This is a genomic window from Streptomyces sp. NBC_00670 (genome assembly GCF_036226765.1).
Lineage (GTDB): Bacteria > Actinomycetota > Actinomycetes > Streptomycetales > Streptomycetaceae > Streptomyces.
In genome coordinates this window covers 3942365-3999784 of record NZ_CP109017.1, presented here as the reverse complement: position 1 = coordinate 3999784, position 57420 = coordinate 3942365, and the positions used below count along the sequence as shown (strand labels likewise).

The 57420-nt window shown below is 73.6% G+C and carries 50 protein-coding genes (1 of these 50 running past the window's edge); 16 read left to right on the top strand and 34 right to left on the bottom strand.

Translation table 11 applies throughout. The features are described from left to right. The first annotated feature begins 17 nt into the window (after nt 1-17). Genes OIE12_RS17765 through narI form a run of 4 tightly spaced genes read left to right on the top strand, consistent with a single transcriptional unit; the run spans nt 18 to nt 6684 of the window. Complete coding sequence (locus tag OIE12_RS17765; RefSeq protein ID WP_329136493.1) at nt 18-3680, top strand: nitrate reductase subunit alpha; 3663 nt, start codon at nt 18-20, stop codon at nt 3678-3680. Between the two features lies 1 nt (nt 3681). Next, a complete protein-coding gene (gene narH / locus OIE12_RS17760; RefSeq protein ID WP_329136491.1) occupies nt 3682-5310 on the top strand; it encodes a nitrate reductase subunit beta in 1629 nt (542 codons plus the stop codon). Further along, nucleotides 5307-5921, top strand: a complete 615-nt coding sequence (gene narJ, locus OIE12_RS17755; protein ID WP_329136489.1) for a nitrate reductase molybdenum cofactor assembly chaperone — start codon at nt 5307-5309, stop codon at nt 5919-5921. The genes narH and narJ overlap by 4 nt, the downstream gene beginning before the upstream one ends. A gap of 28 nt (nt 5922-5949) precedes the next feature. After that, nucleotides 5950-6684 (top strand): respiratory nitrate reductase subunit gamma, encoded by a 735-nt coding sequence (gene narI, locus OIE12_RS17750; protein ID WP_329136487.1) that lies wholly within the window; start codon nt 5950-5952, stop codon nt 6682-6684. On the opposite strand, the gene OIE12_RS17745 is transcribed toward narI, so the two are convergent. Continuing rightward, nucleotides 6653-6865: a twin-arginine translocase TatA/TatE family subunit gene (locus tag OIE12_RS17745; protein ID WP_329136485.1), complete on the bottom strand. Its 213-nt coding sequence runs from the start codon at nt 6863-6865 to the stop codon at nt 6653-6655. The genes narI and OIE12_RS17745 overlap by 32 nt on opposite strands. 197 nt (nt 6866-7062) lie before the next feature. Between OIE12_RS17745 and OIE12_RS17740 the strand changes: the two genes are divergently transcribed. The 3 genes from OIE12_RS17740 (at nt 7063) to OIE12_RS17730 (ending at nt 12033) form a co-directional block, all read left to right on the top strand. After that, nucleotides 7063-9015, top strand: a complete 1953-nt coding sequence (locus tag OIE12_RS17740; RefSeq protein WP_329142022.1) for an NAD-binding protein — start codon at nt 7063-7065, stop codon at nt 9013-9015. Nucleotides 9016-9329: 314 nt separating this feature from the next. After that, the gene (locus tag OIE12_RS17735; RefSeq protein ID WP_329136483.1) at nt 9330-11138 is read left to right on the top strand and encodes a S9 family peptidase; all 1809 of its coding nucleotides are present in this window, start codon (nt 9330-9332) and stop codon (nt 11136-11138) included. A gap of 58 nt (nt 11139-11196) precedes the next feature. Further along, nucleotides 11197-12033, top strand: coding sequence for an SURF1 family protein (locus tag OIE12_RS17730; protein ID WP_329136481.1), 837 nt, complete (start codon nt 11197-11199; stop codon nt 12031-12033). Here the strand turns inward: OIE12_RS17730 and OIE12_RS17725 are convergent. The 6 genes from OIE12_RS17725 to OIE12_RS17700 form a co-directional block, all read right to left on the bottom strand. Continuing rightward, nucleotides 12003-13226, bottom strand: a complete 1224-nt coding sequence (locus OIE12_RS17725) for a hypothetical protein (protein WP_329136479.1) — start codon at nt 13224-13226, stop codon at nt 12003-12005. The genes OIE12_RS17730 and OIE12_RS17725 overlap by 31 nt on opposite strands. Continuing rightward, nucleotides 13223-13819, bottom strand: a complete 597-nt coding sequence (locus tag OIE12_RS17720) for a SigE family RNA polymerase sigma factor (RefSeq protein ID WP_329142020.1) — start codon at nt 13817-13819, stop codon at nt 13223-13225. Before OIE12_RS17720 ends, OIE12_RS17725 begins: the two co-directional genes overlap by 4 nt. A gap of 553 nt (nt 13820-14372) precedes the next feature. Continuing rightward, nucleotides 14373-15680, bottom strand: a complete 1308-nt coding sequence (locus tag OIE12_RS17715) for an aspartate-semialdehyde dehydrogenase (protein WP_443053845.1) — start codon at nt 15678-15680, stop codon at nt 14373-14375. Then, nucleotides 15677-16981, bottom strand: a complete 1305-nt coding sequence (locus OIE12_RS17710) for an aspartate kinase (protein ID WP_329136475.1) — start codon at nt 16979-16981, stop codon at nt 15677-15679. Before OIE12_RS17710 ends, OIE12_RS17715 begins: the two co-directional genes overlap by 4 nt. A gap of 253 nt (nt 16982-17234) precedes the next feature. Further along, nucleotides 17235-17483 (bottom strand): DUF397 domain-containing protein, encoded by a 249-nt coding sequence (locus OIE12_RS17705; protein ID WP_329136473.1) that lies wholly within the window; start codon nt 17481-17483, stop codon nt 17235-17237. Beyond that, a complete protein-coding gene (locus OIE12_RS17700; RefSeq protein WP_329136471.1) occupies nt 17476-18288 on the bottom strand; it encodes a helix-turn-helix domain-containing protein in 813 nt (270 codons plus the stop codon). The genes OIE12_RS17705 and OIE12_RS17700 overlap by 8 nt, the downstream gene beginning before the upstream one ends. Nucleotides 18289-18366: 78 nt before the next feature. Here OIE12_RS17700 and OIE12_RS17695 point away from each other — a divergent pair, with 78 nt between their 5' ends. Further along, the gene (locus OIE12_RS17695) at nt 18367-18777 is read left to right on the top strand and encodes a hypothetical protein (protein WP_443053844.1); all 411 of its coding nucleotides are present in this window, start codon (nt 18367-18369) and stop codon (nt 18775-18777) included. Between the two features lie 13 nt (nt 18778-18790). Here OIE12_RS17695 and OIE12_RS17690 read toward each other — a convergent pair whose 3' ends face one another. From OIE12_RS17690 to OIE12_RS17680, 3 genes are all read right to left on the bottom strand, one after another. Then, entirely contained in the window at nt 18791-19450 is a 660-nt protein-coding gene (locus OIE12_RS17690; RefSeq protein WP_329136467.1) for a DUF5063 domain-containing protein, read from the bottom strand. Then, nucleotides 19443-20042 (bottom strand): recombination mediator RecR, encoded by a 600-nt coding sequence (gene recR, locus OIE12_RS17685; protein ID WP_329136465.1) that lies wholly within the window; start codon nt 20040-20042, stop codon nt 19443-19445. The genes OIE12_RS17690 and recR overlap by 8 nt, the downstream gene beginning before the upstream one ends. A gap of 111 nt (nt 20043-20153) precedes the next feature. After that, a complete protein-coding gene (locus OIE12_RS17680; RefSeq protein ID WP_329136463.1) occupies nt 20154-20495 on the bottom strand; it encodes a YbaB/EbfC family nucleoid-associated protein in 342 nt (113 codons plus the stop codon). Between the two features lie 238 nt (nt 20496-20733). On the opposite strand from OIE12_RS17680, the gene OIE12_RS17675 reads away from it, so the two are divergent. Then, the gene (locus OIE12_RS17675) at nt 20734-21534 is read left to right on the top strand and encodes an SLATT domain-containing protein (protein ID WP_329136460.1); all 801 of its coding nucleotides are present in this window, start codon (nt 20734-20736) and stop codon (nt 21532-21534) included. Nucleotides 21535-21625: 91 nt separating this feature from the next. Here the strand turns inward: OIE12_RS17675 and OIE12_RS17670 are convergent, their stop codons facing one another. Beyond that, nucleotides 21626-23167, bottom strand: a complete 1542-nt coding sequence (locus tag OIE12_RS17670) for a serine/threonine-protein kinase (protein ID WP_329136458.1) — start codon at nt 23165-23167, stop codon at nt 21626-21628. Between the two features lie 355 nt (nt 23168-23522). On the opposite strand from OIE12_RS17670, the gene OIE12_RS17665 reads away from it, so the two are divergent. From OIE12_RS17665 to OIE12_RS17655, 3 genes are all read left to right on the top strand, one after another. Next, nucleotides 23523-24275, top strand: coding sequence for a GntR family transcriptional regulator (locus OIE12_RS17665; protein WP_329136457.1), 753 nt, complete (start codon nt 23523-23525; stop codon nt 24273-24275). Further along, entirely contained in the window at nt 24272-26824 is a 2553-nt protein-coding gene (locus tag OIE12_RS17660; protein WP_329136455.1) for a dolichyl-phosphate beta-glucosyltransferase, read from the top strand. The genes OIE12_RS17665 and OIE12_RS17660 overlap by 4 nt, the downstream gene beginning before the upstream one ends. A gap of 79 nt (nt 26825-26903) precedes the next feature. Next, a complete protein-coding gene (locus OIE12_RS17655) occupies nt 26904-27554 on the top strand; it encodes a hypothetical protein (protein ID WP_329136453.1) in 651 nt (216 codons plus the stop codon). A 50-nt stretch (nt 27555-27604) separates the two neighbouring features. Here the strand turns inward: OIE12_RS17655 and OIE12_RS17650 are convergent, their stop codons facing one another. Beyond that, nucleotides 27605-28348, bottom strand: coding sequence for an SDR family oxidoreductase (locus tag OIE12_RS17650; RefSeq protein WP_329136451.1), 744 nt, complete (start codon nt 28346-28348; stop codon nt 27605-27607). A 127-nt stretch (nt 28349-28475) separates the two neighbouring features. On the opposite strand from OIE12_RS17650, the gene OIE12_RS17645 reads away from it, so the two are divergent. Continuing rightward, on the top strand, nt 28476-29087 hold the full coding sequence (locus OIE12_RS17645) for a TetR/AcrR family transcriptional regulator (RefSeq protein WP_329136450.1): 612 nt from the start codon (nt 28476-28478) through the stop codon (nt 29085-29087). An 87-nt stretch (nt 29088-29174) separates the two neighbouring features. Here OIE12_RS17645 and OIE12_RS17640 read toward each other — a convergent pair whose 3' ends face one another. Next, entirely contained in the window at nt 29175-30458 is a 1284-nt protein-coding gene (locus tag OIE12_RS17640) for an adenylosuccinate synthase (RefSeq protein WP_329136448.1), read from the bottom strand. Nucleotides 30459-30646: 188 nt separating this feature from the next. Between OIE12_RS17640 and OIE12_RS17635 the strand changes: the two genes are divergently transcribed. Then, nucleotides 30647-31579 (top strand): diacylglycerol kinase, encoded by a 933-nt coding sequence (locus OIE12_RS17635; protein WP_329136446.1) that lies wholly within the window; start codon nt 30647-30649, stop codon nt 31577-31579. A gap of 76 nt (nt 31580-31655) precedes the next feature. On the opposite strand, the gene OIE12_RS17630 is transcribed toward OIE12_RS17635, so the two are convergent. The 19 genes from OIE12_RS17630 to OIE12_RS17540 form a co-directional block, all read right to left on the bottom strand. Next, nucleotides 31656-32879 (bottom strand): cytochrome P450, encoded by a 1224-nt coding sequence (locus OIE12_RS17630; protein WP_329136444.1) that lies wholly within the window; start codon nt 32877-32879, stop codon nt 31656-31658. 78 nt (nt 32880-32957) lie between these two features. Then, entirely contained in the window at nt 32958-33653 is a 696-nt protein-coding gene (locus OIE12_RS17625) for a response regulator transcription factor (protein ID WP_329136442.1), read from the bottom strand. Further along, a complete protein-coding gene (locus OIE12_RS17620; RefSeq protein WP_329136441.1) occupies nt 33650-35002 on the bottom strand; it encodes a sensor histidine kinase in 1353 nt (450 codons plus the stop codon). Before OIE12_RS17620 ends, OIE12_RS17625 begins: the two co-directional genes overlap by 4 nt. A gap of 114 nt (nt 35003-35116) precedes the next feature. Continuing rightward, nucleotides 35117-35791, bottom strand: a complete 675-nt coding sequence (locus OIE12_RS17615; protein WP_329136439.1) for a response regulator transcription factor — start codon at nt 35789-35791, stop codon at nt 35117-35119. Beyond that, complete coding sequence (locus OIE12_RS17610) at nt 35788-37311, bottom strand: sensor histidine kinase (RefSeq protein WP_329136437.1); 1524 nt, start codon at nt 37309-37311, stop codon at nt 35788-35790. Before OIE12_RS17610 ends, OIE12_RS17615 begins: the two co-directional genes overlap by 4 nt. Continuing rightward, nucleotides 37304-38527 (bottom strand): acyltransferase family protein, encoded by a 1224-nt coding sequence (locus OIE12_RS17605; protein WP_329136435.1) that lies wholly within the window; start codon nt 38525-38527, stop codon nt 37304-37306. The genes OIE12_RS17610 and OIE12_RS17605 overlap by 8 nt, the downstream gene beginning before the upstream one ends. Beyond that, nucleotides 38520-39515 carry an alpha/beta hydrolase gene (locus tag OIE12_RS17600; protein ID WP_329136433.1) on the bottom strand — a complete coding sequence of 332 codons (996 nt, stop codon included), beginning with the start codon at nt 39513-39515 and terminating at the stop codon, nt 38520-38522. The genes OIE12_RS17605 and OIE12_RS17600 overlap by 8 nt, the downstream gene beginning before the upstream one ends. 247 nt (nt 39516-39762) lie before the next feature. After that, a complete protein-coding gene (locus tag OIE12_RS17595; RefSeq protein WP_329136431.1) occupies nt 39763-40770 on the bottom strand; it encodes an alpha/beta hydrolase in 1008 nt (335 codons plus the stop codon). A gap of 108 nt (nt 40771-40878) precedes the next feature. Continuing rightward, a complete protein-coding gene (gene kynU / locus OIE12_RS17590) occupies nt 40879-42231 on the bottom strand; it encodes a kynureninase (protein WP_329136429.1) in 1353 nt (450 codons plus the stop codon). Next, the gene (locus tag OIE12_RS17585) at nt 42224-43066 is read right to left on the bottom strand and encodes a tryptophan 2,3-dioxygenase family protein (RefSeq protein ID WP_329136426.1); all 843 of its coding nucleotides are present in this window, start codon (nt 43064-43066) and stop codon (nt 42224-42226) included. The genes kynU and OIE12_RS17585 overlap by 8 nt, the downstream gene beginning before the upstream one ends. 163 nt (nt 43067-43229) lie before the next feature. Then, nucleotides 43230-43643 (bottom strand): DUF3151 domain-containing protein, encoded by a 414-nt coding sequence (locus OIE12_RS17580; RefSeq protein ID WP_030381970.1) that lies wholly within the window; start codon nt 43641-43643, stop codon nt 43230-43232. A 119-nt stretch (nt 43644-43762) separates the two neighbouring features. Then, nucleotides 43763-45298, bottom strand: a complete 1536-nt coding sequence (locus tag OIE12_RS17575; protein ID WP_329136424.1) for an MFS transporter — start codon at nt 45296-45298, stop codon at nt 43763-43765. Between the two features lie 217 nt (nt 45299-45515). Then, nucleotides 45516-46547, bottom strand: a complete 1032-nt coding sequence (gene fbaA / locus OIE12_RS17570) for a class II fructose-bisphosphate aldolase (protein ID WP_329136422.1) — start codon at nt 46545-46547, stop codon at nt 45516-45518. Between the two features lie 182 nt (nt 46548-46729). Continuing rightward, on the bottom strand, nt 46730-47281 hold the full coding sequence (pyrE, locus tag OIE12_RS17565) for an orotate phosphoribosyltransferase (RefSeq protein WP_030381973.1): 552 nt from the start codon (nt 47279-47281) through the stop codon (nt 46730-46732). Between the two features lie 13 nt (nt 47282-47294). Beyond that, nucleotides 47295-48083 carry an aldose epimerase family protein gene (locus OIE12_RS17560; protein ID WP_329136420.1) on the bottom strand — a complete coding sequence of 263 codons (789 nt, stop codon included), beginning with the start codon at nt 48081-48083 and terminating at the stop codon, nt 47295-47297. Nucleotides 48084-48646: 563 nt separating this feature from the next. After that, a complete protein-coding gene (locus OIE12_RS17555; protein WP_329136418.1) occupies nt 48647-49480 on the bottom strand; it encodes an SRPBCC family protein in 834 nt (277 codons plus the stop codon). Nucleotides 49481-49549: 69 nt separating this feature from the next. Continuing rightward, nucleotides 49550-51202, bottom strand: a complete 1653-nt coding sequence (locus OIE12_RS17550) for a polyamine aminopropyltransferase (RefSeq protein ID WP_329136416.1) — start codon at nt 51200-51202, stop codon at nt 49550-49552. Between the two features lie 790 nt (nt 51203-51992). Beyond that, nucleotides 51993-52592 carry a DUF2617 family protein gene (locus tag OIE12_RS17545; protein ID WP_329136413.1) on the bottom strand — a complete coding sequence of 200 codons (600 nt, stop codon included), beginning with the start codon at nt 52590-52592 and terminating at the stop codon, nt 51993-51995. 341 nt (nt 52593-52933) lie between these two features. Continuing rightward, the gene (locus OIE12_RS17540; RefSeq protein WP_329136411.1) at nt 52934-53254 is read right to left on the bottom strand and encodes a hypothetical protein; all 321 of its coding nucleotides are present in this window, start codon (nt 53252-53254) and stop codon (nt 52934-52936) included. Nucleotides 53255-53418: 164 nt separating this feature from the next. Between OIE12_RS17540 and OIE12_RS17535 the strand changes: the two genes are divergently transcribed. Together OIE12_RS17535 and OIE12_RS17530 are read left to right on the top strand one after the other, a co-directional pair. Next, complete coding sequence (locus OIE12_RS17535; RefSeq protein WP_329136409.1) at nt 53419-54627, top strand: pyridoxal phosphate-dependent aminotransferase; 1209 nt, start codon at nt 53419-53421, stop codon at nt 54625-54627. A gap of 100 nt (nt 54628-54727) precedes the next feature. Next, on the top strand, nt 54728-55966 hold the full coding sequence (locus tag OIE12_RS17530) for a hypothetical protein (protein ID WP_329136407.1): 1239 nt from the start codon (nt 54728-54730) through the stop codon (nt 55964-55966). A 57-nt stretch (nt 55967-56023) separates the two neighbouring features. On the opposite strand, the gene OIE12_RS17525 is transcribed toward OIE12_RS17530, so the two are convergent. Together OIE12_RS17525 and clpB are read right to left on the bottom strand one after the other, a co-directional pair. Further along, nucleotides 56024-56554: a YbjN domain-containing protein gene (locus tag OIE12_RS17525; protein WP_329136405.1), complete on the bottom strand. Its 531-nt coding sequence runs from the start codon at nt 56552-56554 to the stop codon at nt 56024-56026. Between the two features lie 131 nt (nt 56555-56685). Next, on the bottom strand, nt 56686-57420 hold the final stretch of the coding sequence (gene clpB, locus OIE12_RS17520) for an ATP-dependent chaperone ClpB (RefSeq protein ID WP_329136403.1). 1863 nt of this gene lie beyond the right edge of the window; the window shows 735 of its 2598 coding nt (coding positions 1864-2598); the start codon falls outside the window, past its right edge; it ends in the stop codon at nt 56686-56688.

Sequence of the window (57420 nt, the reverse complement as noted above, 5' to 3'; positions counted from 1 at the left end):
GTCGGGAAGCGGAACGCATGGCGGCGGTGGCCGCGGAGCGGTTGCTGCGGGGCGGCCGCATACTGCGCCGCACCGAGACCACCCCCGATCTGCGGGCGGTGCTGCGCACCGACCAGAGCGTCAACGACAGCCCGTACCGCGAGCGCTGGGCGCACGACAAGGTCGTACGGTCCACGCACGGCGTGAACTGCACCGGCTCGTGCTCCTGGAAGGTGTACGTCAAGGACGGGCTGATCACCTGGGAGACCCAGGAGACCGACTACCCCTCCACCGGCCCCGACCGGCCCGAGTACGAACCCCGCGGCTGCCCGCGCGGCGCCTCCTTCTCCTGGTACACGTACTCGCCCACCCGCGTCCGCCACCCGCACGTCCGCGGTGTCCTGCTGGAGCTCTACCGCGAGGCCCGCGCCCGCCTCGGCGACCCCGTCGCCGCCTGGGCCGAGATCACGTCCGACCCGGTCAAGCGGCGCCGCTACCAGTCGGCGCGCGGCAAGGGCGGACTGGTGCGGATCGGCTGGGAAGAGGCGCTGGAGATCGCGGCCGCCGCCCACGTCCACACCATCGGCGCCCACGGGCCGGACCGCGTCGCCGGGTTCTCGCCGATCCCCGCCATGTCCATGGCCTCGCACGCGGTCGGCGCCCGCTTCCACGCGCTGATCGGCGCGCCGATGCTCTCCTTCTACGACTGGTACGCCGACCTCCCCATCGCCTCCCCGCAGGTCTTCGGCGACCAGACGGACGTGCCCGAGTCCGGCGACTGGTGGGACGCGGCGTACCTGATGCTGTGGGGCTCCAACGTGCCGGTGACCCGGACGCCGGACGCCCACTGGATGACGGAGGCCCGCTACCGGGGCCAGAAGGTCGTGGTCGTCTCCCCCGACTACGCCGACGCCACCAAGTTCGCCGACCAGTGGCTGCACCCCCACCCCGGCACCGACGGGGCGCTCGCCATGGCGATGGGGCATGTGCTGCTCACCGAGTGCTTCGTGCGCCGCACGGTGCCGTACTTCGCCGACTACGTGCGGCGCTTCACCGACCTGCCGTTCCTGGTGGAGATCGAGGAACGCCCCGACGGCACCCTCGTCCCGGGCAAGTTCGTCACCGCCGCCACGCTCGGGCTGTTCGAGGAGGGCGAGGAGGAGGCCGCCTGGAAGCCCGTGCTGCTGGATACCGCCTCGGGCCGCCCCGTCGTGCCCAACGGCACCCTCGGCGACCGCTGGTCCAAGCGCGGCGAGGGCCGCTGGAACCTGGACCTCGGGGACGTCGAACCGCTGCTCAGCCTGTACCAGGGCCGGGACACGGCCACCGCCACGCTCCGGCTGCCCCGCTTCGACGACGCCGAGGGCACCGGACTCTCCCGCGGCGTCCCCGTCCGCGAGGTCGGCGGGCGCCGGGTGACCACCGTGTTCGACCTGCTGCTCGCCCAGTACGGCGTCGGGCGCGACGGCCTCCCCGGCGACTGGCCGCAGGGCTACGACGACGCCGCGCTGCCCTGCACCCCCGCCTGGCAGGAGGCGATCACCTCCGTCCCGGCGGCGGCCGTGGTGCGCATCGCGCGGGAGTTCGCGGAGACCGCCGAGAAGACGCGCGGCCGCTGCATGATCGTCATGGGCGCCGGCACCAACCACTGGTTCCACTCCGACACCATCTACCGCTCCTTCCTCACCCTCCTGCTGCTCACCGGCTGCCAGGGCGTCAACGGCGGCGGCTGGGCGCACTACGTCGGCCAGGAGAAGGTCCGCCCGTACGCCGGCTGGCAGCAGGTGCAGTCGGCGGCCGACTGGGTGCGGCCCTCCCGGCAGACGGCCGGGACGCCGTACTGGTACCTGCACACCGACCAGTGGCGCTACGACGCCCAGCGCGCCGACGCGCTCGCCTCACCGGCGGCCGGGAAGGGCCTGTTCGCCGGGCGGCACACCGCCGACCTGGTCGCCCAGTCGGCCCGGCTCGGCTGGATGCCGTCGGCGCCGACGTTCTCCGCCAACCCGCTCGACCTGGGGCGTGCCGTGCGGGAGAGCGGGCGCGAGCCGGACGAGTGGGTGGCCTCCCAGCTCACCGGCGGCAGGCTCGGCTTCGCCTGCGAGGACCCCGACGACCCGGCCAACTGGCCGCGGGTGCTCACCGTGTGGCGGGCCAACCTCATCGGCTCCTCCGCCAAGGGCAACGAGTTCTTCCTGCGCCACCTGCTCGGCGCGAGCGACAACGCGTGCGCCGAGGAGGCACCGCCCGACGCCCGCCCCCGGGACGTGACATGGCACGAGGAGGCGCCCACCGGCAAGCTCGATCTGCTGCTCGCGCTGGACTTCCGGATGACCTCGACCACGCTGATGGCCGACCTCGTGCTGCCCGCCGCCACCTGGTACGAGAAGCACGACCTGTCCAGCACGGACATGCACCCCTTCGTGCACGCGTTCTCGCCCGCGATCAGCCCGCCCTGGCAGGCCCGCACCGACTTCGAGATCTTCCACGGGCTGGCCACGCGCTTCAGCGAGCTGGCCAAGGGCCGTCTGGACACCGCCTACGACCTGCTCGCCACGCCCCTCCAGCACGACACCCCCGGCGAGACCGCCCAGCCCGGCGGCACGGTGCCCGACTGGCGCGAGGGCACCGCCGCCCCCGTACCGGGACGGAACCTGCCGCACTTCACGGTGGTGCGGCGGGACTACACCGCCGTCGCCGAACAGCTCGCCGCGCTCGGTCCGCTGCCCGAGGAGCGGGGGATGACGGTGAAGGGGGTGACCGTGCGGCCGGGGCCCGAGGTGCGGTGGCTGGCCTCGCGATGCGGTACCGCGTCCGAGGGGGCGGCGCGCGGTCGGCCGCTGCTCGACACGGACGTCAAGCTGTGCGAGGCGATCCTCGCGCTGTCCGGCACCACCAACGGGCGGATCGCCGCCGAGGGCTTCCAGCGGCTGGCCGAACGGTGCGGTCCCGCCGCCGGGTTCGAGACGCTGGCGGAGGCGGTGCACGAGCGCCGGGTGGTGTTCTCCGACACCCAGGACCGGCCCGTCCAGGTCGGCACCAGCTACGAGTGGTCCGGCAAGGAGGCGCCCGACCGGCGCTACTCGCCCTTCACCGTCAACACCGAGCACAGGAAGCCCTGGCACACCCTCACCGGGCGGCAGCACTTCTACCTCGACCACGACTGGATGGCCGAGCTGGGCGAGCAACTGCCCGTCTACCGGCCCCCGTTGGACCTGAGAGCGGACGCGGTGGTGGGCGAGCGGGAGGTGAGCGTGCGCTACCTCACCCCGCACTCGAAGTGGTCCATCCACTCCGAGTACCAGGAGAACCTGCTGATGCAGACCCTGGCGCGCGGCGGCCCCGTCATCTGGATGAGCGTCGCCGACGCCGAGGCGATCGGCGCCGCCGACAACGACTGGGTGGAGGCGGTCAACCCCAACGGGGTCGTCGTCGCCCGCGCGATCGTCTCGCACCGCATGCCGACCGGCACCGTGTTCATGTACCACGTGCAGGAACGCCTGGTGAACGTCCCCCGCAGCGAGACCACCGGCAGGCGCGGCGGCGTCCACAACGCGCTCACCCGCATCCTCCTCAAGCCCACCCATCTCATCGGCGGCTACGGCCAGTTGTCGTTCGCCCCCAACTACTACGGCCCCACCGGCAACCAGCGCGACGCGCGCACGGTCGTCCGCCGGCGCGCCCAGGAGGTGCGGTACTGACGTGCGCGTCATGACACAGATCGCCATGGTCATGAACCTCGACAAGTGCATCGGCTGCCACACCTGTTCGGTCACCTGCAAGCAGACGTGGACCAACCGCACCGGCACCGAGTACGCCTGGTTCAACAACGTCGAGACCCGCCCGGGGCTCGGCTATCCGCGCGGCCACGAGGACCAGGAGAAGTGGAAGGGCGGCTGGCGCCTCGACGCCCGGGGCCGCCTGGTCCCCCGCTCCGGGGGCCGCGCCCGCCGCCTCGCCCGCCTCTTCGCCAACCCCGAACTCCCTTCCCTGAAGGACTACTACGAGCCCTGGACCTACGACTACGAGACCCTGATCGCCGCCCCGCTCGGCGACGACCTGCCCACCGCCCGTCCCCGCTCCCTCGTCGACGGCCGCCCCACCGACCTCACCTACGGCCCCAACTGGGACGACGACCTGGGCGGCGGCCCGGAGCACCTCGCCGGCGATCCGGTGCTGAAGAAGATGAACGAGCAGGTGCGGCTGGAGTACGAGCAGGCGTTCATGTTCCATCTGCCGCGCATCTGCGAGCACTGCCTCAACCCGTCGTGCGTGGCGGTGTGCCCGTCCGGGGCGCTGTACAAGCGGATCGAGGACGGCATCGTCCTCGTCGACCAGGACCGCTGCCGGGGCTGGCGGATGTGCGTCAGCGGCTGCCCGTACAAGAAGGTGTACTTCAACCACTCCACCGGCAAGGCCGAGAAGTGCACCTTCTGCTACCCGCGCATCGAGGCCGGTGAGCCCACCGTCTGCTCCGAGACCTGCGTGGGCCGGCTGCGCTACCTCGGCGTCATGCTCTACGACGCCGACAAGGTGGGCGAGGCCGCCTCGGTGACCGACGAGAAGGACCTGTACGAGGCCCAGCTCGGCTGCTTCCTGGACCCGCACGACCCCGAGGTGGTACGCGCCGCCGAGGAGTCGGGCATCCCGCACGACTGGATCACCGCCGCCCGCCGCTCCCCCGTACGCGAGCTGATCAGCACCTACCGGGTCGCGCTGCCGCTGCACCCGGAGTACCGCACGATGCCGATGGTCTGGTACGTGCCCCCGCTCTCCCCCGTCGTCGAGGCGCTGACCGGCAGCGGGCACGACGGGGAGGACCCGGCCGCGCTGTTCGGCGCGATCGACTCGCTGCGCATCCCGCTGGAGTACCTCGCCGGACTGTTCACCGCCGGGGACACCGGCCCCGTGGAGGCGGCGCTGTGCCGGCTGGCCGCGATGCGCTCGCACATGCGCCGGATCAACCTCGGCGAGGAACGCGACCCGGCGCTCGCGCGCGGCGTCGGCATGGACGAGCGGGGCCTGGAGGCGCTGTACCGGCTTCTCGCGCTGGCCAAGTACGAGGAGCGGTACGTGGTGCCGACGACGTACGTGGCCGGGGGCGGGAGCGGGAGCGGGGTGGACGGTGCCGGGTGCAGCCTGGAGGGGGACGGCGGGCCCGGGATGTACGGAGACGCCGCGGATCCGGCGGAGGCGTTCCATGCGCCGCCCGTGCCGGCCGGGACGGCTCCCCGCACGGGGAGCGAGCTGCGCGGCCGGGTCAACCTGTTCAACTGGGACGGGCGCGGGCGGCCCCGGGGGCTCTTCCCGGAGCGGAAGGGCGCGCGGTGACGCATCTGCACCGGGCGGTGCACCAGGCCGCCTCCCTGCTGCTGTCCTACCCCGAGGCCGACTGGCCGGTGCGGCGCGACGAAGTGGCCGCCGAGCTGGGGCGGCTGCCCGGCCCGGCGCCCATGTCGCTGCTGCGGTTCTGCCGGTGGAGCGCCGATGTCCCCGTGCTCGACCTGGCGAAGCGGTACGTCGTCACGTTCGACCGCACCCGCCGCCGCACCCTGCACCTCACCCACTACACCGACGGCGACACCCGGCGCCGGGGCGCGAGCCTCGCCGCACTCAAGGCCCGCTACCGGGCGGCGGGCTGGGAACCGGACGGCGGGGAACTCCCCGACCACCTGCCCGCCCTGCTGGAACTCGCCGCCCGCTGCCCGGAGGAGGGGCGCGCGCTGCTCGCCGAGCACCGGGGCGCGCTCGACCTGCTGGCGCAGGGGCTGGCGGCGTACGACAGCCCGTACCTGGACGTCGTACGGGCGGTCCGGGACACCCTGCCGGACGGCCCCGCGCCCGCCCAGGCACCGCCCCCGGTCCCGCTGCCGTTCCCCGCGCTCCCCCTCCCCGTCCCGTACGCCCCGGGCCACGAAAGCGCCGAAGGAATCCGCCGCTGATGGAACACGTCGAAGGAGTCCGCCGCTGATGGAGCATCTGCACATCGCCCTGTGGGGCGTCCTGCCCTATCTCTCGCTCGTGGTGCTGGTCGCCGGGACCCTGTGGCGCTACCGCTACGACCGGTTCGGCTTCACCACGCGCTCCAGCCAGCTGCACGAGGCACGGCTGCTGCGCATCGGTGGTCCCCTCTTCCACTACGCGCTGCTGTTCGTCGTCGGCGGGCATGTCATGGGGCTGCTGGTGCCGGAGTGGGTGACCGAGCGGCTGCGGGTCAGCGAGGCGCAGTACCACGGGGTGGCGCTGACCATGGGCGGCGTGGCGGGTGTCGCCGCCGTCTGCGGGCTCGGCATCCTGCTGTACCGGCGGCTGCGGGTGCCCGCCGTGCGCCGGGCGACCAGCCGCGGCGACCGGCTGATGTACCCGCTGCTGGTCCTGGTGCTGCTGGCCGGGCTCACCGCCACGGCGTCCTCGGTGGCCAACCCGTACGACTACCGCCTGGGCGTCGCGGTCTGGTTCCGCAGCCTGTTCACGCTCGACCCGGACGTCTCGGCGATGGCCCACGCCCCGCTCGTCTACCGGTGCCACGCGCTGCTGGCGCTGGCGCTGTTCGCGCTGTGGCCGTTCGGCCGGCTCGTGCACGCGTTCGCGGCGCCGCTCGGGTACGCGGCGCGGCCGTACGTGGTCTACCGCTCGCGCGGGCGGGCGGCGGGCGTCAGGAACAGCGGCGGTCTCAGGGGCGGGGCTGCCGCTCGTCGCGGCTGACGACCGTGCCGGGCACGACCCGGGGGGCGCCCTCCGGGTCCTCGTCGCGCAGGGCCTTCGACTCGCTCCTGAAGATCCGGCTCGCCTGCCCGGCCGAGCGCGTCAGCCCCGGGAGCTTCTTGAAGGCGAGGACGGCGATCACCACGAGGAGGATCACGACCAGCTCGCTCAGGCCGAACATCGCGGCTCCCGTTCCGTTGTGCCGTCGACCGGCCGCCTCCGGCCGGTTCCGTCGAAGTCTCGCCGACGCACGCGCCGACGGCAAGGGCGGACCGGCGGGCCCCCGCCCCTGGAACCGGGTGCGCGGGTGCGGCAGTCTTCTCCCTCGTGGCGAGCGGCGGGGCGTACCGGACGGGATCGATCGACGGCGGCGCACACATGGTGGTGTGCGGGGACGACGGGCTGGCGCACCGGCTCGCGGCCGAACTCCGTGACGTGTACGGGGAGCGGGTCACCCTCGTCGTCCCGCCCGCCCGGCGGCTGGCCCGCCAGCCGGTGGTGGGACGGCCGCGCGGGGCGGCCCTGCTCGACCGGGTGTCGGCGGCGGTGACGCGGGCGGCGGGGAACGGGGCCGGGGGCTCTCCGGCCGGCGGCAGTGGCGGGGGCGGTGGCCGGGGTGCGCCCGGGGGCCAGGGTGCGCCCGGGGGCCAGGGTGCGCCCGGGGGCCGTCCGCCCCTCGAACCGGGCGGGTCCGTACGGGTGCTGGAGGCGTCCGAGGCCGCCGAGGCCGTGCTCGCCGACGCGGGCGTGGAGCGGGCCACCGCGCTCGCCCTCGTCTACGACGACGACGAGACCAACATCCGCGCCGCGCTCACCGCCCGCCGGCTCAACCCCCGGCTGCGGCTCGTGCTCCGCCTCTACAACCGCCGCCTCGGACAGCACATCGAGGCGCTGCTCGACCAGGCGGCGGCGCTCGCGCTCATCGGCCCGGACGGGGCCGTCGACGAGGACGACAACCTCGACGCCTCCACCACCGTCCTGTCCGACGCCGACACCGCCGCGCCCGCCCTCGCCGCGACCGCCGTCACCGGCACCACCAAGGTCGTCCAGACGGACGGACTGATGCTGCGCGCGGTGGAGCGGCAGCCGCCCGCGCCCGGGGAGATCGCCGACCCCGGGCTGTGCACCCTGGCGCTGCTCTCCGCCACCAGCAGCGACCCGGCGGGCGCCGACGGCGCCGAGGAGAGCGGGGAGCAGGGGCCCCGGCTGCTGCCCGACGAGGCGGCGGTCGCGGCGGCCACCGGGCGGGGAACCGTCGTCCTGGAGACCGTCTCCTACACCGGGCCCCGGCAGCCGGCCGGGCGCAGCATGGTGCCGTTCGCGCTGCTGCTGTCGCGGCGGCTGCGGTGGTCGTTCGCCGGTCTGGTGGCCTGTGTCGTCGCGCTGGCGGTGGCGCAGCTCGCCGTGACCGACACCAATCCGCTGCGGGCCACGTATCTCACGCTGCTCGACCTGTTCGCGATCAACGATCCGGCGGTGGGTGAGCCCGCCGGGCGGCAGATCCTGCAATTGCTGTCGGGTCTTGTGGGGCTGCTGCTCCTGCCGGTGCTGCTGGCCGCCGTGCTCGAAGCGCTCGGTACGTTCCGCAGCAACTCCGCGCTGCGCCGGCCGCCGCGCGGGCTGTCCGGGCACGTGGTGCTGCTGGGCGTGGGCAAGATCGGCACGCGGGTGCTGGTGCGGCTGCGGGAGCTGCGGATTCCGGTGGTGTGCGTCGAGGGCGATCCGGAGGCGCGGGGGCTCGCGGTGGCGCGGCGGTTGCGGGTGCCGGTGGTGCTCGGGGACGTCACGCACGAGGGGGTGCTCGAGGCGGCGAAGATCCACCGGGCGCGGACGTTGCTCGCGCTGACCAGTGCGGACACGACGAATCTGGAGGCGGCGCTGTACGCGCGGTCCGTGCGGCCGGATCTGCGGGTGGTGCTGCGGCTGTACGACGACGACTTCGCGACGGCGGTGTTCCGGACGTTGCGGGCGGCGTATCCGCAGGCGCTCACGCGGAGCCGGAGTGTGTCGCATCTGGCGGCGCCGGCGTTCGCGGCGGCGATGCTGGGGCGGCAGATCCTGGGGGCGATTCCGGTGGAGCGGCGGGTGTTGCTGTTCGCGGCGGTGGAGGTGGCGGGGCATCCGCAGTTGGAGGGGCGGACGGTGGGGGAGGCGTTCGTGGCGGGGAAGTGGCGGGTGCTGGGGCGGGACGTGGCCTCCGGCGGTTCGCGGGGGTGGGGGTTGCCGTCTTCCTACGTGCTGGGGGTGGGGGATCGGGTGGTGTTGGCGGCGACGCGGAGGGGATTGGCGGAGCTGTTGGGGCGGGGGCCTGCGGGGACTTCGTCCCCTTGACCCCGGGGTGGGGTGCCTTGGGGTGGGGGGTGCGTGAGGTTCGGTGGCAGGTGCGGGTGGGGATTTTTTTCGCCCCCGCCGCCCCTACCCTCCCCCAAGCTCTCAACTTCGTTCGAGCAGGGGGGACCCCCATCGTCCCTTCAGGGGGCTCTGCCCCTTGGACCCCGTTGGGTGCGTTGTCGGCTGACCGCCGGTGGGGGTGCGCCGCGCAGTTCCCCGCGCCCCTAGGGGCGCGCGGCTGCTCGCGCCCCCGCGGCGGAGCCGCGGGATGGACACAGCCCCGCGCCCCCTGCCGGGCGCGGCAAGATGTACCCATGAGTGAGAGTGGTGGCATGGTGGCGTGGGAGATGCGGTTTCGGGCGGCGCGGGTCTCGTTGCCGGACTGGGCGGAGGACGCGCCGGATCGCGCGCTGTTCGTGTCGAACGCGACCGGGACGTACGAGCTGTACGCGTGGGACCGGGCCACCGGGGAGCAGCGGCAGGTGACCGATCGGCCGAACGGCACCACGGACGGGGTGTTGTCGCCCGACGGTGAGTGGATCTGGTGGTTCGACGACACGGATGGGGATGAGTTCGGGGTCTGGAGGCGACAGGCGTTCGCCGGCGGCACTTCCGGTGCGCGTGACGAAGCCGCCGCTCCCGGGCTCGCGCCCTCCTATCCCGCCGGGCTCGCGCTCGGGCGGGACGGGCGGACCGCCGTCGTCGGGCGGTCGACCGACGAGGACGGGACCACGCTGCACCTCGTCCGCACCGGCGAGGACCCCGTCGAGATCTACCGGCACCGCGAGTCCGCCGGCGTCGGCGACCTCTCGCACGACGGGTCACTGCTCGCCATCGAGCACACCGAGCACGGCGACGCCATGCACTCCGCGCTGCGCGTGCTGCGCCCCGACGGCACCGCCGTCGCCGAGCTGGACGACACCAAGGGCGGCACCGTCGAGCTGGGCCTGGAGGTGCTCGGCTTCGCGCCCGTCGACGGCGACACCCGGCTGCTCATCGGCCACCAGCGCCGCGGCCGCTGGGAGCCGCTGGTCTGGGACGTCGCCACCGGCGAGGAGACCGACCTCGCGCTGGAGCTGCCCGGCGACGTCGCCGCCGAGTGGTACCCGGACGGCTCCGCCCTCCTCGTCTCGCACAGCTTCGAGGCCCGCAGCGAGCTGTTCCGCTACGACTTCGCCGAGCGCGCCCTGACCGAGCTGTCCACCCCGCCCGGCACCGTCTCCGGCGCCACCGCACGCCCCGACGGCAGCGTCGAGTACCTGTGGTCCTCGGCCGCCGAGCCGCCGGCCGTGCGGTCCACGACGGGGCGCGTCGTGCTCGACCCGCCCGGGATGAAGGCGCCGGCCTCCGTGCCCGTGGAGGACGTGTGGGTGGAGGGGCCCGGCGGCCGCGTCCACGCGCTCGTGCAGAGGCCGGCCGGGGCGAGCGGGCCGCTGCCCACCGTCTTCGACATCCACGGCGGCCCCACCTGGCACGACAGCGACGCCTTCGCCGCCGCGCCCGCCGCCTGGGTCGACCACGGGTACGCGGTCGTCCGCGTCAACTACCGCGGCTCCACCGGCTACGGCCGCGAGTGGACCGACGCGCTCAAGCACCGGGTCGGATTGATCGAGCTGGAGGACATCGCGGCGGTCCGCGAGTGGGCCGTCTCCTCCGGCCTCGCGGATCCCGGGCGGCTGGTGCTGACCGGCGGCTCCTGGGGCGGCTACCTCACCCTGCTCGGCCTCGGCGTCCAGCCGGAGCTGTGGACGGTGGGCATCGCGGCGGTGCCGGTCGCGGACTACGTCACGGCGTACCACGACGAGATGGAGGCGCTGAAGGCGATGGACCGCACGCTGCTCGGCGGCACGCCGGAGGAGGTGCCCGAGCGGTTCGAGGCGTCGTCGCCGCTGACGTACGTCGACGCGGTGAAGGCGCCGGTGTACATCTCGGCGGGCGTCAACGACCCGCGCTGCCCGATCCGCCAGATCGAGAACTACGTCGACCGGCTGGCCGCGCGGGGAGCGGTCCACGAGGTGTACCGGTACGACGCGGGACACGGGTCCCTCGTCGTCGATGAGCGGATCAAGCAGGTGCGGCTGGAGCTGGAGTTCGCGGCGCGGCATGTGGGGGGCGGGGCGTAGGCGATCCGGGGGCACCCCGCGTGCCCCCGGCCCCCGTCCCCGCCGTACCGTTGACGTTGTGTACCGGTTCCTCCTGACCCCCCGCTGGTGGGCGATCAACGTACTCGCCCTTCTCGCCATCCCCGTCTGCGTCTTCATGGGCACCTGGCAGCTCAGCCGCTTCGAGGACCGCGTACAGGACCACCGCTCCGCCACCGAGCAGGCCGCGGCCGACAAGAAGGAGGCCGCGCGCCCGCTCGCGTCGCTGCTGCCGGTGGACAAGTCCACCTCCGGCAAGCGCGCCACGGCGACCGGGCACTACGGCAAGCAGCTCCTGGTTCCCGGCCGTGAGCTGGACGACCGCAGCGGCTACTACGTGCTGACGATGCTCCGCACCGACGGCGGCAAGGCGCTGCCCGTCGTACGGGGCTGGCTGCCCGGCACCGCGTCCGCGGCGAAGGCACCGGCCGCGCCGTCCGGCGAGGTCACCGTCACCGGCGCGTTGCAGGCCTCCGAGACGCCCGGCGACAACGGGGCGAGCGCGGCGGGCGGACTGCCCGCCGGGCAGGTCGGCGCGATCAGCGCGGCGTCGCTGGTGAACCTGGTGCCGTACGACGTGTACGACGCCTGGGTCACGCTCGACAGGGCGGACAGCGGGATGACGGCGGTCCCGGCGAGCCGGCCCGACGACTCCGGGCTCGATCTGCGGGCCTTCCAGAACCTCGGCTACACCGGCGAGTGGTTCGTCTTCGCGGGCTTCGTCGTCTTCATGTGGTTCCGGCTGCTGCGCCGCGAGGTGGAGTTCCAGCGCGACGCGGAGCTGGGGATCCTTCCGGAGGACGGCGGTGACCCCGTGGCGGACACCGACGGGGCCGGGCCCCCGGCTCAGGACCCCGCCAGCACTCCCGTCCGGTAGACCGTTCCCGCGCACGCGTTCGGGACCGTCGCGGTCACCGTCGGCGAGCCCGTCGCGGCCGTGTGGGAGACGACCACGCTGCCGTCGGCGACGCCGTCCGCCCGCAAAAGCTGCGAGGAGGCCGTGTTGCCGTTCGTGGCCGAGGAGCCCTCGGAGGAGCCCGCAGGGCCGTCCGACGTGCTCGGGTCGGGCGAGGGGCCGCCGGAGCCGCCGCCGCTGGCGCCCTCGGTGGGACACGTCTCGGAGGGCACCCAGGCGAACTTCACCTGGTAGGCCATGCCGGGCTTGAGGATCAGCGAGGCCAGCTCCTGGGACGGGTCGGGCAGCCCGGTGGCGGCGTCGCCCGCGACATGGCTGACGACCGTGACGCGCGTCGGGTCCGCCGCGCCCTGGGCGGCCGTGCCGACCGTGCCCGGACCGGAGACCGTACAGGTCGTGCCGGAGATGTTGGCGACGCGGAAGGTGCCGTAGACCACTCCGGTGGAGTCGGCGGCGGCGATGCCGGCGGTGGCCCCGCCGAGCTGGGCCGCCGTGCAGTCGGTGATGCCCGAGCCGGGGGCGGAGGAGCCGCTGCCGGTGGCGCCGCGGCCCTTGCCGGTGCCCTTGTCCCGCTTGCCCTCGTGGCCGGACGTGCCCTTGTCCTTGACGGAGTCGGAGGCGCCGCTGTCGTCGCCCGAACCGCCGCTCTTGCCCTTGTCCTGGCCCGCGCCGCCGTGGGCCTGGGAGGCCTGGCCCGCGATGGAGGGGTCGGCGTTCGAACCGGTGGCGTGGGAGACGTGCAGCAGGGCGGGGACGGCGGTGCCGGCGAAGAGCGCGGCGGCCGCCATGCCGACGAGTGCCTGCCGCTTGCGCGCCCTACGCGCGGGCACCGCCCGGCGCAGGTGCTCCAGGGCGCCGTCGCGGGGCTCGATGTCCCCGACGGCGGAGTGCAGCACCCGCCGCAACGCCAGCTCGTCGGGAGCGAGCCCGAGCTCGTCGTCGTGTGTGTCGCCGCGGGCGTCGTCGTGTGTGTCGCCGCGGGCGTCGTCGTGCGCCTCGCCGGAGCCGGGTGTGGCGGGCCGGTCGGCCGGGTCGTCGCCGGGGGCGGCCGGGTGGCCGTGGTCCTCGGGGCGGTGGTTCACAGTTCCGTTCCCAGCCTGCTGTTCGTCGTCGTGCTTGCCGCCGTGCTCGGTGTTCCTGTCGTGCTCGGTCATGCCGGCGCCTCCATGGCGATGCGCAGCGCCGCGATGCCGCGGGAGCCGTACGCCTTGACCGACCCGAGGGAGAGGCCCAGCGTCGCCGCGACCTGCGCCTCCGTCATGTCCGCGAAGTAGCGCAGCACCAGCACCTCGCGCTGGCGGCGCTGCAACCCCTTCATCGCCTTGATCAGGGAGTCCCGCTCCAGCTGGTCGTAGGCGCCCTCCTCCGCGCTCGCCATGTCCGGCATCGGCTTCGACAGCAGCTTCAGGCCGAGGATGCGGCGGCGCAGGGCGGAGCGGGAGAGGTTCACCACCGTCTGGCGCAGATAGGCGAGCGTCTTCTCCGGGTCGCGGACGCGCTTGCGGGCCGAGTGGACGCGGATGAACGCCTCCTGGACGACGTCCTCGCAGGAGGCGGTGTCGTCGAGGAGGAGCGCCGCGAGGCCCAGCAGGGAGCGGTAGTGCGTCCGGTAGGTCTCCGTGAGGTGGTCGACCGTGGTACCGGTCGCCACGGCCTCCTCTGCTCCCTCACGCTGGTTCGGTATGCGGGTGGGCCGCGCTGCGGGCATGGGCGCGATCACCGGCATGCCGCCGGGCGCGCCGGGCATGCGGACCCGGCGGGACGGACGCAGGGCCGTGCCCCCCGTCTGTACCGCCGCGGTGAATTCGAGTACCTCTGCTGCCACGCCTGTTGGACACGCCTGGGGCCGTCAGGGTTGTACGCGGGTTCGGGTGCGCCCCGTCGCACGCGCTTCAGCGGTGTGCGCCCGGGCGCCCCGTGTGTCCGGCGTGCTTCCCCCGTGGCGGCGGACAGTACGTCCCGTGCCCTCATGCCTACCAGCTCTTCCCCTGTGCTGTGCCCTGCCTGCGCTGCCCGCCCCCCCCCCGAAGGGCGAACGCAATGACGCTCCCCGCCGTCCGTCCGGTTGCGTCCGGTGACGGAGGCGGGGAGGAAATCTTCGTTTCCCGTACGGGTCTGGTTCAAGTGGTCCGGACCAGGTGGGTCCGGCCCGGCCACAGGACTGACACAGATCCTACAAATACTTGACGGTTTGACCAGCGTATAGGGCATGCCGAAGGCCCGAAGGGGCAGGCCGGATGCCCCTCGTGCGCCCTCCGAGGGCCCTCGCGGCCACCGTCACGGAGCCCCCACGCGGGGCCCTACTCCCGTTCCGCCGCGACGAGTTCGGCGATCTGGACGGCGTTGAGGGCGCCGCCCTTGCGGAGGTTGTCGGCGCAGACGAAGAAGTCGAGCGCGGTGGGGTCGTCGTGCGCCCGGCGCACCCGGCCCACCCATGCGGGGTCCGTGCCGACCACGTCCGCCGGGGTGGGGAACTCCCCCGCCGCCGGGTCGTCGCACAGGACGACGCCGGGGGCCGTGGCCAGGATCTCCCGGGCCGCCTCGACCGTGACCTCGTTCTCGAAGCCGGCGTGGACGGTGAGGGAGTGGGCGGTGACCACGGGGACGCGGACGCAGGTGACCGCGAGCGGCAGCTGCGGCAGGCCGAGGACCTTGCGGGTCTCCTCCCGCAGCCCGGCCTCCTCCGAGGACCAGCCGTCCTCGCCGAGCGTGCCGGCCCACGGGACGACGTTGAGCGCGACCGGCTCCGGGAACGGGCCGGTGGCCTCGCCCACCGCGCGGCGCACATCGCCGGGGTGGGTGCCCAGCTCCGTACCGGCGACGAGGGCGAGCTGCTCGCGCAGCGTCTCCACGCCCGCGCGGCCCGCGCCGCTCACCGCCTGGTACGAGGAGACGACCAGCTCGCGCAGGCCGAACTCGGCGTGCAGCGCGCCCATTGCCACGATCATCGTGAGCGTGGTGCAGCCGGGGCTGGCGAGGATGCCGCGGGGGCGCACACGGGCGGTGTGCGCGTTGACCTCGGGGACGACCAGGGGGACGTCGGCCGCCGCCCGGAAGGCGGCGGAGTTGTCGACGACGACGGCGCCACGGGCGGCGGCGACGGGGGCCCATGCGCGGGCGACGTCCTCGGGGACGCAGAACAGGGCGACGTCGACGCCGGTGAGGGCGGCCTCGTCGAGCTCGGCCACCTCGGTCTCCTCGCCGCGGACGGTCAGCTTGCGGCCGGCCGAGCGGGGGGAGGCGAGCAGGCGGATCTCGCCCCAGATGTCGGCGCGTTGGGAGAGGATGCGGAGCATGACGGTACCGAGGGCGCCGGTGGCGCCGGCCACTGCCAGCACGGGTTTGTCCCTGTGCTGGGCCGACGGGGCGGCTTGGCCGACGGCCGGCTGAGGGGTGCGGGTCCGTGCGGGGCCTGCACCTGCGGCGCCTGGGGTGGGGGGTGGTGCGGTTTTGTCGCGACTGCGGGTGCGCTGTGGTTGCTCGCGCCCCGCGGCGGAGCCGCTGATCGGCACAGCCCCGCGCCCCTTACGGGGCGCGGGCGCCCCCACGAGCCCCGGGCCGGGTCTGGGTGGGACGGTGGCCGGGGCGCGTGGGGGGTCCGGGGTCATCGACCCGTGCCTCCGTAGACGACTGCCTCGTCGCTGTCGGAGTCGAGGCCGAACGCGCTGTGGACCGCGCGGACGGCCTCCGGGACGTCGTCCTTGCGGGTGACGACCGAGATGCGGATCTCGGAGGTCGAGATCAGCTCGATGTTGACGCCCGCGTCGCTGAGCGCCTCGAAGAACCCGGCGGTGACCCCGGGGTTGGTCTTCATGCCCGCGCCGACCAGGGAGATCTTGCCGATCTGGTCGTCGTAACGGAGCGAGTCGAAGCCGATGACGTCACGCGCCTTCTCCAGCGCGTCGATCGCCTTGCGGCCCTCGGCCTTGGGCAGGGTGAAGGAGATGTCCGTCAGCCCCGTGGACGCGGCGGAGACGTTCTGCACCACCATGTCGATGTTGATCTCGGCGTCCGCGATGGCGCGGAAGATCGCCGCGGCCTCACCCGGCTTGTCGGGCACGCCGACGACGGTGATCTTGGCCTCCGAGGTGTCGTGCGCGACCCCGGAGATGATGGCCTGCTCCACCTTTGGTTCCCCTTGCGATACGTGCTGTGCCGACTGCGCCGGCTTGATCGGCTCGCTACTGACCCACGTGCCCTGGAGTCCGCTGAAGGACGAGCGGACGTGGATCGGGATGTTGTAGCGGCGGGCGTACTCCACACAGCGGTGGAGCAGCACCTTGGACCCGGAGGCGGCCAGCTCGAGCATGTCCTCGAAGGAGATCCAGTCGATCTTCCGGGCCTTCTTCACCACCCGCGGGTCGGCGGTGAACACGCCGTCCACGTCGGTGTAGATCTCGCACACCTCCGCGTCCAGCGCCGCCGCCAGCGCGACGGCCGTGGTGTCGGAGCCGCCGCGGCCCAGCGTGGTGATGTCCTTGCCCACCTGGCTGACACCCTGGAAACCGGCGACGATGCAGATGTTGCCCTCGTCGAGCGCGGTGCGGATGCGGCCGGGCGTGACGTCGATGATCCGCGCCTTGTTGTGGACCGAGTCGGTGATCACACCGGCCTGGCTGCCGGTGAAGCTCTGCGCCTCGTGGCCCAGGTTTTTGATCGCCATGGCCAGCAGGGCCATGGAGATCCGCTCTCCCGCGGTCAGCAGCATGTCGAGCTCGCGCCCGGCAGGGATCGGCGATACCTGCTCGGCGAGATCGATCAGCTCGTCCGTCGTGTCGCCCATCGCGGAGACCACGACAACCACCTGGTTGCCGTTCTTCTTGGCTTCCACGATCCGCTTGGCGACGCGCTTGATGCCCTCGGCATCGGCTACGGAGGAGCCTCCGTACTTCTGCACGACAAGGCCCACGTGCGCTCCTCGCTCAGTCCGTCTCTGTCCGCGATGTCCGCACATAGGTATGTACGGCGCGGTCGGCTCAGTCTATCGAGCGGCCGAATCTCCCTTCCGGGATACCGCATGGTGAGATGTCCCGCTCATGGCGTGATCACCCCGGTTTCCTGCGGAAACCACCGGCCACTCCGGGACGACGTACTCCGTCGGACGTCGTGCCCGAGCGGCTTCTGCCCGAGGAACGCTCCGGCCACGCGGAAAGTGCCCGGCATCACATTTTGCCGTCGAGCACCGCCCGCAGCGCGTCCGACCAGGCGGGCGCGGCGATACGGAGTTCGGGGCCCGAGGGGGCCGCCTTGGAGTCACGGACGTGGACGAGGTCGCAGTGGGCGACCTCGACGCAGTTGCCGCCCTCGCTGTCGCTGTAACTGGACTTGAACCAGGCCAGGGCGATCTCTACGCAGGCACCGCCCTCGGAGTCGCTGTAGCTGGATTTGGTCCAGTGCAGTTGGTCATTCATGGCGGTCCACCATCCGCTCGACGAAACAGGTCGACTCATCAGGGCCGAGGGCCTGCGCCCGGATCATGCTAAGCCGCTCCGACGCGCGGCTGACAGCCCCCGGTTCAGCCGTCAGTTCGCTGCCCAACTGGCCTTCCGCGTAAGCGAACCGTTCGTGGTCACGCGTTTCGAGCAGTACTACGGGTCCGAGCAGCGCGACCGCGCAGATCCGGTCGAACGGAAGCACCTGCATGGTGACGTTCCAGAAGCGGGACACCTCCAGCAGGCGACGCAACTGTTCCTTGTCTACCTGCGGGTTCCGCAGAGCCGCTTCGTAGAGCACGAAGCTGAGAGCCACCGGCGGTTTCCGCCCAGTGAGGATCTCCTGCCTCTCCAAGCGGGCGGCGACCCGCTCCTCCGCAGTCTCGTTGTCCAGCGGCGGCACGTGGTTCTGGATCAAGGCACGCGCGTACGCCTCGGTCTGCAACAAGCCAGGGACGTAAAGGGTGTCGTACCACCAGAGACTGATCGCCTCCTTCTCCCGCTCCATGAAGTCCTGGGCCCGTGCCGGGAACCGTTCGCGCAGCAAGTAGTCCTTCGCCGCGCTCAACAACCCCTCCGCGCGGCACAGTTCGTCCGCGACGTCCAGGACGCGCGGCGTCGGCATACGCACCCCCTGCTCCATGGACTTGATGGTGTCCGGGGAGTAGCACGCCGCCTCGGCGAGCTGCTCGCGGCTGATGTTCGCCTTCGTGCGCCAGCGTTTCATCTGGTTGCCGCTGTAGCGCCAGGCGACGGGCGGCTGGGAGTTGTTCTGGCCGGGCACGGCAACCACCTCCGACGGGTACGCCGGGGCGCGTATCCCCCGGGTCGCTACCGAGCGTAGAGAGGCGGGCGGCACAGTGTGACCATGACGGACACAATTCACCGGCCCGTGTGGGTCCCACCTTCCGGTCACCGGCTGCATGTGACCGGCGTCCACTTCGACGCCGTGCGGATCGAGGGGCTGCGCGGGGAACTGGTCGCCGACCATCTGATCGAGGCGACGGACGAGGACGCGGGGCCGATCGTGTGCGAGGCGGCGCGGGGGCGCTGGGTGTACTTCCTGCTCCCGCCCGGCACCGTACGGCGGTACGACTGGCCGGCCGGGGTACAGCAGCTCCCCTGCCGGGACGACCGCACGGTCACCTACATCGGCATCCCCGCGCTGGAAGGCAACACCTGGCCGCTGCGCTGGTACAGCGCGCCGACACCGACCGCGCCCCATGTGGACGCGGCGGCGCTGCACGGAGCCGTGGCCCGCCCGCGCCGGTGAGTGGCGCGGGGTGTCAGACGACCGGGCGCACGCCCAGCGGCTCGCCGATCTCCTCCGCCATGACCCGGCCCGCCTCCTCCGCGAGGATCTCGTCGCCGAGATCCTGGTCGGTGTCGAGGCCGTCCAGTTCCTCCAGGGGCTGGTTGAGGCGGACGTGGGCGACCAGGGACTGGAGGGCGCGCAGGGTGGCGGAGGCGGTGGAGCCCCAGTTGGAGAAGTAAGAGAACTGCCACCACCACAGGGCCTCGGTGGAGCGGCCCGCGCGGTAGTGGGCCATGCCGTGGCGCAGGTCGGTGATGACGTCCGCGAGGTCGTCCGAGATGCGGGCCGGGACCGGGGCCTTGCGGGGCTCGTAGGGGTCGAAGACCTCCGAGTAGACGTCCACCGGGTCCAGCATCCTGGCCAGGCGTTCGCGCAGTTCGTCGACGTCCGGCTCGGGGCCCGGGTCGGGCTCGTAGCGCTCCTCGGGGAGGAAGTCCTCGTGCGCACCGAGCCGGCCGCCGGCCAGCAGCAGCTGGGAGACCTCCAGGAGGAGGAACGGGACGGCCGAGTCCGGCTCGTCGCCCCGGGCGACCTCGGTGACGGCGACCAGGAAGCTCTCGATCTGGTCGGCGACCTGGACCGCGAAGTCGTCCGGGTTCTGGGTCTTGGAGTGCAGCGTGGCGTCAGACATCTAGGAGTCGTCTCCCCTCGAAGGCGCGGCCGAGGGTGACCTCGTCCGCGTATTCCAGGTCGCCGCCCACCGGGAGGCCGCTGGCCAGGCGGGTGACCTTGAGGCCCATGGGTTTGATCATCCGGGCGAGGTACGTGGCGGTGGCCTCACCCTCCAGGTTGGGGTCCGTGGCCAGGATCAGCTCGTTGACCGCGCCGTCCGCGAGCCGGGCGAGCAGCTCGCGGATGCGCAGATCGTCGGGGCCGACGCCCTCGATCGGGCTGATGGCGCCGCCCAGCACGTGGTACCGGCCGCGGAACTCGCGGGTGCGCTCGATGGCGACCACGTCCTTCGGCTCCTCCACCACGCAGATGACGGCCGGGTCGCGACGGGGGTCACGGCAGATGGCGCACTGCTCCTCCTGGGCGACGTTGCCGCACACCGCGCAGAAGCGGACCTTCGCCTTGACCTCGAGCAGCGCCTGCGCGAGGCGCCGTACGTCGGTCGGCTCCGCCTGGAGGATGTGGAAGGCGATCCGCTGCGCGCTCTTGGGACCGACGCCGGGTAGCCGCCCCAGCTCGTCGATGAGGTCCTGGACCACGCCTTCGTACAACGGATGTGCCTTTCCCGCGTGAACCCGGTACTGCGTGCGGTGCCGGGCTCGGTTCCTTGGTACGTACGGTAGTTGGCCGCCGTGCCACTTAGAAGGGACGTCGGAAAGACGTCAGAACGGCAGGCCGGGGATGCCGCCGCCGCCCAGTCCCTGGGCCAGCGGGCCGAGCTTCTGCTGCTGGAGGGTCTGCGCGTTCTCGTTGGCCGCCTGGACGGCCGCGACGACCAGGTCGGCGAGGGTCTCGGTGTCCTCCGGGTCCACCGCCTTCGGGTCGATCTTGAGCGCCCTGAGCTCGCCGGAACCGGTCACGGTCGCCTTCACCAGGCCGCCGCCCGACTGCCCGTCGACCTCCGTGCGCGCCAGTTCCTCCTGGGCCTGGGCGAGGTCCGCTTGCATCTTCTGGGCCTGCTGCAGCAACTGCTGCATGTTGGGCTGGCCACCACCGGGGATCACGATCAGCTCCTGTCGGGTACGGCACGTGCGCGCTTCCGCGCGGCTCGCTTTTCCTCTCGGCACGAGCCTACGTGCTCCCCGGCCCCTGCGCCCCGCCACTCTTTCGAGTGAAATCGAGGGGCGCCCTATACCTGACCAAGCCCCCCGTCCTGGCGGATAAGCGGCGAAACGCTCTCCATCGCCACTCATTGGGCGGTAGGAAGGGGGCCGGGGCCGTGCCGTCAGGAGGGAGTGCCGGGTGAGTCAGCCGGGAGTGCAGCCGGAGGGTCCGCGCCGGGGTGGCCGGGGCGAGGGGGACGGCCGGGGTGAAGGCAATGGCCGCGGCGAAGGGGGCGTCCGGGGCGGCGGGGGTGTGCGGCCGTGGCCGGTCGACCTTGCCGGGCGGCCGTTTCCGCAGGGTGACTGGGGGGAGCCGGCCGAACGGCTGCACGAGCTGTACCTGTGGGTGGAGCGCGGGGCGCTCGACACCGTCGCGTGGTACCTCGCCGACCGGGTCGGCAAGCGGCGGGCGGCGCGGGTGCTGCGGGGCGGGGCGGCGGCGGGGGGTGTGTGCGGGGCGGTGCTGCCGCTGCTCGACGTGACCGGGGTGGTCGGCGGGGCGGTGCCGTGGGCGTATCTCGCGCTGCTGCTCGGGGCGGCGTGCGTGGCCGGGGACCGGTTCTTCGGGGTGACGTCCGGGTGGATGCGGGACGTGGCGACGGCGCAGGCGGTGCAGCGGAGGTTGCGGGCGTTGCAGTTCGACTGGGCGGCGGAGAGTGTGCGGGAGGTGTTGGGGCCGGCGGAGGGGACTGCCGCGGAGGCGGCGGAGCGGTGTCTGGGGGTGTTGCGGGGGTTCGCCGAGGACGTGGGGGAGCTGGTGCGGGGGGAGACGGCGGGGTGGATGGTGGAGTTCCGGGGGGTGGGGGTCGCGTCCGTGCGGGGGGAGGTGGGGGTGGGTTCGTCCCGGGGCGACGCCCCGCCGGGGGTGGGTGTGCGCGCACCGTTGCCTCCGGCCCGCCCGCACATGCCACGCCAACGTCCGCCGGAGCCGCGGGGGTAGTTTTCCTCGCCCCCGCCGCCCCTACCCTTCCCCGCGCCCCTGATCAGGGGCGCGGGGAAGGGTAGGGGCGGCGGGGGCGAAAAACCTCCGGTCAGTCCTGGCGGGTGTACGTCAGGGAGTCGCCGTCGCTCGTTGTGCGGCGCAGGCGGCCGTCCGACTGGAGCGCCAGCTGCGTCGGATCCCCCGGCGTACAGGACGTCGCCGGCCGCCCCACCGTCACCTCCGACGGCCCGATCGACACCGGCCCACCCCCCACCGGCTCCGCCGCCAGCTCCGCCACGAACACGCAGTGATACGTCCCACTCCCCGCCGGCCCCTCCGCCGTGAGCGTCAGCACCTTCTCCCCCACCTTCCCCTGCCGCACGACCAGCTCCCGCGTACTGTGCCCGTTCGCGTTGTCGATGCTCGCCGTCCACGTCCCGACGTACCCCTCCGGAACCGCCCCGGGGGACGGCGACCCGGTCGTGGCGGACGCGGACGCCGACGCCGTACCCCCGTGCCCGCGTTTGCCGTCACCCCCGCCGTCACCCTCGCCCCGCATCACGGCCAGCACCGCCCCACCCGCGCCCAGCGCCACGACCACCGCCACGGCGACCAGCGCGAGGGTCCCCCGCCGACTCGCCCTCGGCGCGGGCACGGGGGCAGGCGCCGGCGCGGGCGGCGGCCCGAAGCCCGGGTACACCGGCGGGGGCGGCGCGGCAGACCCCGTCGGCCCCGGACTCTCCACCTCCAGCAACCGCACCGCGTGCCGCCCCAGCTGCGCCACCAGCGCCCCCGGCAGCCACGGTTCCCCCAGCCGCCCGTCGGCCAGCGTGTCCCCGGCCCCCGTGCGGGCCAGTACCTCCGCAGGTGAGGGCCGCCGCGCCGGGTCCTTGTGGAGGCAGTCCCGTACGAGACCGGCCAGTCCCTCCGGCACCTTCGCCAGGTCCGGCTCCTCCTGCGCGATGCGGAACATCAGCGCGTGCGCCCCGCTGTCCGCCGCGCCGAACGGGAGCTCTCCGGTGGCCGCGTAGGCGAGCAGCGAACCGAGGCAGAAGACGTCGCAGGCCGGGGTGATCCGGTCCTCGCGCACCTGTTCGGGCGCCATGAAGCCGGGCGAGCCGACCAGCGCGCCGGTGCGCGTGAGGCCCTCGTCGCCCGCCGTCTCCAGCGCCCGCGCGATGCCGAAGTCGATGACGCGCGGCCCGTCGATCGTGACGAGCACGTTGGACGGCTTGAGGTCGCGGTGGATGAGTCCGGCCGCGTGGATGTCGCGCAGGGCGCCCGCGAGCCCGGCCGCGAGGGAGCGCACGGAACTCTCCGGCAGCGGCCCGTAGTCGCGGCTGATGACGGATTCCAGGGACGGCCCGGCGACGTACCCGGTGGCCACCCACGGCACCTCGGCCTCGGTGTCGGCGTCCAGGACGGGCGCGGTCCAGTCCCCGCCGACCCGGCGCGCCGCCCCGACCTCCTGGCGGAACCGCGCGCGGAACTCCTCCCGCTCGGCCAGCTCCCGCCGTACGAGCTTCACGGCGACCGTGCGGCCCCGGTCGGACCGGGCCAGGTACACGTTCCCCATGCCCCCGGCGCCGAGCCGCGCCAGCAGCCGGTACCCCCCGATGACCTGCGGATCCCCCGCACCGAGCTGCTCCACCGCCGCACCGTCCTCCCCCGGGGCCGCCGCCCCCGTGCCTGCAACCCGGCCCGAGAATAGTGACCGGCGCGGTTCACGACCGCGCCGGGCCCGGACCCGGTTCCGTCTCGGTCCGGACCGTGACCAGGTCGGCACACTCTCCCGCCCCGGGCCGGACCGTGACCAGGCCGGCACACTCTCCCGCCCCGGGCCCGCGCGATCCCGCAGCACGGTCCGCCCCTCCCCGCAACCCGTGCAGCGTAAGGTGACGTGCTCGGAGAAAGGTGCGTGCCTCGCGCGTACGTACGTTTCGCGGACGCACGTCCCCCGCGCGCACCCCGCGCGCGACCTCAGCGCGGATGGGAGCGAGGCCAGCATGCCCGGCATCGGCGGCAACGGCGCCGTAACCCGCAGCACCCTGCGGCAGCAGCTCGCGGACGCGCTCCGCGACGAGGTGCTGGCCGGCCGGCTCCAGCCGGGGCAGGAGTTCACGGTGAAGGAGATCGCCGAGCAGTACGGCGTCTCGGCCACCCCGGTCCGCGAGGCGCTGGTCGACCTGTCCGCGCAGGGGCTGCTCGACGCGGTGCAGCACCGCGGCTTCGCGGTGCGCGCGTACTCCCTCGCGGACTACCGCGGCATGCTCCAGGCCCGCGCGCTGGTCACCGACGGCATCTTCCGCCGGCTCACCGCGACCGGCATCGACCTGGACGCCGAGCCCGGCGCGGCCGACGCGCTCGCCGGGGTGCGGCGGCGCGGCGAGGAGGCCCGGCGCGCGGCCGCCGCGGGCGACCTCGACGTGCTCATCGGCTACGACGTCCGCTTCTGGCGCGAGCTGGGCGGGCTGTGCGGCAATCCGTACCTGACGGACTTCCTGCACCGGCTGCGGGTGCAGACCTGGGCGTGCGCGGTGCAGCACCTGCGCCGGATCGCCGCCCCCGGGGGCCGGACGGAGCCCCCGGATCCCGACCGGCCCGCGGGGGCGTCCCCGCTGCGGGGGCTGCTCTGGGCCGGCCACACCGACCTCGTCGACGCGCTGGCCCGCCGCGACCCGGCCGGCGCGCACGCCGTCGTCACCGCGTACGACGCGCACTCCCTGGCCCTGCTGGAACGGCTGGCGGCCGTCGGATGAGCCGGACCGCCGCCCAGGACGTCATAGAGGACATGTCGGCCACCTCCATCGACCTGACGGTCGTCGTGCCCGCGTACAACGAGGAGCGGCGCCTGGCGCCCACGCTGGACGCGATCGTCACGTATCTGAGCAAGAGCGGCGGGGGCGGCGACGGGCGCCCGGACGCGTGGGAGGTGCTCGTCGTGGACGACGGCTCCACCGACGCCACCGGCGAGGTGGTGGCCGGGGCCGCCGCCCGCGATCCGCGCATACGGCTGCTGAGCAGCCCCGCCAACCGCGGCAAGGGGCACGCGCTGCGGCTCGGGGTGCTCGCCTCGCGCGGGCGCCGGGTGCTGGTCACGGACGCCGACCTGGCCGCGCCCATCGAGGAGCTGGACCGCCTGGAGGCCGCCCTCGCCGACGGCCACGCGGCCGCGATCGGCTCGCGGGCGACCGACGGCGCCACGATCGAACGCCACCAGCACCGGATACGGGAACTGCTCGGCCGGGCCGGGAACGTGCTGATACGCCGGGTCGCCGTCCCCGGCATCCGCGACACCCAGTGCGGCTTCAAGCTGTTCGACGGCGACCGCGCGCGCGAGGCGTTCGCCGCCTCCCGGCTCGACGGCTGGGGCATCGACGTGGAGATACTCCAGCACTTCCGGCGCTCCGGCTGGCCCGTCGCCGAGGTGCCGGTGCGCTGGGCGCACCAGCCCGGCTCGAAGGTGCGGCCCCTGGACTACGGCCGCATCCTCGCCGAGCTCGCCGTCCTGAAGGTGCGCGCGGTGCGCCCGGCCGACCTGCTGGTGCCGGTGCTGTTCCTGCTGCTGTCCTTCCTGCTGTACTCCGGCCGCTGGGCGGACCCGAACCACCGCTATCTGCCGGACTCGCTCCAGGACCAGAACCAGTGGGAGTGGTTCTTCGCGGTCACCGCCGACAACATCAGTCACTTGCGCAACCCGCTGTTCACCACCCTCCAGGGCTTTCCGGACGGCGTGAACCTCATGGCCAACACGGTCATGCTGGGGCTGAGCGTGCCGTTCGCGCCGCTCACCCTGTGGCTGGGGCCCGCGGTGTCGCTGGCGCTGGTGATGACGCTGGGGCTCGCCGCGACCGCGACCGCCTGGTACTGGCTGATCGTCAAACGGGTCGTACGGCACCGGGGCGCGGCCTTCGCCGGGGCGGCGCTGGCCACGTTCGCGCCGCCGATGGTCAGCCATGCCAACGCGCATCCCAACTTCGTCGTGCTGTTCATGATCCCGCTGATGATCGACCGGGCGCTGCGGCTGTGCGCGGGCACCCGTGTGGGGCGCGACGGGATCGTGCTCGGCGTGATGACGGCGTACCAGATCTATCTGGGCGAGGAGCCGCTGCTGCTCACCGCGCTGGGGCTCGTGCTGTTCGCGGGCGCCTACGCCGTCGTACGGCGGGACGTGGCGCGGGCGGTGTGGCGGCCGCTGGCGAAGGGGCTGGGGATCGCGGCGGCGGTCTGTCTGCCGCTGGTGTCGTTCGCGCTCTACTGGCAGTTCTTCGGGCCGCAGAGCTACAAGAGCGTGCTGCACGGCGACAACGCGGGCAACAGCCCGCTCGCCCTGATCGCCTTCGCCGAACGCTCACTGGCGGGCGACGCGGACCACGCGAACGCGCTGTCGCTCAACCCGACCGAGCAGAACGCCTTCTACGGCTGGCCGCTGGCGCTGCTCGCGCTCGGCATCGTCGTACGGCTGTGGGACAGGGCGCTGGTCAAGGCGCTGGCGGTGACGGCGGCCGGGGCGGCGCTGCTGTCGCTCGGGCCCGAGATGCGCCTCCCGCTCACGGACACCACGCTGCCGGGGCCGTGGAAGCTGCTCGCGCACCGGCCGCTGTTCGAGTCGGTGATCGAGGGGCGCGTGGCGATGGTGTGCGCGCCGGCGCTCGGCATGCTGCTCGCGCTGGCGTTGGAACGCCTCGCGCCGAAGCCGAAGCCGACGGCGACGGCGACGGCGACGGCCGGGTCCCGTTCCGGTGTCTTCACGGGCGCCCAGATCATCGGCCTGGCGGCCGTCGTCGCCGCGCTGCTGCCGATCGTTCCGGCGCCGCTGAAGACGGTTCCCCGGGAGAAGGTGCCGGCGTTCATCGCGGACGGCACCTACAAGTCGTACGTCGGTGCGGGAGAGACCCTGGTGCCGGTGCCGCTGCCCGACCCCGGGTACGCGGAGGCACTGCACTGGCAGACCGCCGCCGGCCTGGGCTTCAGGCTGCCGGGCGGCTACTTCAACGGCCCCTGGGGACCCGACCGCATCGGCATCTACGGCGCCGTCCCGCGCGCCACGTCCAACCTCTTCAGCGACGTCCGCAACAGCGGCACCGCGCCCAACCTGGAGATCGACAGCTGGCGGCGGCAGGCACGGGCCGACTTCGCCTACTGGAAGGCGGGCGTGCTGGTGCTGGCCCCGCAGGCGAACGACGAGGCGCTGCGCAAGACGGTGCAGGACCTCACCGGCGACCCGGGTACGTGGGTGGGCGGCGTGTGGGTGTGGGACCTGGACGGGAAGGGCACCATAACGACCCGGCCGGGCGGCGACGCCTGACCGGTACCGTACACCCGTTCGTTAGGCTTCCCACGGTCCCCCGTCCCCCTCCCCCACCTTGATCACGAGGAGCTCCCTGTTGGCCTGTGACCTCTGGCTGGTCCCGCTCGTCGACGTGCTGTGCCACACCCCGGACAACCCCTTCGCCGAGGAACTCGCGCTCTACGACAAGGCGCTCGCCGAGGCCGGGATGGGTCCGGTGCCGGTGTACCAGTACATGCCGGGACTGTCCGGGGACGTCGCCCCGGTCGCGGGCTTCGACTACGACGCCCTGCACTTCCTGCGCCGGGCGTATCTGCTCCAGGTGTGCGGGCTCGCGGTGACACCGGTGGACGAACTGGGCGGCGACTACGAGCAGTTGCTGGAGATGTTCGAGGCGAACGCCCAGCGCTCGCACCTGGTCTGGCACTACGACCACGCGGGCGCGTACGTGCCCGTGGAGTTCCCCGTTCCGCTGTCCAACGACGAACTCCTCGCCGGGGGCGGCCCGCTGGGCTCCTCGCACACCCTGCTGCGCGAACTGGAGGCGGTGGCCCCGGCGATCGGCATCGACCCGGCCAACCCCCCGGCCGCGCCGCAGCCCCCGGCGGGCCCCACGGACCTGGAGGAACCGGCCCCCGCGCCCCCGTACGACCCCAGCCCCTTCGCCCGCGAACGCCACGTCTGGCTCGGCCTGCACGCGGCGGCGACGCGAAGCCTGGCACAGGGTTCGATGATCGTCTTCAGCTAGGGCCTGTCTCTCGACTCCCGTCGTTCGCCCGGAGGGCGGGTCCGGCGGCGTCAGGCGGCACCGCCGTTGGCGTAGAGCACCTGGCCGTTGACCCAGCGTGCCGGGCCGGCGAGGAACGCCGTCACCTCGGCGATGTCCTCCGGCGTGCCCAGCCGCTCCATCGGGTTGAGCCCGGCGATGCGCCGGATGTCCTCCTCGCTCTTGCCCTCGAAGAACAGCGGGGTGGCCGTGGGGCCGGGGGCGACGGCGTTGACCGTGATGTCACGGCCGCGCAGCTCCCGGGCGAGGATGAGGGTCATCGCCTCCACCGCGCCCTTGGACGCCGCGTAGGGCCCGTAGGCCGGGAACTGCAGCCGCGTCAGGGAGCTGGAGAAGTTGACGATCGCCCCGCCGGAGCGGACCTGGCGGGCGGCGAGCTGGTTGACGACGAAGGTGCCGCGGACGTTGGTCCGCTGGATGCGGTCGAAGGTGTCCAGGTCCATCTGCGCGATCGGGGCGAGCGGCATGATGCCGGCCGTGTGCGCCAGGACGTCGATGCCGCCGAAGGTCTCGGTGGCGTGCCGGAACATCGCCGCCATCGCCTCGGGGTCGGCGACGTCGCCGCCGAACACCGTGGCCCGCCCGCCCGCGGCGGTGACGGCCCCGGCGACCTCCCGGGCCTTCGCCTCGTTCCCGCTGTAGTGCACGAGCACCGCCGTCCCGTCCGCCGCCAGGCGTTCGACGACGGCCCGGCCGATACCGCCCGATCCGCCGGTGACGACGGCGACGCGCGGGGTGGTCTGGTTCTCAGGCATGGGGGCTCCCAGGTATGTGGACTTGCCGTACACATAACCGTAGCCACATAAAGACGACCTGTCCATTAAACTGGCCGACACCGATCCGGAAGAAGGCCGGAGGAAGGCCGGAAGAAGGAGCGCACGCATGACGGACAAGCCCCTGAACACGCCCCCGCCCCGGCGCGGACGGGGGCGGCGGCCGGCGAAGGAGGTGCGCACGGGAGTGCTGCGGGCCGCCGCCGACCTGCTGCTGCACGAGGGGATCAAGGCGGTGACCTTCGACCGGGTCGCCACGACGGCGGGGTCCAGCAAGATGACCCTCTACAAGTGGTGGCCGTCGGCCGGAGCACTCGCGGCGGAGGCGTTCTTCGCCCACAGCGAGCAGCAGCTGGAGTTCCCGGACACCGGCGACATACGGGCCGACCTCACCTCCCAGCTGCGCGCGTTCGTACGGCTGGTGACACAGGGCAGCACGGGGACGGCCCTCGCGGGGCTGATCGGAGTGGCACAGACCGACCCGGAGCTCTCCGCGGCGTTCTCCCGGCACTACTCCGCGCCGCGCCGGGCGCTGGCACTGGCCGCGTTCGAGCGGGCCCGCGACCGCGGGCAGCTCCGCGCCGACATGGACCTCGGGATCCTCGTCGACCAGCTCTGGGGCGCCTGCTACAACCGCCTGCTCGTCCCCGACGCGCCCCTGGACGAGGAGTACGCCACCGCCCTGGTGAACAACGCGTTGGACGGGGCGGCGGCGCGGTGACGTCAGGCGCGGGCCTCGCTGTGCCGAAGCCGGTGACCGACGGGCGCTGCGGCCGTCGGTCACCGGCTCGGGGGCGGACTGGGCGGGCTAGATGAACGAGTTGATCTCGATCGTCTCGTCCCGCCCCGGGCCGACGCCGATCGCGGAGATCGGGGCGCCGGACATCTCCTCCAGCACCTTCACGTAGCCTTGCGCGTTCTTCGGCAGGTCGGCGAAGGACTTCGCCTTGGTGATGTCCTCCGACCAGCCGGGCAGCGTCTCGTAGATCGGCTTCGCGTGGTGGAAGTCGGACTGCGAGTACGGCAGTTCCTCGACGCGCCTGCCGTCGATCTCGTACGCCACGCAGACCGGGATCCGCTCCCAGCCGGTGAGGACGTCGAGCTTGGTGAGGAAGAAGTCGGTCAGGCCGTTGACGCGGGTCGCGTAGCGGGCGATGACCGCGTCGAACCAGCCGCAGCGGCGGTCGCGGCCGGTGGTGACGCCCCGCTCGCCGCCGATGCGGCGCAGCGCCTCGCCGTCCTCGTCGAACAGTTCGGTCGGGAACGGGCCGGCGCCGACACGGGTCGTGTACGCCTTGAGGATGCCGATGACCCGGGTGATCTTCGTGGGACCGACGCCGGTGCCGGTGCAGGCGCCGCCCGCGGTCGGGTTGGACGAGGTCACGAAGGGGTACGTGCCGTGGTCGATGTCCAGCAGCGTGCCCTGGCCGCCCTCGAAGAGGACGACCTTGCCGTCGTCGAGCGCGTCGTTCAGCACCAGGGTGGTGTCGGCGACGTACGGCTTGAGGCGGTCGGCGTGGGTGAGCAGCTCCGTGACGACCTGGTCGACGGCGATCGCGCGGCGGTTGTAGAGCTTGGTGAGGATCTGGTTCTTGACGTCGAGCGCCGCCTCGACCTTCTGGGTCAGGATCGACTCGTCGTACAGGTCCTGCACCCGGATGCCGACCCGGTTGATCTTGTCGGCGTAGGTCGGGCCGATGCCCCGGCCGGTGGTGCCGATCTTGCGCTTGCCGAGGAACCGCTCCGTCACCTTGTCGACGGTCACGTTGTACGGCGTGATGATGTGGGCGTTGCCGCTGATCAGGAGCTTGGACGTGTCGACGCCTCGCTCGTTCAGCCCGTTCAGCTCGGAGAACAGGACCGACGGGTCGACGACGACGCCGTTGCCGATGACCGGCGTGCACTCCGGGGTGAGGATTCCGGAAGGGAGGAGGTGGAGCGCGTACTTCTGGTCGCCCACGACGACCGTGTGGCCGGCGTTGTTGCCGCCCTGGTAACGCACCACGTAGTCCACGGAGCCACCGAGCAGGTCGGTCGCCTTTCCCTTGCCCTCGTCACCCCACTGAGCACCGAGCAGCACAAGTGCGGGCACGCGCGTACACCCCTTCCGGGCGGGGCATGTCCAAGGTCGGGGGCGTACGGGCACCACCATGTGCCGCGCACCCCGGCGACCTTCGTCGGCCGCGCACCGCCGGACCCGGATGCCCCGGTATAGACGAAGCCCCTGGCGCAATAGCGCAAGGGGCTCTTGCACAAAGATGCTACCCGAGGAAGCGAGGCATGGCCGAGGTGGCGACTACCGCGATGACTTCCGCGACCCCTTCCGCGACGTCCGAACAGCTTCTGGTGGTCGTGGACGCGGCCGCCCGGCACACCGACGGGGAGTCTGTACGGATCGCGAAGGACGTGCTCAGCGCGGGGGCGGCCACCAAGGTGTGCCTGCCGGACGGGCCGGAGGAGTTCGCCCGGGCGCTGCTGCGGCGGGGCCCGCGCCGCCCGGTGGTGGTGGGCGACGACCGGGCGCTGCTGCGGACGGTGGCCCTGCTGCACCGGCGGCGGGAACTGGCCGGATGCGCGGTGTCGGTGGTGCCGGTGGGCGGTCGGGTGGCGCTCGCCCGGTCGCTGGGGGTGCCGGGGGGCGCGGTGGCGGCGGCGCGGGCGGTCCTCGACGGGCGGGAGCGGCGCCTCGACCTGCTGGTGGACGACAGTGACGGGGTGGTGCTGGGCGGCGTGCGCATCCCCTCCGGGGCCGGGGCCGCCCCGGCGGACGGCGGCCCGGAGGACGGGTGGGGGCCGGAGGCGGGGCCGACGGGAGGTGCGGCGGGGCGCGCGGCGGTGGGCCGGCCGCGGCCCTGGCTGCGGACCTGCCGCTCCCTGGTGCGGACGCTGGCCGCCCGCCCGGCCCGGCCCGGCGGCGAGGGGCCGCAGCGGCTGCGGGTGGAGGTCGACGGCGAGACGGTGGTGGACCTGGACCAGCCGCTTCAGTCGGTGACGGTACGGCTCGGGGGCGCGGGCGGCCTGGTGGCGGTGGAGCTGCGCCCGGTGGCCCTGGGCGCGGCGGTGGAACCCCTGCGGGCGACGGGCCGCCGGGTCACGGTGTCCGGCGCCGACTTCCACTACGGCGCGGACACGGTCCCGTCCGGCCCCGTACGGACCCGGACGTGGGTGGCACGGGAGGGCGCGTGGGGGCTGACGTTGCCGGGAGGCGGGTGACGGCGCGGGCGCGCCGGGGGCGCTGACGGCGCGCCCGGGGCCCCGTGCGCGCCACCGCGCTGCCTCGGCCCGAGCCTCAGCCGACCTCCACGGTCAGGCCCTCCAGGCCGCGCATGACGAAGTTCGGCTTGCGGACCGGTTCCGCCGCGGGGCGCAGGGTGGGGGCGCGGGTCAGGAGGGCGGTCATGGAGGCCGCCAGTTCCATCCGGGCGAGGGGCGCGCCGATGCAGTAGTGGATGCCGGCGCTGAAGGAGATGTGCGGGTTGTCGCGGCGGGCGAGGTCCAGGGTCTCCGGGGCCTCGAACACCTCGGGGTCGTGGTTGGCCGACCCGAACAGCAGGGCGAGTTCCGCGCCCCTCGGGATCACCGTGCCGTCGATCTCGATCTCGTCGAGCACCCAGCGCTCGAACAGCTGGAGCGGGGTGTCGTAGCGCAGCAGCTCCTCGACGGCGGAGGGGACCAGGGAGTGGTCCGCGCGCAGGGCCGCCAGCTGCCCGGGGTGACGGAACAGGGCCCACCAGCCGTTGGCGGTGGCGTTGACCGTCGCCTCGTGGCCCGCGTTCAGCAGCAGGACGGCGGTGGAGATCATCTCCTGCTCGGTGAGCCGGTCGTCCTCGTCGTGGGCCGCGATCAGCCCCGAGATCAGATCCTCGCCGGGGTCCTTGCGGCGGGCCGCGATCAGACCGCGCAGATACTCGGAGAACTCCACCGACGCCCGCACCGCCCGCCGTGCCGTCTCCTCGGACGGGTTCAGCTCGTACATCCCGCAGATGTCGGCCGACCAGGGCCGCAGCGGGGCCCGGTCGGACTCCGGGATGCCGAGCATCTCGGCGATCACCGCGACCGGAAGCGGTTCGGCCACGTCCGTCAGCAGATCGCCGGCGCCCGCCGCCACCAGCCGGGCCACCAGCTCGTCCGCGAGCCCGTGCACATACGGGCGCAGCCGCTCCACCGTGCGCGGGGTGAACGCCTTCGACACCAGCCGCCGGATCCGGGTGTGGTCCGGCGGCTCCAGGTCGAGCATGCCGTGGTCGTTGAGCGTGTGGAACGGCTCGTGCTCCGGCGGGGGCGGGGTGCGGCCGAACTCCTCGTACGAGAAGCGGTGCAGATGCGTCCGGCCGAGCCGTCGGTCCCGCAGCAGCGCCGAGACGTCCGCGTGGTGCGGCACCAGCCACTGGCCGCTCGGCTCGTAGTACAGCACCCGGCCCCGGGCGCGCAGCTCGGCGAAGGCGGGGTACGGGTCGGCGACGAACCCCGGGTCCCAGGGGTCGAATGCCAGGTCGGACACAACGGCAGCCATGCGGCGACGCTAACCGAGCGGGACCCCGGCTGACCAGGCCCGGGTTCCGGCTGAGGAAGGTCCTGCCGTGCCGCCGCGTCAGCCCGGCGTGACCAGCCGGGCCTCGTAGGCGAAGACCGCCGCCTGCGTACGGTCGCGCAGCCCCAGCTTCACCAGGACCCGGCTCACATGCGTCTTGATCGTCGACTCGGCGACCACCAGCCGTCCCGCGATCTCCGCGTTGGACAGCCCCTGCGCGATCAGCACCAGCACCTCCGTCTCCCGCTCGGTCAGTTCCCCGTACGCGCCCCGGGCCACCGCCGGCAGCTTCGGGGCGTCGGCCAGCCGGGAGAACTCGGTGATCAGCCGCCGGGTCACCGAGGGCGCGAGCAGCGCCTCCCCCGCCGCCACCACTCGCACCCCGTCGGCCAGTTGCCGCGCCGAGGCGTCCTTGAGCAGGAACCCCGACGCCCCCGCCCGCAGCGCCTGGTACACGTACTCGTCCAGGTCGAACGTGGTCAGCACCAGCACCTTCGTCCGCCCGTCGGCCGCGACGATCTCCCGCGTCGCCTCGATGCCGTTCAGTTCCGGCATGCGGATGTCCATCAGCACCACGTCCGGGGCCAGCGCCCTGACCCGCTCCACCGCCTCCCTCCCGTTGACCGCCTCCCCGACGACCTCCATGTCCGGCATCGCGTTGAGCAGGACCGAGAAGCCCTCGCGCACCATCATCTGGTCGTCCGCGATCACGATCCGTATCGCGGGCCGGCCGCCCGCCGCCGCCCCGTCCGTCACGCGTCGTCCTCGGCGGCCGTGGTGACCGTGGCGACCGGCAGGAACACCGCCACCTCGTACCCCCCGTCATCGGCCGGGCCTGCCGTCATCTCCCCACCGAGCATGGTGACCCGCTCCCGCATCCCCGTGATGCCGTGCCCGGCGCCGGGCGAGGGCTTGACCAGGGACGGCTGCGGCGCCGGGCCGTTGACCACACGCAGCCCGAGTCCGCCGAGCACATACCCGATCTCCACCCGGGCGCCCGCCCCCGGCGCGTGCCGCAGACTGTTGCTCAGCGCCTCCTGCACGATCCGGTACGCCGACAGCTCCACGCCCTGCGGCAGCTCCCGCACCGCGCCCGTCACCACCTTCTCCACCGCGAGGCCGGCCTCCCGCACATTGGCGAGCAGCGCGTCCAGCTCGGCCAGGGTGGGCTGCGGGGCGTCCGGGGCCTCGTAGTCCTCCGCGCGGACGACACCGAGGACGCGCCGCAGCTCGGTCAGTGCCGCCACCGCGTTCTCCCGGATGGTGGCGAAGGCCTTCTCCAGCTCGGGCGGCGGGTCCTGGACCCGGTAGGGGGCGGCCTCGGCCTGGATGGCGACGACCGACATGTGGTGGGCGACCACGTCGTGCAGTTCCCGGGCGATGGTGGTGCGCTCCTCCAGCAGGGTGCGCCGGGAGCGCTCCTGCGCGGTCTGCGTCTGCTCGGCGGTGACCCGCCGCTCGGCGGTCCGGCGTATGTGCCAGACGGTGACCGCGAGGAGGAGGAAGGCGGCGATCACCAGCAGCGGCGCGGCGTTGGCGGCGTAGTGGTCCGCGCCGAAGAGCACCTCGACCGTCAGGCCGTAGACCGCGGTCAGCAGCCACATCCACCGCGCCGTGCGGGGGCTCGTGCGTATCGCCACGACGGTGAGCACCGTCAGATGGCAGACGAAGGAACCGGTCGCCCAGGGCCAGTCGCTCCAGGCGTCGACCAGCAGCCCGGCGAGCGGGGTCGCCGCCATGGACAGCCAGAAGGCGCCGACGGGCCGCACCAGGGTCAGCAGCACCGGTGCCAGCGCCAGGAAGGAGGCCAGCAGGGACGACGGCTGGTGGTCCTGCGTCTTGCCGGTGGCGAGCACCGCCAGCACGCCGGCCGCCACCACCAGGGCGTGCGGGATCCAGGTCGCGTACTCCTGGGCCCTGCCGGTCAGCCGGCCGGTCAGCGGGCCGTCGGTGCGCAGCCGCGGCAGCGGCCGGTAGGCGAAGGCGTCGTGGAAGAGGTCCTGCCGCAGTCCGCGCAAGATGCCTGCGGCCATCTGGAGTTCCGGGCTGTGCGGCGCGGCACCGCTCCCCGGTGGGATCACTCGCGTCTGGGTCGTCTCGGTCACGTGAAAGACGGTAGGCGGAGGGCGGGGTCACCGTCGTCACCACCGGGAGGGGTTCCCGGGCCTCCCTCTCAAGTACTACGGGGTGGAGAGCGAGGGGAAGTCCTCGGCGGCAGATCAGTACCCGGAGGGGCGGACCACGCCCGACTCGAAGGCGTACACCGCCGCCTGCGTGCGGTCGCGCAGGCCGAGCTTCACCAGGATGCGGCCCACGTGCGTCTTCACCGTCTGCTCGGCCACGCAGAGCCGCTCGGCGATCTCCGCGTTGGACAGCCCCTGCGCGATCAGGGCGAGGACCTCCGTCTCCCGCTCGGTCAGGGAGCCGACGCGTTCCTTCAGCGGGGCGCGGGGCCCGGACCGCAGGCGCGTGAACTCGGCGATGAGCTTGCGCGTGACCACCGGCGCGAGCAGGCTGTCGCCCGCCGCCACCACCCGTACCGCCTCCGCCAGCTGGTCGGCGGAGGCGTCCTTGAGCAGGAACCCGGAGGCGCCGGCGCGCAGCGCGTCGTACACGTACTCGTCGAGGTCGAAGGTGGTCAGCACCAGCACCTTGGTGCCGGGGACGGAGCGGGTGACCCGCTCGGTGGCGTCGATGCCGCCGAGCCGGGGCATGCGGATGTCCATCAGCACGACGTCCGGGGCGAGTTCGGCCGTCTTCTCCACCGCGTCCAGGCCGTCCACCGCCTGGCCGACGACCTCGATGTCGGGCTGGGCGTTGAGCAGCACCGTGAAGCCCTGGCGGACCATCATCTGGTCGTCGGCGATCATGACGCGGATCGTGCTGCTCGTCATCGGCTCCCTCTCCCGGTGGCTCTGCCGGTGTCCTTGCCCGCGGCCTTCCCCATGGCCCTGCCCGTGCTCCCGCCCGCCGCCTCCGCCGCGGTGTCCGCCACGGAGCCGCCGGCCGGGCCGGGCAGGAACGCCTCCACGAGGAAACCGCCCTGCGGGGTCACGGTCGCGATCAGGGTGCCACCCAGCATCGTGGTCCGCTCCCGCATTCCCAGCAGTCCGTGTCCGGCGCCCGGGGACGGCGGGGCGGCCCGGGTGGGACGCGAGTTGACGACCCGCACCTGCAACCCCTCGGGCTGGTGGTCGAGTTCGACCACGACCCGGGAACCCGGCGCGTGCCGCAGCGCGTTGCTGAGCCCCTCCTGCACGATCCGGTACGCCGACAGCTCCACGCCCGGCGGCAGCGGCCGGCGTCGCCCGGTCACCCCCGTGCTCACCGCCAGACCGGCGGCGCGGATGTTGTCCACCAGCGCGCCCACGTCGTCGAGGGTGGGCTGCGGGGCGTCGGGGGCCGTACCGCCGCCGGTGCCGAAGCCGTGGGCGTCGCCCGGGTGTTCCGAGCGCAGCAATCCCAGCACCCGGCGCAGTTCGGTGAGGGCCTCCAGGGCGTTGCCTCGGATGCCCTCCGCGTTCTCCCTGAGCTCGGCGGAGGGGTTCTCCACCAGATGCGGGACGACCTGGGCCTGTATGGAGATCACCGACATGTGGTGGGCGACCACGTCGTGCAGTTCGCGGGCGATGCGGCTGCGCTCCTCCAGTACCGTGCGGCGGGCCCGTTCCTCGGCGGTGAGCGTGGCCTGTTCGACCAGCTGCGTCCGGGCCACCCGGCGGCCGCGCAGGGCGGTGCCGAGCAGCGCGACCGTGGCGAACACCACCACCGCCAGCAGCCCCGTCGCCGAGTAGACCGACGCCCCCTGTATCCCCTCGATGAGGTACGTCATCAGCGCGGTCAGCACCAGCACCTCGCCGGAGACCCGGCCGGGCGCCCGCAGCGCGAGCAGCAGCAGCACGAGGGCGTGCCCCGCTATCGCCACCGGGGTCCACGGCCAGGGCGCGTGGTACCCCGAGCCGGGCAGCATGACCGAGGACGGGCCCGAACGGACGGCCTCGGCGGTGACGAGCGTGACCGCCAGCGACAGCCACCAGGCGGGCACGGGACGCCACAGCGCCATCACCACCGCCACGCCCTGCAGAATGCCGAGCGACGTACCGAACGCGGAGGTCAACCGGTAGCTGTCGGTCAGCAGCGCCACGGAGGCGAGCGCCAGATAGACGGCGAGCACGATCACCACGCCGTGCGGGAACCGGCGCAGGAAACGCGGGCGCGCCATCGGCGGCAACGGGTCGGCGGCGAATCCGCCCAGGTCCGCGATCAGCGTGCGCCCCCAGCGGCGGGCCCGCGCCAGGGCCCGCTCGGAGAAGGCACGGCCCGCCTCGTCGGCCCCGTCGCGCGGATCCCCCCGGCCCGGCCGGCCCGCTTCGTCGACGTACTGCTCCTCGCCCATTCGGTTCACTCTAGGCATGGTCGGACGCTCCTCGTGTGCGGTGGCCGGGGCGGTGGACGAGAACCACGCGCGAGCCCCCGCCGCCGTTCCGTCCCTTCGGGCGCGCGCGGTGCGGATCCTGTTCGCGGTGGCGGAACGCCGTCCAGCACAGGACCAGTACGCAGCCGAAGACCGGCAGCCAGGCGAGCCGGAACGCGACCCAGCCCAGTGCGTCGGGCCTGGTGTGCAGTCCGGGGAGCCGGCCCGCGAGCAGTCCGAGAGCCGTGGTCGCCATCAGTGACGTCTGGTGCCAGAGGAATATCGTCATCGCCGACAGGTTCACCAGCGTCACCCCCGCCCAGGCCAGGGGCCGCCGCATCATTGCGCGCAGCCGGTCCCGCAGCAGCAGCGCCAGCCCGCACTGTGCCAGGCCGAAGGTGACCGCCGCCAGGGTCGGCGGATCGAGGTTGGACACCGCCGCGCCCGGCACTCCGACCATCGACGCCGGATACCCCGCCCACAGCACCAGCCCCGCCGTCGCCGCCGTGCCCCCGGCCAGCAGCGCCACGGCCGCGCGCCGGCCCGCCAGCTCCCCGCGGGTCCAGGCCGCGCCCAGCGCGTAGGGCACCAGCCACCCCGCCGGCAGGTTCACCCAGCCCAGCCAGGAGGGTCCGCCGAGACCGAAGCGCACCAGATCCACATGGAGGACGACGGCGAGCGGCCACAGCGGGTTCAGCCGGGCCAGCAGCGGGGTCGCCGCGGTCAGCGCGGCGAGGACCAGCAGGAACCACAGCGGGGACAGCGCCAGCTTCACCAGGGTGCGCACCGTGCCCGCGTCGGCGCCGGTAAGCAGCAGGGCGACGGCGGCGACCGTCCACAGCGCGAGCAGGGCCGCCACGGGACGGAACAGCCGCCGCAGCCGGACACCCACCCAGCACCCGTACGGCACTCCCCGGGCGCGGGCGGACGCCTGGCTCCGCGTCGCCACGTGCCCGCCGACCAGGAAGAAGACCGCGAGCGTCTGGAACACCCAGGAGACCGGGGCCAGCCGGGGCATGGACCCCAGGGGGCTCGCCGTGCGCAGCGCACCGCCGTCGGCGACGAGCGCGGTCACCAGCCAGTGGCCCAGCACCACGCCGAGTATCGCGAGGGCCCGCAGTGCGTCGACCGCACGGTCCCGCTCCGCGGGGGTGCCGGCCTCGACCCGGGCGGCGGCGGTGCGGAGCCGTGTCGTGAGCGACGGGGAGTCAGCCACGGCTCACCTCCGTCGTCTCGCCGAGGACGATGTGCGCGAGGTTGTCCAGGGACGTCGAGCCGGGGCGGAAGTAGTCGCTGTGGCCGCCGTCCCCCGCCGCGAAGACCCGGGCGCCGAACTCCGGGGAGACCGGGTCCGTGCCGAAGCCGACCGTCGTGCCGAAGAGGTCGGCGCGCAGGTGGGGCACGTGGGCGATCCAGTCGTCGGCGCCGCGGGCCGCCCACACCCGGGCACGGGTGCCCAGGTCGGCTACGGAGTCCGCGCCGGTGCCGGGGCTGCCGACCAGCGCGATGTCGTCGGCGTCCACGTGTCCGGCGGCGCGGGCGCACACGACCGTGCCGTAGGAGTGGCAGAGGAGGGAGACGTGAGGGGTGCGGCCGGCCGCCACGGTGTGCAGCGTGCGTATGAACGTGCGGAGTTGCCCGGCTCCTTCGTCGGCGCGGGTGGTGGTGAGGGTGGTGGTGCTGAACGTTCTCGGGGCGGCGTAGCCGAGCCAGGCGACCACCGCCGTGCGCGACCGGGGAAGCCGGTCGCGCAGTGCGAGTGCCGTCGCCCGGAAGCGGTCGTAGGTGTCGAGCGTGGTGTCGGAGCCGGGGACCAGGACCGCGACGCGGTCGGCCCTCGCCAGGTTGCCGAACACCTCCACGGCACGGCCGGAGTCCCGGCCGTCGAAGGTGAGGAGGTGCCGGGACGGGGAGGCCAGCGCGCGGTCGTCCGCCGCGCGGTGGCGGTCGCCGTGCGCCTCGGCCATGCGGGCCGCCGTGGCGGCGTTGGCGCGGTTGGCCGCGTAGGTGGCGGCCGTGGTGGCCGCCGTGAGCGGGGGGAGGGTGGCGGGGGCCGGCGCGGGGGTGTGCGGGCGGGCCGCGGCGGAGAGGGGGGCGACGAGGGCGGTGGTGAGCAGTGCGGTGAGGGTGGCGCGGCGTAGGCGGTGCCGTGCGCGATGCCAGGGGCGGCTCCATGGGTGGCGCCGGGGGTGGTGGGTGGTCATGCGGGTGAAGTTACTGAGCGTGAGGGGGCGTTGGCGTCCCGCTGGGGAGCTCAGTTGGGGGGTAGCTCTCAGGTATTACAGGTATTACGGGGTGGGTGGGATATGGGGTGAGTGGGGGGCTTTGGGGCGGTGGTGAGTGGGGGGCTTTGCGTTGTGGGGTGAGTGCGGGTGGGTTGTGGCTGGTCGCGCACTCGCGGCAAAGCCGCGCGACCAGCCACAGCCCCGCGCCCTCCGCGGAGCGCGGTCCTCACCAAGCCAGTTGGGCGATCTCCTCCGCCACCACCGCGCAGGCGTCCGCCGAGGGGTCGATCAGGGGGAAGTGGCCGACCTCCTCCAGGAGCGTCAGGCCCACCATTTCGCCCGCCTTGGCCGCCGCGTCCGCGTAGGACTCCGCGACCGCCTGGGGGACGACGACGTCCGTGCGGCCCTGTACCAGCGTGGTCGCGATGCCGGTCGGCAGCAGCAGGGCCGGGTCCGCGTACGGGCGGCGCAGGGCGAAGTGCTCGTCGCCGCCGAGCAGTTGGCGGGCGGCGCCCTCGCACACCGACAGCTTCTCGGCGACCTCCAGGTCGGCCACCGGGGCGAGCGCGACCACCCCGCGCAGCGGGGCCGGCCGGTCGGTGCGCCAGGCGGCGTCGGCGGGCAGGACGTGCCGGGCCGCGGCCCACAGGGCGAGGTGGCCGCCCGCCGAGTGGCCGGTCAGGACCGTGCGGCGGACGTCCGCCTGCGGGAGGGCCTCGCCGGCGAGCGCGGGCAGCGCGTCCAGTGCCGCCGCCACGTCGTCGAACGTCTCCGGCCACCGCCCGGCGACCGGCGTCGCCCCGGCCCCCGATCCCTCCGACCCGTCCGACCCGTCCGCCCCGTCCGACCCGTCCGCCCCGTCCGTCCCGTCCGACCCGTCCGCGGGGGACGAGACCGGCGCGTCCGTCTCCCCGCGCCGGTACTCCACGTTCGCCACGGCGAAACCGCGACGGGCCAGGAAGTCCGCGAACGGCGTGACGTGCCGGCGGTCGTACCGGGACCGCCAGGCCCCGCCGTGCAGCACCACCACGAGCGGCGCGGACCCCGCCGCCCCGGTCCCGGCCTCCGCCCCGGACAGGACATTTCCGGCCATGTCACGTGGCGCGTAGAAATCGATCACCTGATCGGGGTGAGCGCCGTACGCGGCCGTGGCGTCCGGGGCGACGTGCGGATGTGAGAAGGCGGACGCCTCTTCGGCGGCGTCGCGGGCAGCGGCGGCGGCCTGGTCCGGCATGGTCCAACCTCTCAGCGGCGGTGCGGAATTGGGCTGACGGTGGCCGGTGGGTTTCCGGCCGATGGCCGGGACGGTATCAGCCCGGTGACGTGCGCCCGCACCCGGATGTCACGCTGGGTGAGAGGGGGGCGGTTCCGCCGCGTCCGCCTCCGCCACGACCTCCGCCAGCACCCGGGCCGCCCGCTCCACATCGGCGAAGCCGAGGTACAGCGGGGTGAACCCGAAGCGCAGGACGTCCGGGGCGCGGAAGTCGCCGACCACACCCCGGGCGATCAGCCGCCGCATCACCTCCTCCGCGTCCGGGCAGCGCAGCGCCACCTGGCTGCCGCGCTCCGTGTGCGCGGCCGGGGTCACGGACTCCACCCGGCCCGCCGGCAGATACGTTCCGACGCAGCGCAGGAAGAAGTCCGTCAACGCCAGCGACTTGGCGCGCACCGCCTCGATCCGCACCCCCTCCCACACGTCCAGCGCCGCCTCCAGGGCGAGCATGGACAGGATGTCGGGGGTGCCGACCCGGCCGCGCAGGGCACCGGGCGCCGGCTCGTACTCCGGCCGCATCCCGAACGGACGTACGTGCGAGTTCCAGCCGGGCAGCGGCGAGTCGAAGCGTTCCTGGAGCTCCCGGCGGACGTACAGGAACGCCGGTGCGCCCGGCCCGCCGTTGAGGAACTTGTACGTGCAGCCGACCGCGAGGTCCACGCCGTGCGCGTCGAGGCCGACCGGCAGCGCGCCCGCGCTGTGGCACAGGTCCCAGACGGCGACCGCGCCCGCCGCGTGCACGGCGGCGGTCAGCGCCGGCAGGTCGTGCAGCCGGCCGGTGCGGTAGTCGACGTGGTTCAGCAGCACCGCGGCCGTGCGGTCGCCGCCCTCGCCGAGAGCCGCGGGGACGTCGGCCGGGGCGACCGGGCGGAGGGTGCAGCCGGTCAGCCGGGCGGCGGACGCGGCGATGTAGCCGTCGGTGGGGAAGGTGGTGGCGTCCACCAGGATCTCGTCCCGGTCCCGGTCCCGGTCCCGGTTCCGGTCCCGCTCCTGGTCCCTGTCCGCGGCCGCGCCGCGGCCGGCGCCGCCCCGCGCCAGCCGTACCGCTCCCACCAGCGCCTTGAAGACGTTCACGCTGGTCGAGTCGCCCACCACGATCTGGCCGGGTGCCGCACCCACCAGCGGGGCGATCCGGTCGCCGACCCGCTCCGGCGCCGTCCACCAGCCGCTCTCCTCCCAGGAGCGGATCCGCAGCGCGCCCCACTCCCGGCGTACGACGTCGTCGACGCGCTCGGCGACGCCGACGGGGAGCGCGCCGAGCGAGTTGCCGTCGAGATAGACGGCGGCGCCGCCCGGCGTCCCGTCGGGGGTTTCGAGGACGAACCTGGCGCGCAGGGGGGCCAGTTCGTCCTCGGCGTCCAGCTTCTCGGCGCGCGCGGACAGCTCGGACCCGGCTTGCTCGGACACCGCGGACTCAGACATGGGACCTCGCCGTCCACAGCTCGGGGAAGACGTTGTGGCGCGCGCGCTTCTCCAGCCAGGCGACGCCTGCCGAGCCGCCCGTGCCGGCCTTGGCGCCCATGGCGCGCCGGGTGGCGACGAGGTGGTCGTTGCGCCAGCGCCACACCAGCTCGGCGACATCGGTCAGCGTCTCGCCGAGGCGGGCGAGCTCGTCCTCCGGGTCGCCCGCGTAGACGGCCGTCCAGGCCTGCTCGACCTCGGCGGACGGCTCGTAGCGCAGCGACACGCCACGGTGGAGCACGGACTCCGGGATCGCGTGGCCCCGGCGGGCCAGCAACCGCACCACCTCGTCGTAGAGGCTCGGCTCGTGCAGCGCCTTCTCCAGCTCGGCGTGGACGCGGGGCGCGCCCCGGTGCGGGACCAGCAGGGACGCGGACTTCTCGCCGAGCAGGAACTCCAGGCGCCGGTACATCGCCGACTGGAAGCCGGAGCCCTCGCCGAGGGCGGAACGGTACGAGTTGAACTGCGCCGGGGTGAGGTGCGCGAGCGGGGTCCAGGAGGCGTTGAGCGCCTCCAGCTCCCGTATCGAACGCTTGAGCGCGGCGATCGCGGTGGGGACGTCGTCCGCGCTGCGCAGGGCGTGCGCGGCGGTCTCCCACTCGTGGACGATCACCGTGAACCACAGCTCCATGACCTGGGTCGTGACCAGGAAGACCATCTCGCCGGGGTCCTCGGAGAGGGGGTGCTGGAGGTGGGTGAGCACGTCGGCCCGGACGTAGTCCTCGTAGGGGGTCGTGCCGTCGAAGTCGAGATGCGGGGTCTCGGGCTCGTGGGGCTCGTGAGCCGGTTGGGACATCGCTGTCTCCTGTGTTGCTCCGGGTAGCGGTCCGCCCCTGCCGATGCCGGCACGGGGGCCCCGGTCCCCAACGGCATCCTCCGCAATCGGCCGGGGGCTCGCAAGGTGCCGAAGATCCGCGAGGTCCGCCCGCGCATGTGCGGGGGCGGACCCTTTGTACGGGTCAGCCCAGCGTCTTCGCCGCCGTCTCCGAGGAGTCCTTCAGGAACTGGCTGCAGCGCTCGTACTCCTCCCGCTCGCCGATCGACTCGGCGGCGCGGGCGAGGGCGTGCAGGGCGCGCAGGAAGCCGCGGTTCGGCTCGTGCTCCCAGGGCACCGGGCCGTGCCCCTTCCAGCCGCTGCGGCGCAGCGCGTCGAGGCCGCGGTGGTAGCCCGTACGGGCGTAGGCGTACGACTCGACGACGCTGCCGCGCTCGAAGGCCTCGTCGGCGAGGCGGGCCCAGGCGAGGGAGGACGTGGGGTACTTGGCGGCGACGTCGGCGGGGGAGGTGCCGGTGGCGAGCAGCTCGCGGGGCTCCGGGTCGTCGGGGAGGTGGGTCGGGGGCGGGCCCCCGAGGAGGTTCTCGTGAATGGACATGCCTCACAGTCTGCGGGACGCAGCCCTCCGGGGGTGAGCGGGGAGGGGGTGAGCGGGGAGGGGGTGAGCGGGGAGGGGGTGACTGTGGGGCTTGGGGTGCCCCCTGGCTTTGGCCGCTTCTAGCTCGGGGGGTTGTCGATCGCGGGCGGGTGCGGGTCGTGCCGTGGTTGCTCGCGCCGTTCCTCGCGCTCCTTGTGGGGCGCCGGTGGTTCCAAGGGCGGCGTGGTGACGTTGCCGTGGTGGGTGCATTCGGGGTGGGCGCAGTCGGCGGGCGGCCGGCGGATCGTGGCGGCGGCCAGCAGCGCGCCCGCCGCGAGGACGGCGGCGCAGATCGGCATGGCGTGGCCGAACGCCGTGTCGAAGGCGTCGGGCGAGCGGTAGGCCTCGTCGTCCATGCCGGTCAGCAGGGGCAGGGCCGCCACCGCCACGAGGCCGGCGGCGCGGGCGGCCGCGTTGTTGATGCCGCTCGCCAGGCCGGCCCGGCCGGCGTCCACGGACGCCAGGACCGTCGCCGTCAGGGGTGCCACCAGGGTGACCATGCCGGCGCCCATCACCAGCAGCGCGGGCAGCACGTCGGTGAGGTACGCCGCGTCCTTCCCCACCCGCAGCATCAGCAGCATCGCGGCCGCGCACAGCAGCGGGCCGACGGTGAGCGGGAGCCGCGGGCCGATCCGCTCCGCCAGCGCGCCGGAGCGGGCCGAGAAGAGCAGCATCAGGGCGGTCGTGGGCAGCATGGCCGTGCCGGCCTTCAGCGGTGAGTAGCCGGAGACCACCTGGAGTTGCAGTGCGGTCAGGAAGAAGAAGCCGCCGAAGGCGGCGTACACGCACAGCGTCACCAGGTTGACGGCGGTGAACTGGCGCGAGGCGAAGATCGACGGCGGCATCATCGGGTCCGGGGCGCGTCGTTCGACGTGGAGGAAGCCGATGCCCGCCGCCACGCCCGCGAGGGCGGTGAGCGCGACGGTCAGGGAGCCCTGGCGGGCCTCGACGAGGGCGTACGTCACCAGGGCGAGCGCGAGGGCGCCGAGGGTGGCGCCGAGCAGGTCGAAGCGGCCGTGGGCGCGCTCGTCGGAGGACTCCGGGACGTGCCGCAGGGCGACCGGGACGCAGATCAGGGCGAGGGGGACGTTGAGCAGGAACACCCAGCGCCAGCCGGGGCCGTTGACCAGCCAGCCGCCGAGGAACGGGCCGACGGCGGCGCCGATGCCGCCGAAGCCGGACCAGATGCCGACCGCCCGCGCGCGGTCCTCCGGGGGGAAGGAGGCCTGGATGAGGGCGAGCGAGCCGGGGGTGAGGAGGGCGCCGCCGATGCCCTGGAGGGCGCGGGCGGCGATGAGGATGCCGGGGGTGGGGGCGAGGCCGCACGCGAGGGAGGCGGTGGCGAACCACGTCACGCCGAGGACGAAGACGCGGCGGCGGCCGTATCTGTCGCCCAGGGAGCCGCCGAGGAGGATGAGGGCGGCGAGGGTGAGGAGGTAGGCGTTGACGGTCCACTGGAGGGCGGTGAGGGGGGCGTTCAGGTCGCGGCCGATGCGGGGGAGGGCGACGTTGACGACGGTGCTGTCCAGGAGGGCCATGCTGGAGCCGAGGACGGTGGTGAGGAGGATCCAGCGGGCGGTGGAGGTGGGGAGGGGGGTGCCGGGGGGTGCGGCCATGGGGGGATCATCCCGCAGGGGCGGGGGTGGCACCAGACGGCTCCGCCGGGGTGCGGTTGTCGGCGCCGGCCGGGGGTTCGGCTCCGTCGGGGGGCGCGGGAGAGCTCGGGTGGGTGGGGTCGTTCGGCGAGTGCGGGTGGGTGGGGGGGTTCTCGCGCAGTTCCCCGCGCCCCTGAAGGCAGGGGCGCGGGGGACTTTCACGGGTGCTGGTGTGCTGTTACTTGATCTTCGTGCCCGTGGAGCGGAGGTGGCCGCAGGCTGTTACCACTCGCTGGGACATGCCGGCCTCGGCGAGCTTGCCCCAGGTCCGGGGGTCGTAGGTCTTCTTGGAGCCGACCTCGCCGTCGACCTTGAGGACGCCGTCGTAGTTCCTGAACACGTGGTCGACGACGGGGCGCGTGAAGGCGTACTGCGTGTCCGTGTCGATGTTCATCTTCACCACGCCGTTCTCCAGCGCCGTGCGGATCTCCTCCTCCGTGGAGCCGGAGCCGCCGTGGAAGACGAAGTCGAAGGGCTGGCTGCCGGCCGGCCGGCCGTACTTCGCGGCCACGCCCTCGTTCAGCTCCTTCAGCAGCTCCGGGCGGAGCACGACGTTGCCCGGCTTGTACACGCCGTGCACGTTGCCGAAGGACGCGGCCAGCAGGTAGCGGCCCTTCTCGCCCAGGCCGAGGGCCTCGGCGGTGCGGGTCACGTCGTCGACCGTCGTGTAGAGGGAGTCGTTGATCTCGTGCGAGACGCCGTCCTCCTCGCCGCCGGTCGGGGTGATCTCGACCTCGAGGATGATCTTCGCGGCGGCGGCGCGGCCCAGCAGCTCCTGCGCGATGGCGAGGTTGTCGGCCAGCGTCTCGGCCGAGCCGTCCCACATGTGGGACTGGAACAGCGGGTTGCGGCCGGCCTTGACCCGCTCCTCCGACACCGCGAGCAGCGGCCGCACGTACCCGTCGAGCTTGTCCTTCGGGCAGTGGTCGGTGTGCAGCGCGATGTTCACGTCGTACTTCTCGGCGACGATGTGCGCGAACTCGGCCAGGGCGACCGCGCCGGTCACCATGTCCTTGTTGTGCTGGCCGCCGAGGAACTCCGCGCCGCCCGTGGAGATCTGGACGATGCCGTCGCTCTCCGCCTCCGCGAAGCCGCGCAGCGCCGCGTGCAGGGTCTGGGACGAGGTCACGTTGATGGCCGGGTAGGCGAACTTGCCTGCCTTCGCCCGGTCGAGCATCTCGTTGTAGACCTCGGGGGTTGCGATGGGCATCTGTCCGCTCCTTGTGATGTACGGGATGCGTTCTGCGTACTTACGACCCTGACCTAGGGGGTGACGTCATCGTCGGCCCCATCCTTCCAGACTCGGCCCGATGCGACGGACACCCTGTCCAGCCTGTGGATAACCGGGTCGGTGCGGGCTCGGCGCGGGGCCGGTGCGGGACGGGCGCGGGGCTAGTCCAGGCCCAGTTCGTCCTTGCCGTACGCGTACAGGTACGGCACTCCGGCGCCCTCACGGATCTTCTCGTCGGCGCCCGTGGCGCGGTCGACGATGGTGGCGACGGCGACGACCTCGGCGCCGGCCTCCCGCACCGCCTCCACGGCGGTGAGCGGCGAACCGCCGGTGGTGGAGGTGTCCTCGACGACCAGGACCCGGCGGCCCCTGATGTCCGGCCCCTCGACCCGGCGCTGCATGCCGTGCGCCTTGGCCGCCTTGCGGACGACGAACGCGTCCAGGCGCCGGCCGCGCGCGGCGGCGGCGTGCAGCATCGCGCCGGCGACCGGGTCGGCGCCCATCGTGAGGCCGCCGACGGCGTCGTACTCCAGACCCTCGGTCAGGTCGAGCAGCACCTGGCCGACCAGCGGCGCGGCCTCGCCGTCGAGGGTGACGCGGCGCAGGTCGACGTAGTAGTCGGCCTCCAGGCCGGAGGAGAGGGTCACCTTGCCGTGCACCACGGCCTTGTCCTTGATCTGCCGCAGCAGCGCGCCGCGCACGTCGTCCGTCATCATGGCGCTCAGCTTATGCGGGGCGCCAGGTCCAGGTGGTGGCGGCTTCCAGCGGCTCGATGGGGGTGACCAGGCGCGGAAGCGTGTTGAGACCGTTGGGCGGGCCGGTCTGCGGCTCCACGCACACGGCCTCCTCCTGCTCGTCGTAGACGACGACCCACTTCTCGCGGGACGCGACCGTCAGCTGGAGCCTGCCGGGCCAGGTGAGGGTGACGTCGACGCCGTCGGGCATGCCGAAGCAGTCGTCCCAGGGGCCGGGGCGGGGGTCGACGCGGTTGCCGGTGGGGAGGTGGTCGTCGCCGCGTTCCTCCTGCCAGGCGGGGGTGAAGTCGAGGCGGACGTCGGAGCCGTCGAGGGTGCGGCGGAACCAGGGGTGCCAGCCGATCTGGGCGGGGAAGGAGTCGCCGTACGTCTCCACGGACATGGCGAGGGTGAGGGACTCCTCGGTGAGGGTGACGACCTGGGTGACGCGGCCGGGGTAGGGCCACGGGTCGGTGAGGTCGTAGGTCAGGACGGCCTCGGTGGGGGTGGTGCGGGCGGTGGTCCAGGGTTCGGTGCGGGCGGTGCCGTGGATGGCGTGCGGTGGGGAGTTGAGGGGGAGTTGGTGGACGGTGGTGCCGTCGCGGAAGCGGCCGTTCCTGGTGCGGCCGCACCAGGGGACCATGGGGAAGCAGCCGTAGCGGTCGCCCTGGCGGAGGAGTTGGGTGCCGGCGAGGGTGAGGGAGGTGAGGCGGCCGCCGTTGGCGGGGTGGAGGGTGGCCTCCGCGGGGCCCGCGGTCAGCGTGATCGGTTCGTTGCTCACGGGGGTGACCCTAGCGGGGGTGGGGCGACGGCAACCTTTTTCGCCCCCGCCGCCCTTACCCTTCCCATCCTCAAGGGGCTCCGCCCCTTGCACCCCGGGAGGGGGGACCGGGGGTGAGTGGGCTCGGGGCGGGGGGGTGGGGCGTGAGCGAGTGCGGGTGGGTGGGTGGGTGGGTGAGACGCGGGAGAGCTCGAGTGGGGGCGGTTCGTGGGCGGGTGCGGGTGGGTTCCTGGTTGCTCGCGCAGTTCCCCGCGCCCCTGACGGGGCTGCGGTGGCTCGCGCCCCCCGCGGCGAAGCCGCGAAACAACACAGTCCCGCGCCCCTGACGGGGCTGCGGTGGCTCGCGCCCCCCGCGGCGAAGCCGCGAAACAACACAGCCCCGCGCCCCTGCGGCGGAGCCGCGGAGCAGGGGCAGGCGCCTGTCCCTGCTTTGGGGGGCGCGGGGAACTGCGCGGCGTACCCCCACCGGTCCGCGGCCGACGACGTGACCTGCGGGGGTCCGGGGGCCTGCCCCCGGGGATGGGAAGGGTAGGGGCGGCGGGGGCGAGGAAACGGTGGTGGGGTCAGCGGCGTTTGCGGAGGTAGCGGGTCATGACGATCGCCGAGGCCAGGACGACCGCCGCCGCGGGGGCGGCCCACCGCAGCGCCCCCGCCGACGCCATCGCCTCCGGCGCCGGAACCGGCGCGTAGCGCCCGCGCGGCGGGGCGTGGTCGACCTCCTCCGCGCTCCGCCCGATCATCGTCCGCCGCGCATGCGCCGCCTCGGCCGGCGGCTCGGCCTCCGAGTCGTCGGAGTCGCCCGAGTCCTCCGAGTCGTCCAGGTCGTCCGGGTTCTCCAGCGAGGGCGGCGGCACCTCCGTCTCGAAGAGGGAGGGGACCGGCTCCGACGACTCGTCGTCAGCCGCAGGCGCCGGCGCCGGCTCCGACGGCTGCGGTTCGGCGCCGGACTCCGGAGCCTCCGGTCGGGGCGGCTCCGCCGCGGCCCGTCCCGCGTTCTCCGCGGCGCGGGTCAGCAGGCGGGCGCCCGCCGACCGCACCGTCTCCGCGGGCAGTTCGGCGATACGGCCGGTCGCCGTGGCGGTGCCGCTGAACGTCAGGACCGTGCCGGCCCCGTCCGGCCGCAGCCGCACCGTCAGCGCGAGCCGCACCGCACCGCTGCCGCGGGCCTCCGTCGCGTCGCCCTCGAGCGCGTACGAGCCGTCGTCCCGCCGGACGACCCCGAACGCGCCGCGGTACGTGATGGTGTGCCCCCCGACGCGCACCTTCAGGCGGCCCGCGCCGGGCTCCGCCCCCGCGTCCTGCTGGAACCCCGGCACGGCCCTGGCCACCCGCTCGGGGTCGGCGAGCACCTCTCCGAGCCGCTCGGCCGGTACCGGAACGAACACCTCATGCTCCATGCCGGCCGAGCCTACCCACCGGGGCCCGGACCGAACCCGTCGAAGCGGCGATTCGCCGGGGCGGCTCAGTCAGTCCGCGTAGCGCGGGTGCACCAGCGTCGACGGGGTCAGCCCGCGCAGCCGGGTGCGGGCCGCCGCCCGCCGGTCCCCCGCCAGCCCCTCCCGCGTGAGCGAGCGCGGCCGCGGCGCCGCCGGATCGAGCCGCAGCGCCGGGCGGGTGCGGGCGGCCAGGACGAAGCCCCAGTCCCGGAGCCCCCGGACCCCCGTGCGCGCCGTGCGGTCGGGGCCGCGCACGGAGCAGACGCGGCGCCCGTCGACCCGGTACGGCACCGTCCGCAGCCCGGCCGAGCGGATCGTCGTCTCCACCGTCCAGAACACCCGGCGGCGGGTGGCCACCGGGCCCGCGTGCACGACGAGCCGGCCGTCGTCCGCGAGCGTGCGCCGGGCCAGGCCGTAGAACTCCTGCGAGTACAGCTTCGTACTGGCACTGATGCCGGGGTCGGGGAGGTCCGCGATCACGACGTCGTACGACCCCGGGGGCGTGGCCCGCAGCCGGCGGAAGGCGTCGTCCGTGGTGACGTGGACGCGGGGGTCGTCGTAGACGTGCTGGTTGAGGCGGGACAGGGCGGGGTCGCGGCGGGCCAGCCGGACCACCGCCGGGTCGACCTCGACGACGTCGACCCGCCGTACGCCGGGGTGGCGCAGCACCTCGCGGGCGGCCAGGCCGTCACCGCCGCCGAGGACGAGCACGCGTGCGTGCGGGCCGTTCATCACGGGGTGCACCAGGGCCTCGTGGTAGCGGTACTCGTCGCGGCCGCTGACCCGCAGCCGGCCGTCGAGGAAGAGGTCGAGGGGGCGGCCGTGGTCGCCGCCGGTGAGGACGACCTCCTGCACGTCCGTGTGCAGCGCCACCCGGACGTCCGCCCCGTACACCGCGTGCCGGGCGGCCCGTTCGAAGTCGCCGACGAGGAACGCGGCGGTCGCGAGCAGGCCGAGCACGGTGACGTTGACGGTGAGGAGGACGCGGCGGGCGCGCGGGGGGAGGTCACGGCCGAACAGGCCGAGGACGAGGGCGGCGCCTGCCAGGGCGTTGACCGCGCCGGTGAGCAGGGCGCCCTCCAACTGGCCGAGCAGCGGCAGGAGGAGGAAGGGGAAGGCGAGGCCGCCGACGAGGGCACCCACGTAGTCGGCGGCGAAGAGGTCGGCGACCGCGCCGCCCGCCTCCTGGCGGCGGATGCGCTGGATCAGCTCCATGAGGAGGGGCACCTCGGCGCCGATCAGCAGGCCGATGGCCAGGGAGAACGCGACGAGCAGACAGCGGGGGCCGGCGGCCGGGACGCCGGCCCAGTCGCCGCCGGTCCAGGCGAAGACGGCGTACAGGGCCATCGCGCTGAGGCCGCCGACGAGGGCGAGGGCGGCCTCGACCGCGCCGAAGCCGACCGCCGCGCGGCAGCGCAGGCGTTTCGCGGCGAGCGAGCCGATGCCCATCGCGAAGACCATGACCGAGAGGACGACGGAGGCCTGGGTGACGGTGTCGCCGATGAGGTAGGAGGCGAGGGCGACGAGTTCGAGTTCGTACACCAGTCCGCAGGCCGCGCACACGAACACGCCGGTCAGGACGAGGAAGCGTCCTGTGCCGGGGCGGACGGGCAGTGGCGCCCGGCCCGGCTCGCCCCGGCGGGGCGGGGCGCCGGGGGGTGCGGGGGCGTGCGGGTCGATCACTGACGGAACGCTACCGGGGCGTTGGCACTGGGCCTTGTCACTCACGGGAGTGAAGCGGTGGTGAAGTAGTGCGCGGGGGGCGCCCCCTAGGGGGCTTCGCCCCCTGGACCCCCCTGCGCTTTGGAACTCGGGTTGGGGGGTTCGTTGGCGGGTGCGGGTGCGTTTGTGGTTGCTCGCGCAGTTCCCCGCGCCCCTGAAGAACTCGGGGCTTCGCCCCTCGATCAGGGTGCGTTGGCGGGAAGCAGGTGCGTCGCGGCTTGTCGCGCCCGCGCGGCGAAGCCGCAGATCGAAACAGCCCCGCGCCCCTGAAGAACTCGGGGCTTCGCCCCCCGATCAGGGTGCGTTGGCGGGAAGCAGGTGCGTCGCGGCTTGTCGCGCCCGCGCGGCGAAGCCGCAGATCGAAACAGCCCCGCACCCCTGAAGAACTCGGGGCTTCGCCCCCCGATCAGGGTGCCTTGGCGGGAAGCAGGTGCGTCGCGGCTTGTCGCGCCCGCGCGGCGAAGCCGCAGATCGAAACAGCCCCGCACCCCTGAAGAACTCGGGGCTTCGCCCCTCGATCAGGGTGCGTTGGCGGGGAGCAGGTGCGTCGTGGTTTGTCGCGCCCGCGCGGCGGAGCCGCAGATCGAAACAGCCCCGCGCCCCTGAAGAACTCGGGGCTTCGCCCCCGATCAGGGTGCGTTGGCGGGGAGCAGGTGCGTCGTGGCTTGTCGCGCCCGCGCGGCGAAGCCGCAGATCGAAACAGCCCCGCCCCCCTAAGAAGCTCGGGGCTTCGCTCCTCGGGGGCGATGGGTCAGACCGTTGTCGGGGTGAGGCGGGGGGTGCGGTGGTCCACGGGGAGGTGGGTGGGAGGGAGGCGCCAGTCGTCCTTCGGGGGGCGGGTGGTGCGGGTGGGGACGCCCACCCGGGTGCGCGTGGCGACGAGTTGGCCGTCCTGCGGGTACGCGTGCCACGTACGCCAGTGGATCTGGCCCTCGTGCCGGTGGGCCAGCATCGCCGTGAACGCGTGCGGGCTGCCGGGGAAGACGCCGGCCAGGCCGTGCGGATGGTCGGCGACCAGGGCCAGCAGCTCCTGGGCGCGGCCCGCGAACGAGCCCGGCGAGAGCACCTCGACGCGGGCCGCGAACTCGTACTCCCAGTCGTCGACCCGTTTGGCCACGCCGAGCGGCAGCGGGGTGCTGCTGCCCTGGATGCAGGCGACCGTCTCCGAGCAGTCGCCCTCCGGTGCCTGGAGGAGCACCTGGTGGGAGGCGCCGAGGAGGCGCAACTGCAGCGTGGACTGCGCCAGTTCGAGGTCGAGGGTGGCAAGGGCGGGCAGCGGCCCGCTGTCCAGGGTCCAGGCGAGGTCGGCCGCGCGCGTGTCGGTGTAGGAAGTGTTCAGGGTCGTGAGCATGGATCGGCTCCGCTAGCACGCAGAAAGGGGAGGGGGCCCGGCGCACACCTCGGTGGCGCCGGGGGAACCGGCCGGCTCGGCCGGTCGGAGTAGGACGTCCGGAACAGCCCGGTCCGGAAGAGGTCCGCCTGCGGGATGACCCGCAGGACGTCCTGGGGGCTGCTTCGTGATCTAGAGGGAATCATGAACTCTGGGGCCGCCACAGCGTTTTTACCCAACTTCGTGGCGTTTCCATCCCCCCGAGGGCTGCACAGCTCAACTGTTCACGTACGGCGCGCGCCCCCGCGCGCCCCCTCCCCCGCCGTACGGGCCGCCCTCGGCCCTCTCCGGACGGGCCGTTCTCAGCCCCCGCCGCAGCCGCCCCCGCAGGACGAACCGCACGACGAGCCGCCCCCGCAGGAGTGGCCTCCCCCGCACGAGTGGCCGCCGTGACCGCCGTGATGACCGCCGCCGTCCGACGACGAGCCGCCCGAGTCGCCCGCCCACCAGCTGCCGCCGCTGCCGCCGGCCGCGTACCGGGCGGTGCGGGTCCGCTTCCCGGCGGTGCGGGCCCGCCCGCTCTGCCGGATGCCTCGCCGGACGGCCTTCCGGCGCCCGGCGGCGGCGAACAGGACCCAGACGAGTACGAGCAGGAGTCCGCCTCCGATGATGCCTGCACCCATGGCGTCCCCCTCCTTTCGAATCCCCCATCGACCCCCGGAAATCCCCCTGGAGGTCGTCCGAAGCCGGGCGGCCCCGTCGGCGCCCCGGCGATGTGTGCCCGGGAGATGCCCTCGCGCCGCGCGCCCCAAAGCGGAGTTGAGGAACTCCAGAGCTTGGGCCCAGGATGGCGGCCATGACCTCCAGCGCGCGCCCCCTCCTCAACCGGCGGCTCACCGAGTTCGGCACGACGATCTTCGCCGAGATGTCGGCGTTGGCACTGAGCACCGGGTCCCTCAACCTCGGCCAGGGCTTTCCCGACACCGACGGCCCCGAGGAGCTCCGCGAGGCGGCGGTGCGGGCGCTGCGCGACGGACGCGGGAACCAGTACCCGCCGGGTCCGGGCGTCCCCGAGCTGCGCGCGGCGATCGTCGCGCACCAGCAACGGCGGTACGCACTGACGTACGACCCGGACACGGAGGTCCTGGTCACCGCCGGGGCCACCGAGGCGATCGCGGCGGCGCTGCTCGCGCTGGTGGAGCCGGGGGACGAGGTGATCGCGCTGGAGCCGTACTACGACTCCTACGCGGCCTGTGTCGCCATGGCGGGCGGGAAGCGGGTGCCGGTGACGCTGCGGCCGCACGAGGGGCCCGACGGGCCCGTCTTCCGCCTCGACCTCGACGAGCTGCGGGACGCGGTGACCGACCGCACGCGGCTGTTGTTGATCAACACGCCGCACAATCCGACGGGGACGGTGCTGAGCCGGGAGGAACTGGCCGTGATCGCCGAACTGGCGGTCGAGCGGGATCTGCTGGTGGTGACCGACGAGGTGTACGAGCATCTCGTCTTCGACGGAGCCGAGCACGTGCCGCCGGCCGGGTTCCCGGGGATGCGGGAGCGGACGGTCAGTATCGGGAGCGCGGGGAAGTCCTTCTCGTACACGGGGTGGAAGGTCGGCTGGGTGACCGGGGCCGCCCCGCTGGTGACCGCGGTGCGGTCGGCGAAGCAGTTCCTGACGTACGTGGCCTCGGGGCCGTTCCAGTACGCCGTCGCGGAGGGGCTGGCGCTGCCGGAGTCCTTCTTCTCGGGGCTCCGGGAGGATCTGCGGAAGAAGCGGGATCTGCTGGCGGACGGATTGGCGGACGCGGGGTTCGCCGTCTTCCGGCCGGCGGGGACGTACTTCGTGACGGCCGACATCCGGCCGTTGGGGGAGAGCGACGGGTTCGCGTTCTGCCGGGCGCTGCCGGAACGGGTGGGGGTGGTGGCGATTCCCAACGCGGTGTTCTACGACCACCGGGAAATGGGAGCGCCGTTCGTCCGGTTCGCGTTCTGCAAGCGGGTGGAGGTCCTGGAGGAGGCGGTACGGAGGCTGGGGGCGCTGGGGAAGGGCGCCTGAGGGCCCGGGTGGGGGAGCGCACGCCCCTCGTGGGCGCGCCCCTTGCGCCGCGTGAGGGACAAAGCTCGGGAATCGGTGGAAAGCGGCGCATGGTTCCCGTGTGACCGAGTTTCGTACGCTCGCGCGTCCTGATGTTTCCGATGTGGGCCGGGTGCTTCCGCCGCCGCGGCCCGGGGGGAGGTTCCGGCCGGGGGCCGGGAGGTTCGCCGGGGCGCCCGCCGCGCTCGGGCTGTTCGTCGCCGTGCGGCTGACCGGGGCGCTCCTCGTCCTGGCGGCAGCGCGGGCCGCCGGCCGGCCGCACCCGCTCGCCCTGCTCGGGCGGTCGTGGGACTCGCTCTGGTACTTCGGGATCGCCGCCCACGGCTACGGGTACGTCCGCACCGGACACCACCACGGCGAGCTCTTCGTACGGAGTGATCTCGCGTTCTTCCCTCTCTATCCGGCGCTCGTCCGGGGTGTGGCCGCCGTGCTCCCGGTCGGCTGGGGCGCGGCGGGGCTACTCGTGTCGTGGGCCTCCGCCGTGGTGGCCGCGTACGGCATCCACCTCGTCGGACGGCGGCTGTACGGCGACGCCGTCGCCACCGTGCTGGTGCTGCTGTGGGCGGTGCTGCCGCACTCGGTGGTGCTGTCGATGGCGTACACCGAACCGCTGCTCACGGCGCTGGCCGCCTGGTCGCTGTACGCGGTGCTCAGCGGGCGCTGGGTGTGGGCGGGCGCGCTCGCGGCGGGCGCGGGGCTGGCCCGGCCGAACGGGTTCGCGGTGGCCGCGGCGGTGATGGCGGCGGCCGGCTGGGAGATCCGGCAGCGGTGGCCCGCACGCACACGAACGCCTGTCCACAGGCTGTGGACAGCCATCGTCCTCGCCCCCCTCGGCTGGTGCGGCTACGTGCTCTGGGTCGGGCACCGCGAGGGCGATCTGCTCGGCGGGTACTTCCGCGTGCAGGAGCAGTGGGGGTCGCGGTTCGATCTGGGGCGCGGGTCGCTGGGGTTCGTACGGCACTTCATGGTGCACGCGACCCGGTCCGTGCACCCGCTGACCGTGGTGATCGTCGTACTGGCGCTGCTGCTGTTCGCGCTGCTGCTGGCCGACCGGGCGCCGCTGCCGCTCGTCGTCTACTGCGGGGTGCTGCTCCTGGTCGTGGTCGGCGGCTCCGGCTACTTCGCCTCCAAGCCGCGCTTCCTGCTGCCCGCGTTCCCGCTGCTGATCCCGCCCGCGCGGGCGCTGGTACGGACGGCGAGAGCCCGGCCGTGGCACGCCGTCCTGGTGGTCGGCGCCCTGGCCGGGCTCTCGTTGGTCTACGGGGCGTACCTGGTGGTGTTCGCCCGTGCCGCGCTGTGAGCCGTACCCGGGGCTCCCCCCGGGCCGGCCGCTCTCACGGCCGCCGGTTCGGCCGACTCACTCGTCGGTGTCCTCGTCCGGCTCCCCCGCGCCGTCGACCTCCTCCTCGAGGCCGAGCTGCTCGGCGAGCCACCGGTCGAACTCGATGGCGGCGCGCACCCAGCTGACCGTCGAGGAGACGAAGAACTCGAGGTTGACGCCCGTGCCGACGAGCATCTGCGCCTCGCCGATGAGGCGGACCGTGCCGTCGTCATGGGTGTGGCTGTAGACCTTGGGCCACAGCGTGCGCCGGTTCCAGTCGTCGATGGCCTCCAGCAGGGCCGGCTTGTCGTCGATCTTGTGCGGCCGGTCGTAGAACGTGCGCACCGAGTAGACCGCCTGGTCGTCCTCGCCGCGGAACATGAAGTACGTACGGAACTGCTCCCACGGCGCGACGAGGTCTCCCTCTTCGTCGACGAGGTGCTTGAGCTCCATCTGGTCCAGGAGCTGCTTCACGAGGTCCTGATCCGGGACGACGGGGCCGGGCGGCGGCCCGGGCTCGGGCTCCTGGCCCCCGAAGTTCGGAATCGAGGACGGGTCGATGCTCACCGTGATTTTCCCTTCGTACGGATGCCGCCATCCTCCCCCATGCGGGGCGGGGGGTGGCAACCCCGGACGGGCATGTCCGCCCCCGGCGGAACGGATCCGGCCGGGGGCGGAACGAAGGCCGTCCCGGAGGGCTACAGCGTCTTGCCCGACGCCGGGCCCACGATCAGCCCCTCGCCGAAGCGGTCGACGCGGACCGTGTCGCCGTCCTTGATCTCGCCGGCCAGGATCTCCCGGGCAAGCCGGTCGCCGATCGACGTCTGGACCAGCCGCCGCAGCGGCCGGGCGCCGTACGCCGGGTCCATGCCCTCCACCGCGAGCCAGGCCAGGGCCTCGTCGGTGACCTCCAGGGTGAGCCGGCGCTCGGCGAGCCGGGCGGCCAGGCGGTCGATCTGGAGCCGGGCGATGCGGCTGAGCTCGTCCCTGGAGAGGGCCGAGAAGACGACCAGGTCGTCGAGCCGGTTGAGGAACTCGGGCTTGAAGGAGGCCCGGACCACCTCCAGGACCTGCTCCTTCTTCTCCGCCTCGCTGGTCAGCGGGTCGACCAGGAACTGGCTGCCCAGGTTGGAGGTGAGCACCAGGATGGTGTTGCGGAAGTCGACCGTGCGGCCCTGGCCGTCGGTGAGGCGGCCGTCGTCCAGCACCTGGAGCAGGACGTCGAAGACCTCGGGGTGCGCCTTCTCCACCTCGTCCAGGAGCACGACGCTGTACGGGCGGCGGCGCACTGCCTCCGTGAGCTGGCCGCCCTCCTCGTAGCCGACGTAGCCGGGGGGCGCGCCGACCAGCCGGGCCACGCTGTGCTTCTCGCCGTACTCCGACATGTCGATGCGGACCATGGCCCGCTCGTCGTCGAAGAGGAAGTCGGCGAG

Bases quoted from the DNA above. Each gene is read 5' to 3' on its own strand.
- OIE12_RS17765 (WP_329136493.1), top strand. From the start codon at position 18: ATGGCGGCGGTGGCCGCGGAGCGGTTGCTGCGGGGCGGCCGCATACTG.
- narI (WP_329136487.1), top strand. From the start codon at position 5,950: ATGGAGCATCTGCACATCGCCCTGTGGGGCGTCCTGCCCTATCTCTCG.
- OIE12_RS17745 (WP_329136485.1), bottom strand. From the start codon at position 6,865: ATGTTCGGCCTGAGCGAGCTGGTCGTGATCCTCCTCGTGGTGATCGCC.
- OIE12_RS17740 (WP_329142022.1), top strand. From the start codon at position 7,063: ATGGTGGTGTGCGGGGACGACGGGCTGGCGCACCGGCTCGCGGCCGAA.
- OIE12_RS17735 (WP_329136483.1), top strand. From the start codon at position 9,330: ATGAGTGAGAGTGGTGGCATGGTGGCGTGGGAGATGCGGTTTCGGGCG.
- OIE12_RS17725 (WP_329136479.1), bottom strand. From the start codon at position 13,226: ATGACCGAGCACGACAGGAACACCGAGCACGGCGGCAAGCACGACGAC.
- OIE12_RS17720 (WP_329142020.1), bottom strand. From the start codon at position 13,819: ATGCCCGGCGCGCCCGGCGGCATGCCGGTGATCGCGCCCATGCCCGCA.
- OIE12_RS17715 (WP_443053845.1), bottom strand. From the start codon at position 15,680: ATGACCCCGGACCCCCCACGCGCCCCGGCCACCGTCCCACCCAGACCC.
- OIE12_RS17705 (WP_329136473.1), bottom strand. From the start codon at position 17,483: ATGAATGACCAACTGCACTGGACCAAATCCAGCTACAGCGACTCCGAG.
- OIE12_RS17690 (WP_329136467.1), bottom strand. From the start codon at position 19,450: ATGTCTGACGCCACGCTGCACTCCAAGACCCAGAACCCGGACGACTTC.
- OIE12_RS17665 (WP_329136457.1), top strand. From the start codon at position 23,523: ATGCCCGGCATCGGCGGCAACGGCGCCGTAACCCGCAGCACCCTGCGG.
- OIE12_RS17660 (WP_329136455.1), top strand. From the start codon at position 24,272: ATGAGCCGGACCGCCGCCCAGGACGTCATAGAGGACATGTCGGCCACC.
- OIE12_RS17650 (WP_329136451.1), bottom strand. From the start codon at position 28,348: ATGCCTGAGAACCAGACCACCCCGCGCGTCGCCGTCGTCACCGGCGGA.
- OIE12_RS17645 (WP_329136450.1), top strand. From the start codon at position 28,476: ATGACGGACAAGCCCCTGAACACGCCCCCGCCCCGGCGCGGACGGGGG.
- OIE12_RS17635 (WP_329136446.1), top strand. From the start codon at position 30,647: ATGGCCGAGGTGGCGACTACCGCGATGACTTCCGCGACCCCTTCCGCG.
- OIE12_RS17630 (WP_329136444.1), bottom strand. From the start codon at position 32,879: ATGGCTGCCGTTGTGTCCGACCTGGCATTCGACCCCTGGGACCCGGGG.
- OIE12_RS17615 (WP_329136439.1), bottom strand. From the start codon at position 35,791: ATGACGAGCAGCACGATCCGCGTCATGATCGCCGACGACCAGATGATG.
- OIE12_RS17610 (WP_329136437.1), bottom strand. From the start codon at position 37,311: ATGCCTAGAGTGAACCGAATGGGCGAGGAGCAGTACGTCGACGAAGCG.
- OIE12_RS17600 (WP_329136433.1), bottom strand. From the start codon at position 39,515: ATGACCACCCACCACCCCCGGCGCCACCCATGGAGCCGCCCCTGGCAT.
- OIE12_RS17595 (WP_329136431.1), bottom strand. From the start codon at position 40,770: ATGCCGGACCAGGCCGCCGCCGCTGCCCGCGACGCCGCCGAAGAGGCG.
- kynU (WP_329136429.1), bottom strand. From the start codon at position 42,231: ATGTCTGAGTCCGCGGTGTCCGAGCAAGCCGGGTCCGAGCTGTCCGCG.
- OIE12_RS17585 (WP_329136426.1), bottom strand. From the start codon at position 43,066: ATGTCCCAACCGGCTCACGAGCCCCACGAGCCCGAGACCCCGCATCTC.
- OIE12_RS17580 (WP_030381970.1), bottom strand. From the start codon at position 43,643: ATGTCCATTCACGAGAACCTCCTCGGGGGCCCGCCCCCGACCCACCTC.
- OIE12_RS17575 (WP_329136424.1), bottom strand. From the start codon at position 45,298: ATGGCCGCACCCCCCGGCACCCCCCTCCCCACCTCCACCGCCCGCTGG.
- fbaA (WP_329136422.1), bottom strand. From the start codon at position 46,547: ATGCCCATCGCAACCCCCGAGGTCTACAACGAGATGCTCGACCGGGCG.
- pyrE (WP_030381973.1), bottom strand. From the start codon at position 47,281: ATGACGGACGACGTGCGCGGCGCGCTGCTGCGGCAGATCAAGGACAAG.
- OIE12_RS17555 (WP_329136418.1), bottom strand. From the start codon at position 49,480: ATGGAGCATGAGGTGTTCGTTCCGGTACCGGCCGAGCGGCTCGGAGAG.
- OIE12_RS17545 (WP_329136413.1), bottom strand. From the start codon at position 52,592: ATGCTCACGACCCTGAACACTTCCTACACCGACACGCGCGCGGCCGAC.
- OIE12_RS17540 (WP_329136411.1), bottom strand. From the start codon at position 53,254: ATGGGTGCAGGCATCATCGGAGGCGGACTCCTGCTCGTACTCGTCTGG.
- OIE12_RS17535 (WP_329136409.1), top strand. From the start codon at position 53,419: ATGGCGGCCATGACCTCCAGCGCGCGCCCCCTCCTCAACCGGCGGCTC.